Origin of the sequence: Pseudomonas sp. KB-10, from assembly GCF_018221585.1 — a bacterium.
GTDB lineage: Bacteria > Pseudomonadota > Gammaproteobacteria > Pseudomonadales > Pseudomonadaceae > Aquipseudomonas > Aquipseudomonas yangonensis.
In genome coordinates, this window is sequence record NZ_QYYB01000006.1 from 57672 (window position 1) to 112994 (window position 55323).

Below are 55323 nucleotides of genomic sequence, written 5' to 3' on the forward strand. Positions count from 1 at the left end.
GTTGGCCGTTGGAATGCCGCACGCGCTGCCGGGAAAACTGCCTGAACCCTATTCCGTTGACCTGAGTCCACTGCAGACATCGTCTCGCGCCAGCGTTTTTGGCTGCGCGAATCTATCAGCCAATTTTTAATTGGAGAACGATCATGCATAACGCTCGTTTCGAATCCTGCATCAAGGCCTGCCTGGACTGTGCAGTAGCCTGCGACTATTGCTTCAGCGCCTGTCTGGAGGAATCACAGGTGCAGATGATGGCGCGCTGCATACGCCTGGACCGCGAATGCTCAGAGATTTGTCGCCTCGCCGCATCGCTGATGGCTAGCGGCAGCGACTCGGCGCAGGCGCTTTGCAAGGTCTGTGCAGAAATTTGCAGGCAATGCGGGGAAGAATGTGCCAAGCACGAGGCTGAGCATTGCCAGCAATGCGCCAAGGCCTGTATGCACTGTGCCGAGCAGTGCAGCCAGATGGCTGCCTGATACAGCGAGTGGTGAGGCCTTCGGTTGCGACGCTCCGTGACTCGCCTTCATTCGCCTGACATCACATGCTCCGCCGCGGCCGTCCCAGCGACGCAGGTTGCGCCTTGGGATGGCTGACTTTTCTCCTGCGTCTGAACCGCGCGAATGAGCGAGAGGCAGAGACTTTGGCCAGCCCGGGTTCGCGGCGGTGCATCGAGGAGCAGCTTGGTCAGTCAGGCGAACGGTTGCGCGGATGCCGGGTGAACCGAGCAGGGATACAACACCATATTCTTATCGGGCCTCCAAAATAGAGGCAGGACGCTTTTCCGTCCGGGTTCTGCTGCGGATCTGCGGCGCACCCGCGCCCTTGCGCCGAAACGGAGGCAGTGATGCAACAGCTCTACTTGGGACTCATGGCTGCGACGGTCATCGTCCTGCTGCTGGGGCTGCTGTCGCGCCCGCTGAAGCGTTACGGCCTGGCGGCGCCCTTTCTCGCTCTGCTGGGTGGCGTAGTGCTTGGCCCGCAGTTGCTCGGCCTGTTACAGCCGGATGGCTGGGGTCGCCCTCAACTGCTGCTGGAAAAGGCGGCCCAGTTGAGTTTGGCGATAGGTCTGATGAGCGTGGCGCTGCGCCTGCCGGCCGGTTATGTAGCGAAGCACTGGCGCTCGCTGGTGGTGCTGGTGGGATTGGCGCTACCGCTTATGTGCCTGTGTGCAGCGCTGCCGGCGTACTGGCTGTTCGATATCTCGCCTTTGCTGGCGCTGCTGATCGGCGCTGTGGTCTGTCCAACCGACCCCATCGTGGCCACCTCTATCGTCACCGGCGAGATAGCCGAGCGTGATCTGGATGAACCTCTTCGCCACCTGATGTCTGCCGAGTCGGGTCTGAACGACGGGTTGGCCCTGCCACTGGTAATGTTGCCGTTGCTGTTGCTTGGCCTGTCTCCGCTCGAAGCTGGCCGGCAGTGGCTGGTGATGGTGGTGTTTTGGGAGATCGGCGGTGCCGTGCTGTTCGGCCTGTTGCTCGGTTGGCTCGCCGGCCGGCTGTTGCGTCTGGCCGAAGGAATGCACTTCATAGAACGACCTTCGTTCATGAGCTACACGGTGGCGCTGTCTCTGCTAACACTGGCCGGGGCGGAGCTGCTGCATACCGACGGCGTCGTAGCGGTGTTCGTCGCCGGTCTGGCATTCGACAGGATGGTTGGCGGCAAGGAGCGGGCGGAAGAAGAGCGGGTACAAGCCGCGATGGATCAATTTTTCACCCTGCCGATCTTCATGCTGCTCGGCGTTATGTTGCCTTGGAGCCAATGGCTGGCCCTGGGCTCGCCGGCTGTCGCGCTGGTGGTGGCGGTGCTACTGCTGCGCCGGCTACCGGCCCTGTTGGTGCTGAGACCGTTGCTACCGGCGTTGCGGTTGCGTCGCGACCTGCTGTTCGCAGGTTGGTTCGGCCCGATCGGCATCGCTGCGCTGCTTTACGCGCTGCTGGCCAGCGAACGCAGCGGCGAGCCATTGGTCTGGCAGCTCGGTAGTCTGTTGATCTGCGCCTCGGTGATCGTTCACGGTCTAAGCGCGACGCCCTTAACGCGCCTTTATGGACGCTGCAGAGGGCGCGGTTGAGCCATATAAATATGCCGCCATATCCAGCGCCACCTGGGTGCTCACTCCCAGGTCGGGCATCGCCGAGCCGGGTGCGATCGTTTGCGGGTCGCGCAGCCATCGCACCAGGTTGGCAGGGGTATTAGGCAGCACGCCGGCAAGATACTTTCGCTCGGAAAGGTCGATCAGCGGGGGGCCAACATGGGTATCGGCGCCAACCACGCCGGGGATGACGTGGCAACTGGTGCAGCCGTGCTGCTGAAAGGCTCCACGCCCATCTTCAGCATAGCCGACCCCCACACCAGGTACGGCCAGCAAGCGCGCATCATTGCAGCCGCCGAGCGTTAGCGCGGTAAGCAAGATCAGACCGCGCAGATTCATGGGTGAGCCTCCGCACTGGCGTGATGCTGCTCCACCGCTTTGCGCCGCGCCCGGTAATCGGTCGGGGCCAGCTGCGCCAGTTGCTCGATGAACGCCACCAGATCCCACAGCTGTTCGTCATCCAGGCGGTATTTCCAGGCGGGCATGCCGGTCATCTTGATGCCGTACTTGGCGGTCCAGAAGATGTCACCAGGCGGCCAGCGACGGGAGGTTTCCACCAGATTCGCCGGTATCGGCGTCAGCCCCAGGGCGAACGGCTGCGGAGCGACACCGGGCCCCCCGTGGCATTGCTCGCAGTGAGCGATGTATAGCGTAAGGCCGCGGCCTATGCGCGCCGGGTCGTCCAGCACTGGAGCAGTCACGTCTTTGCCTCGGCGGGAAATGGAATGCCGCATCACGGTGTCGGTCAGCCAATACACCGGTCCGGTGTGCTGCCCGGTAGCAGCCACGTTATAGACGCCGAGATGCACGAAGGCGACGGCGCCGATCAGCATCACTGCAAGCAGAGTGGCGGCGGCCAGTAGCCAATGACGGATAAGCAGCGAGGAGAGTTCGTTCATGAGCGTTCAATCCAGCTGATGAAGAAAGGCGGCGATATCCCGCGCCTCGTCGGCGCCCAGACCGACGTCCGGCATGGCGGTATGCGGGTCGACTGCTTGCGGTCTTTGCAGCCAGCGCACCATTTGTTCTTCGTAGTTCGGCAGTAGGCCGGCGATGTAGCCGCGCCGGGCGATCTGCTCCAGGTTCGGCCCGACCCGGCCGTTTGCTCCCGGCACGTGGGGAATGCGGTGACAGCTGCCGCAACCGTAGGCATGTGTCAGTGCGCGGCCGCGCTCGGGGTTGCCGGAATAGGGTGGCTGCTTGTTCTCTGCCATCGGCTCGCAGGCTGCGAGCAATAGAGGTAGGAGCAACGTGGCCAGGCGGCTCATCTCGTCTCCTCCGCGAGCGGCGGCTCGCGCAGGCAGCGGGCTGTCAGCAACAGGCCGGCGGCGAGGAATACCAGGCCTGCGGGAATCCACATGATTAGCCCACCGAGGCGTTGATCGTCCACCGGGTCAAGGCCGAAAAAACGGGTGGTTTCCAGGTAAGGTGAATACCACACCGTTGGCGAGAAGCTCAGCAGGGCTCCAAGCAGGCTGCTGTGCACCGCGGTGGTGAACAGATAAAGCACCGCGCCGGCCTGGCGGCGCTGCAGCAACGCCCACCAGAACAACAGGGCAGACAAGAAAAAACTGCTGTGCTGCAGTGCATGCACTGCGTCGTTGCGCACGCTGGCATCGAACAGCGCCGGCAGGTGCCAGCCCCAGAGCACCGCTGCGTGCAACAGCCAGGCACCCTGGGCGGAGGTCAACCCGTCCCAGGTCGCGCGCAACCAGCGTTGCAGGCGCAAGCGCTTGAAACCTTCGCGGCCGCTTGCCGGCAGGCCCCATAGCAGCAGGCCGCCGGGGCGGCTGAGAACCAAAAGCGGTGCGCTGATCAGAATCAGTATTTCATGCTGCAGCATATGGGCGGAGAACAGGTAGCCACCCAGTGGATCCAGCGGCGGCCCCAAGGCCATAGCCAGGGATAGCCAGCCGGCGCAGAACAGCAGCAGGTCACGTGACCGGCCGATTTTTCCGCTGCGTTGGCGTAGGCGTCTCAGCCCGCGTACGTAGAGCAGCGCGCTACCGATCAGCAGTGACCATGACCAGGGGTCGAAGGCGAACAGATTTATCTCGCCCGGTGTTTGCGCGGCAGGCGCATGGCCCCAGGCCGAAGGCACTATCCACAGCAGGGCGAGCATCATCAGCCAGGTCATCGACCGCACCCCTCAACCAGCAGGAAAGGCAGGCTCTGCATGATGATCGTCGCGGCGAATAGCAGCCCCAGCAGGCAGCCGCTGCAACCGAGAAAATACCGTACTGAACTTGGCGAACGCGCCACCTGGACATTGCGCCAAGCTACCCAGGTGCCGCCAAGCGCCACGCTCAGGCATAGCAGGCTGGCCGCATAGAGAGCGAGTGGCAGCGGATGGCGGCAGTCCCAGCCAGCCAAGGCGTAAACAAGAGCCAAGTGCAGCGCCCAGGCCAGCGGAGCGGCGAACCAACCGACGGTCAGTCGCAGCGTCGTGGGTCGCTTGGACGGATCAGCGGGCATGTTCGGGCTCCTCATAACCAGCGTGGTACCCAATACAGGACCAGATACAGCGGGATCCAAACCAGGCCGACGAAGTACCAATAGAGGGTGTCCACCACCGCTGCGATCTGCCGCTGACGGGTGAAGAAGCCACGCAGGCCGAGCAGTACCACGACGCCAGTACCGATGACCGCCGAAACCACATGGATGAAATGAAAGCCCGAGATGGTCCAGAGGATAGAACCGTAGGGGCTGCTGTCCCAGCGTACGTCGAACGCGTGGAACTGTTGCCAGCGCGACAACAGCACGAGGCTCGCCAGCAGCACGCTGATGGCCACGCCTAGGGTGAACGAGTTGCGCCGGTCCTGCTTGAGCTTCTGCCCGGCCCACCACATGCTGACGCAGCTGGCCAGCAGCATGACCAGGCTGAGCGTTGGCCATAATAGTTCGGGGGGCGCCACTCCAACCGGAGGCCACTGCGTCTGGTACAGGCGCAGATAGAAGTAGCTGGCGATGAAGCTGGCCACTACCGTTGCCTCGATCAGGATCAACATCGTCACGCCCCACCATAAAGGCGCTTCGCTGCCCTCCTGAAAACGCGACAAGCCACTGACGTCGATCACCTTTGGCATCGCTCAATCCTCCCGCCAGGGCCGACGTGGCCAGAGCCAGCCGACGATCATGAAAAAGCTGAAGAAGAAGCCGAACACAAAGAACCACGGCGAGAACATGAAACCGATGAAGCCTGTCGCTACTGCCACCGCCAGTAGCGCCGGCCAGATCGACGGCTCCGGCAGGACCACCACGGTCTGCGGCTCGGCGTCCACCACACTGGTGGCGACCACTTCGCGGCGGTCGGCGCGCAGGCCAGTGACATGGCCCATTTCGCCGAGGGTCTGTAACTGGTCGGGGTCACCGTCACGCCATAACGGCTGACGGCTTTGCACCACCGGGATGCGTGGGAAGTTGTAGTTGGCCGGCGGCGAGTCGGCCGCCCACTCTAGGCTCTCGGCGCCCCAGGGATTGGGGCCAGCTGCGGGACCATGGATGCGCGCGCGTAAGGTATTGATCAGGGTCAGCAGCACGCCGCCAGCGAAGACGAAGGCGCCCACCGTGGCCAGCAGATTCAGCGGCCCCCAGCCCATCTCGGCCAGGTAGGTGTAGACCCGACGCGGCATGCCGTCGAAGCCCAGTTGGTGCATGGGGAAGAAGGTCAGGTGCAGGCCGATGAACATCAGCGCACAGCTCCAGCGCCCCAGGCGCTCCGACAGCAGCCGACCGAACAGCTTGGGGTACCAATAGTAGAGCGCGCCAAACAGCGGGAACACGGCACCACCGATTAGCACATAATGGAAGTGTGCGACCACGAAGTAGCTGTCGTGCACCTGGCGATCGAAGGGCACCGAGGCCACCATCACCCCCGTCAGGCCACCGAGTACGAAGATCGCAAAAAAACCGAGGATGAAGAGCATCGGTGTTGCGAGGCGGATCCGTGCGCCCCACAGGGTGGCGATCCAGCAGAAGATCAGCACCCCGCTGGGTATGGCGATCATCATGCTCGCCGCGGTGAAGAAATCCAGGCTCAGCTGCGGCAGCCCGGTGGTGAACATGTGGTGCACCCACAGGCCGAATGAGATGAAGCCGATCCCCACCAGCGACAGCACCGCCGCGGTATAGCCGTACACCGGGCGGCGGCAGAAGGTGGTGAGGATCGCCGAGATCATGCCCAGCGCCGGCACCAGGATGATGTACACCTCTGGATGGCCGAAGAACCAGAACAGGTGCTGCCAGAGCAGCGGCTGGCCGCCGGCATCGGAGACGAAGAACAGCGTGTCGAAGGTGCGATCCAGCGCCAGCAGTACGCTGGCGACGATCACCGAAGGCATGGCAAATACGATCATGAACGACATCACCAGGATCGCCCAGACGAACAGCGGCATACGGCTGAGAGTCATGCCCGGCGCCCGTAGTTTGAGGATGGTGACGATCAGCTCCACGGCCGCTGCCAGCGCAGAAACCTCGATGAAGGTGATCACGGTGGTCCAGACATCGGAGCCCTGGTCCGGCGAATAAGTCTTGCCAGCCAGTGGCACGTAGCTGAACCAGCCGTCATCTGGAGCCATGCCGAGGAACAGGGTGAGGAAGAAAGCGATGCCTGCGATCAGGTAGACGTAATAGCCGAAGGCGTTCAATCGCGGGAAAGCCATGTCGCGAGTACCGAGCATCAGCGGCACCAGGTAGATGCCGAAGCCTTCCATGGCCGGCACGGCGAAGAAGAACATCATGGTAGTGCCGTGCACGGTGAACAGCTGGTTGTACAGCGTCGGATCGAGCAGACCGTTTTCCGGGCTCACCAGTTGCAGGCGCATCAGCAGCGCCAGCACCCCGGCCAGCAGGAAGAAAATGAAGGCAGTGACGATGAAGCGCAGGCCGATCTTGCGCTGGTTGACCTGCATGAACCAGCCGACCAGCCCGCTAGGCGAGCGCCAGGTGTCGTCGAGTTGTTGCCGTTCGCGTGCGTCCAGCAGGGCTGTCATGGCCATCGGCTCCTATTCCAGTGCCTGGAGGTAGTCGAGCAGGGCCCGCAGCTCCGCGGGTTGCAGACGGGTAGCCGGCATCAGTACGCCGGGCTTGTTGCTCTGCGGGTCGGTAATCCAGCCGCCGAGGTGCCCGCGGTTGTTCGGCAGGGTGGCGGCGGCCAGCGTCTGGCGCGAAGCCAGGTGGGTCAGGTCGGGTCCGCTCTGGCCGCCCGCACGGGTCCCGCGGATGGTGTGACAATCGGCGCAGCCGCGTTCGCGAAAGATCTGCCGTGCGTCATCCATGGCCAGCGCAGCCGCTACGGCCGGCTCGCCCTGGCGCTGCAACCAGTCGCGAAATGCCGGTTGCGCCTGCACCTCGATGCGCACCGCCATCAACGCGTGCTGGTCGCCGCAGAACTCGGCGCATTGACCGCGGTAGACACCTGGGCGGTCGATGCGCAACCAGCGTTCATTGGTCATGCCTGGAATCATGTCGGTCTTGCCATCCAGGTTCGGTGCCCAGAAGCTGTGGATCACGTCGCTGGCCTTGAGTACCAAGCGCACCGTTTCACCGGCCGGCAGGTGCAGCTCGTTGGCAGCCACCGCGAGCAGATTGTCGTCGCGATCGCGATAGCGGATTTCCCACCACCAGCGGTGACCGATGACCTCCGCGGTCAGATCGGCGTCGCCCTGTTCGCCGGAGCTGGCCTGGCCGACCAGGATGCTGGCGATCACCAGCGCCAGCAGGATGAACGAGGGCACCACCACGCCGCCAAGCAGCACCAGATTGCGGCTGGCTCGTTCGCTCAGACTGGTCCTGGCGCGCATGCCTCGCCACAGAGCGACACCGGCGAGCAACATGACCACCAGGAACACCACCGTGAAGGTGCCGATCATCCACCAGCTCAGGTTGGCGATCAGTGCAGCCGGCTCACTGTGCGGTTGCAGCATCGACTGCAGCGGTGTCTCGCTTGTCGGGCGTAGCCAACTGTCGCGAGACAGGGTATCGAGGCTCATGCGCCACTCGCCCGTATACAGGCGGCACGGGGCGAATGATTGTCGGCGCGGTCTTCCATCATCGTGCTTTCCGTTCGCTGCGAAGTGGATGGGTACCGGCTCGGATAAGCGTTAACGCAATCGGTAACGCTTCATCCGGGGCTCGAGGGTGTGACAGGGGATGCGTCGACAGGGTTTCAACGTTTTTCCTGTCCGCATGCCGGGGCCGTGTTGATCGACCCGGGAGGAAGGGGATTTGAGGGGCGGTTTTCGGTTGTGTGCCGCTACGCCACTGACGGTTGTGAGGGAGAAGGGCGTTCTGCTCGCCTTCGGCTGCAGGGCTACGTAGCCACCAGTGTCGTGATCTGATTGACGCTGATCACCTGGCCGCTCCAGATCATTTCGTAATGCGCGCTCTGGATGATTGAAGCCACTGGCCGCGGCGTCATCAGTGCCCAGCAGATATTGCCGGCAGAGCGCACCGAGTGATAGCGCAGGCCCGTGCATCCCGACGCTTTCACCTCGGCTCCCAGCTGGTTGGAGTGGGCATAGTCACCTGGCGCATAGATGGGGTCGGATAGCGGTACGACCGTGGCGTCTCTCAACCCTGCTTCGCTGAAGTTGGCGGTCAGCCCGCGGAAGACGAAGCGCTCATAGTTGAGGTTCGGCACCTTCGACCAGTAGTTTTCCTGGTGGTAGCACACCTCGGCAATCGCGGTATCCATTCTGTCCGCCAGGTACAGCACACCGAAGCTGCCGTTGCTGAAGCGCGAGCCAGCCGGGTTGACGTGAGTGAAGGGGGCCGTCGCGTACGAGCAGCCGACAATGCCGAAGGGAATCTGGTCACGCGATATCAGCTCCAGGCGACCAATCTCGTTCTGCAGCCGTGGATTGGTCAGCGCCTGGATCTGATAGAGGGCTTCGAAGTCCTCTGCGTCGGCGACATCATCGAATAGGGCGATGGGCGGGAACTTGGAGTTGACCAGGCGGTAGGCCTGTACCGGCTCATCTTCCAGCAGTGGTAGGTCGCTGAGCATTACCACTGAGCACCTCGCAGGGTGTCAATGCGCCGGAACGTTTCGTACAACGAGATCATGTCGCCTTGCGCCATGACTTCCATTGGCGTGCGGCCGTTGAAGAACTCGTTGTGGTTTTCCATCAGGGCAAAGCCGTAAACATTATCGGGGTTATCGAACACCACACGTAGTGCGGCATGGATGTTCAACACCAGGCTGATGCGCTGCATCTGGTCGGAGTCCAGGCTTACCGTCCATGACGAGTCCTTTTGGCTGGCGCGGGTGTAGGTGCTGCGGGAGATCCGTAGCACTCGGCAGGCCTGTTCGGCTGACGCCTTCCACTTGTCGAGAATGTTAAGCGCAGCGCGCAGACCGGCTGCGCACTGGCTTTTCGAGAAGTCCTGAACCTGAAGGGCTGTAACGGTCATATAGAACTCTTCTTTGCGTCTGTAGATTTATTTATAGCATGTTTTGGTCTGCAGATTAAATTTAGCTAGCTTCTCTAACGGGAAAAGAGCTAACCGCCAACCCAGACAAACTTGATCACGATCAATTCTAAAACGGCCCTCAAAGCGTAGATTCCACATCATCTTGTGTTCTTGCTCTGATTTTTAAACTAGATGATGTGCCAGGAGGTGCTGAATGTATAAGGAGCGTGTCGCTAATCGGCCGCAGTCGCTGTTCAAGCGCGACGGCCAGGAGGTGCCTTTCGAAGGCGCCAAGATAGAGCGTGCGATCACTGCTGCGGGTCAGGCCACGGGGGAATTCGCGGCGACCGAGGCCAGGGCGCTCACCGACGCGGTGCTGGCACGCTTGGTGGAGTTCCGCAGCCTGGAAGTGGAGCAGGTTCAGGACCGGGTCGAGCAGGTGCTGATGGAGGCCGGTTACTATCAGACCGCGCGCGCCTATATCGTCTACCGCGAGCGGCATGGCCGTCTGCGACGCGACCGCAAGCACCTGATAGACGTGGCCGCGTCGATGAACGAATACCTGTCGCGCGAGGACTGGCGGGTGCAGGCCAACGCCAACCAGGGTTATTCGCTGGGCGGGCTGATTCTCAACGTATCCGGCAAGGTGACGGCCAACTACTGGCTGGACGAGGTCTACAGCGAGGAGGTGGGCCGGGCCCACCGCGAGGCCGACCTGCATATCCACGACCTCGACATGCTGGCCGGATACTGCGCTGGCTGGTCGCTACGCACGCTACTGAATGAGGGGTTCAATGGCATCGCGGGGCGGGTCGAGGCGGGGCCGCCCAGGCATCTGTCCAGCGCCCTGGGGCAGATGGTCAACTTCCTTGGCACCTTGCAGAACGAATGGGCCGGGGCCCAGGCGTTCAGCTCGTTCGACACCTACCTGGCACCCTTCGTGCGCAAGGACGGCTTGAGCTACGACGAAATCCGCCAGGCCATCCAGGAGTTCATCTACAACCTCAACGTGCCGTCGCGCTGGGGAACGCAGACGCCTTTCACCAACCTGACCTTCGACTGGGTCTGCCCCGAGGACCTGCGCGAGCAGGTGCCGGTGATCGGTGGCCAGGAGATGCCGTTCTGCTACGGCGATCTGCAGGGCGAAATGGAGCTGATCAACCGCGCCTATATCGAGGTAATGATGGCCGGCGATGCGAAAGGGCGGGTGTTCACCTTCCCGATCCCGACCTACAACATTACCCACGACTTCCCCTGGGACAGCGACAACGCCACGCGTCTGTTCGACATGACTGCGCGCTATGGCCTGCCGTACTTCCAGAACTTCCTCAACTCGGACATGCAGCCCAACCAGGTGCGCTCGATGTGCTGCCGTCTGCAACTGGACGTGCGTGAGCTACTGAAACGCGGCAACGGCCTGTTCGGCTCGGCGGAGCAGACCGGTTCTCTTGGCGTGGTGACCATCAACTGCGCGCGCCTGGGCTATCGCCATCGTCAGGATTTGCCCGGCCTGCTGCAGCGCCTGGACGTGTTGCTGGAGATGGCCTACGAAAGTCTGGAGGTCAAGCGCAAGGTCATTCAGCACCACATGGATGCAGGGCTCTATCCCTACACGCGGCGCTACCTGGGCACCCTGCGCAATCACTTTTCAACCATCGGTGTGAACGGCCTGCACGAGATGCTGCGCAATTTCACGGACGACCAGGAGGGGATGCAAACCGAGGCGGGTCGTGCGCTGGCGCTGCAGGTGCTCGATCATGTACGTGCGCGACTGGTGCAGTTCCAGGAGCGTAGCGGTCACCTCTACAACCTCGAAGCGACGCCGGCCGAGGGCACTACTTACCGCTTCGCCAAGGAGGACCAGAAACGTTTCCCCGATATCCTCCAGGCCGGCACGGTCGAGGCGCCTTACTACACCAACTCCTCGCAACTGCCGGTCGGTTTCACCGACGATCCCTTCGAGGCCTTGGCCCTGCAGGACGAGCTGCAATGCAAGTACACCGGCGGCACCGTGCTGCACCTGTACATGGCCGAGCGGATTTCCTCGGCGCAGGCCTGCAAGCAACTGGTGCGCACGGCGCTCTCGCGCTTCCGCCTGCCATACCTGACCATCACCCCGACCTTCTCCATCTGCCCGGTGCACGGTTACCTGGCTGGTGAACATGAGTTCTGCCCGAAGTGCGACGAGGCTCTGCTGCAGAAACAGCAGTGCTGCGGCGCCTGCGGCGGCTGAAGACCTATTACCCACCACAAGGAGCGACACCATGAATGCACAGCTGAAACTTCCCGAAGCCCAGCGTCAGCGCTGTGAGGTCTGGACCCGGGTGATGGGTTACCACCGCCCGGTGACGGCCTTCAACCTGGGTAAGCAATCCGAGCATCGCGAGCGCCGTCATTTCGTCGAGCCGCGTTGATTGCGTCGTGAGTCCGGACCATCGCGATGGCCCGGACTTCGCCATCTTCATTCACGGAGTGACGGCCATGCCTCCATCTCCCTTGCATCCAGCCCGCCAGGCCTTGCGCATTGGCGGGCTGCAGCCGATGACGACACTCGATTATCCCGACCATCTGGCCTGCGTACTGTTCTGCCAGGGCTGCGCATGGCGCTGCCGCTATTGCCACAACCCGGAGCTGATTCGCTGCGGTGCAACGAGCGCCGAATGGAGCTGGGCCAGGGTGCTGGATTTCCTGCAGCAGCGCCAGGGACTGTTGCAGGCGGTCGTGTTTTCCGGTGGCGAGGCCACGCTGCAGCTGGCCTTGCCCTCGGCCATGCGTCGGGTGCGCGAGCTGGGTTTCAAGGTCGGCTTGCACAGCGCCGGGATCAAACCGGCTTCGTTCGGACGCGCACTGGTGCATTGCGACTGGGTCGGATTCGACGTCAAGGCGTTGGAGGAGGAGGCGGCGCTGATCACCGGAGTCAGCGGTAGCGGCCAGGCCAACTGGAAAAGCCTGGAGCTGCTGCTGGCAAGCGGCGTGAGCTACGAATGCCGCACCACGGTGCACTGGGACCTGTTCGATTGCCGGCACCTGCGACGTTTGGGCGAACGCCTGGCGGCTCAAGGGGTGCGCCGCTTCGCAGTGCAGCTGGCTCGCTCGCAGCGGATGCTCGACGAGCAGTTGAGCGCTGCTGCCACGCCACCGCAGGCGGCAGAGCTCTGGCCTTATTTCGAGCAGCTGTTCGAACGTTTCGAACTGCGCGCGGCCTAGGCCAATGGCTGAAGGCGTGCCGGAAAGACCACGGGGACCGCCCGACTACCAAGGCCCCGACATTCTAGTAACCCCTGCGCCTCGATCCGCGCGGGGGAGGAGACAACATGCTGATTACCGATAAGCGCAAGGCCCTGGCCATCCCGGCGATCCTGCGCCTGGGGTTTCGCCCCTTCTTTCTGTTTGGTGCCGGGCTTGCGGCGTTGGCGGTTCCGCTCTGGGTCTTCGCGCTCTACGGCGGTCCTGTCGCCGAGCCACAGGGTGGTTGGCTGGCCTGGCACCGTCATGAGCAGACGTTCGGCTTCGCCGGGGCCATCATCGCGGGCTTTCTGCTGACGGCGGTGCAGACCTGGACGGGGCGACCGAGCCTGTCGGGCAGGCCGTTGGCCTGGCTGGCCGCGCTATGGCTGCTGGGGCGTCTGAGCTGGTGGCTGCCTTCAGCATGGTTGCTGCTGGTGGTCAACGTGGCGTTTCTGCTTGCCGTCGCGGTGATCATGGCCCGGCTGCTCTGGGCAGTGCGCCAGCGACGTAATTACCCGATCGTGCTGGTGCTTGCATTGCTGGCTGCGGCGGATCTACTCAGTCTGCTCGGCGTGGCGTTCGGGCATGAGGCCTGGCAACGCCAGGGCTGCCTGGCAGCCATCTGGCTGGTGGCAGCGATGATGACGGTCATCGGCGGGCGGGTGATTCCCTTCTTCACCCAACGCGGCCTGGGTCGGACAGAGGCGGTGCAGCCCTGGATCTGGCTGGATGTGGCCCTGCTGGTCGGCAGTGTGCTAATGGCAGTGCTCACCGCTGCGGGGCTGCTGCTGCAACCTCATTGGTTCGGCGCGATCCTGCTGCTGGCTCTGGGGCTGGGTCACGGCATTCGCCTGTACCGCTGGTTCGATGCCGGTCTGCTGCGGGTGCCGCTGCTGTGGTCGCTGCATCTGGCCTATGCCTGGCTGGTGCTGGCTTGCCTGGGGCTCGCAGCGGCGCAGTTGGGCGCGCCGCTGTCCTTCAGTCAGGCCTTGCATGGGCTGACCGTCGGTGCCATGGGCGGCCTGATCCTGGCCATGCTGGCACGGGTCACGCTGGGCCATACCGGGCGTGCGCTGCAGTTGCCACGCGATTTTGCCATCGCCTTCGTCGCGCTCAATCTGGCCGCGCTGGTCAGGGTCTTCGGCGTGTCCTTCGCGTACCAACCGGCGCTCTGGCTGGCAGCCCTGGCCTGGAGCCTTGCCTTTGCACAGTATCTCTACTGCTACGGGCCCATGCTGTGTCGGCCGCGTGTCGATGGTCATCCGGGCTAGGGGCAAAAAACAAGTGACCTCTGCCGCCGCGCGCTCCTGGTTGGGGCGCGCGGCGGCAGGTGCTTATTGATAGCCGACCGATTCGCCCAAAGCGCGGGGGAACAGCAGGTTGTTTTCCAGGTGGATGTGCTGCATCAGGTCGCGGCGCAGTTCATCCAGGCCGCCGTAGAGCGCTCGCCAGGTGTTGCAGGCGTTGGCGGGCGGCTGCATGCCGTTGGTCAACGCCACCAGGCGCTCCAGCGCATCGCCATGCTGGTCATGCTCATAGCGCATCACCGATATCGGTGCGCCCAGCATCACACCCGCGCCGCGCTGGATCATCGGAAAGAGTATCTGTTCCTCCTTCTGCATATGGCTTTCCAGTTCCTGCAGCAGATTCATCAGCAGGTCCGTCAGGCCCAGCGGGCAGTGTTCACGGCCGCCATGCACCTGTTCGACGCGGGCCGCCAGGCGGATCAGCTCCGGCAGCTGCTGGCGATGGACGTCGTGGTAGCGCTCCAGGATGTGTTCGATAAGTTGTTCCGGCGGAGCCGTGCGCCAATCTTCTTCATGCCCGATTTCGCCCTCGAGCGATAGCAGGTGCCGTTGTACCTGTTCGGCATCGATGCCGCGCTCCTGTGCTGCCTGGCGCAGGCTCTTCTGGCCGCCGCAGCAGAAATCGAGGTGGAATTCATGGAGAACCCGGGTCGCACCGGGGATGTTGCAGGCGATGTGGTCCAGGGTGTGGTCGAGCAGTTGGCTGGCCATGCATGGCTCCTTTCAGGCTGGTTTGTGCCTGTGCCCATCGCAAACACCGTGCCGGGGCAAGACTTGACGGCAATCAAGGGCTCGCGCGGCTTACAGGTCTAATCTACCCGCCACGAATCAGGTCCGGGGCACCCGAAATGGTAGATTTCACTCCCTTGCAGAACACCTTGCTCGCCGACCTGACAGGCGAGTTGCCCAGCGCTGTACGCCTGCAGCGGCTGGTGGTCAGCCTGCGCGAAGTCTTTGCCTGCAGTGCGGTGGTGCTATTGCGCCTGGATGGCGACAACCTGCGACCTCAGGCTGCGGTCGGGCTCAGCCACGAAACCCTGGGGCGCAGCTTCGCAGTTGCCAGGCACCCCCGTCTGGCGCGGATCATGGAGCAGCGCGCGCCGGTACAGTTCCCGGCGCATAGCGAGCTGCCCGATCCTTACGATGGCTTGTTGCAGCACAGCCCGGACGAGCCGCTGCCCGTGCATGATTGCATGGGCATGAGCCTGGTGGTCGATGGTCGTTCGTGGGGCGCAGTGACGCTCGATGCCTTGCGCCCCGGCACTTTCGACCGGCGCGCCGGCGAACGTCTGCAACGCTATGGCCTGTTGATCGAGGCGGCGCTGCGGACCTGCCGACTGGAGAACGAGATTCGCAGCCTGCGTCTGGTCCGCACCGAACCCGGCGAGGAGGGTGACGAGGCGGCGAGCATGATTCTGGGCGACAGCCCAATCCTCACCCAGTTGCTCGACGAGCTCGGCGTGGTGGCTGAATCCGAATTGCCGGTGTTGCTGCAGGGCGAAACCGGCGTCGGCAAGGAACTGTTCGCCCGTTGGCTGCATGCCCATTCGCCTCGTGCGCGCAAACCGCTGGTGTACGTGAACTGCGCAGCGCTGCCAGAGACATTGGCGGAAAGCGAGCTGTTCGGGCATGTGCGCGGCGCGTTCTCCGGCGCCACGCAGGATCGTCCCGGGCGCTTCGAGGCGGCCAACGGCGGCACGCTGTTTCTCGACGAGATCGGCGAGCTGCCGCTGTCGATCCAAGCCAAGCTGCTGCGTGCCCTGCAGAATGGCGAGATCCAGCGCCTGGGCTCGGACCGCACGCGACATGTCGATGTCCGGGTGATCACTGCAACCAACCGACGGCTGTGGGAAGAGGTGCGTGAGGGGCGATTCAGGGCCGACCTCTATCATCGTCTGTCGGTCTACCCGGTGCATATCCCACCTTTGCGCGAGCGGGGCAGAGACATCCTGCTGCTGGCCGGACATTTTCTCGAGCTCAACCGCGCGCGCCTGGGCCTGCGCTGCCTGCGCCTGTCAGCCGATGCCGAGCAAGCGCTGCTGGGCTATTGCTGGCCAGGCAACGTGCGCGAACTGGAGCATGTGATCAGCAGGGCTGCGCTCAAGGTATTGAGCCAGGCTGAGTCGCGTACCGCCTTGCTCAGTATCGGTGCTTCCTGGTTGGGGCTGGAGGGGCCGGTCGCGCTGCAGGCAAGCGCCCCTGCAACGCCAGCGCTGATATCCAGCGAGAGCCTGCAGCAGAGTGTGGATCGCTATCAGCGAGAGCTGATCCGCATCGCGCTGAGCGAACACGGCGGCAAATGGGCCGCCACTGCCCGGGCGCTGGCTGTCGACCCCAGCAACCTGCGCAAGCTGGCGCGGCGTTTGAACCTGATCTGACCGTGAGCAGCGAACGTGATGCCTTCCTATGGGCAGCGGCCGTCTATTGCGCGGAGACCAGGCGTACCGGACTGGTATCGTCAGCCAGGTTCTCCTTTGGCTCCGCTATGTCCATTCCCCAGTCGCCATGCTCATACCAATCATCGCCGAGCATCTCGACCGGGTGCATGGTGCGGTCAGCGCCATTGCCGCAGGCCAGCGAATCAGCCGGGCAATAGCGATCACAGCCCCAGCAGATGCGATCGGGGCGGCTGGGGTGCAAGGGAAATTTCTTGGCCATTTCAGCCTTTCCTGTCTGGTCTGTCGTTCTCTCCAAGCCTAGTGCTGCCGGTCGTGCTGGCCTTGATCGATATCAAGTTCTGGCGCATTCGCCGTCGTGAGGCACCGGCTGGACCGACTTGATCGCAGTCAAGGCGACCGCTGTGATGCGTCGCCTAGAGTGGCGCCTCGCTGTCGAAGCAGGAGTCGAATCATGCATCTGGTCTGTCCCGCGGGGAGTCTTCCCGCTCTCAAGGCCGCGTTGAATCAGGGGGCGGATGCCATCTACGTGGGCTTTCGCGATGACACCAACGCCCGTCATTTTGCCGGCCTGAATCTGGATGAGCGCCAGCTGGACACGGGCTTGCAACTCATCCGCCAGCGCGGCCGCCAACTCTATGTTGCGGTCAATACCTACGCCCAGGCGCAGGGCTGGCAGCGCTGGCAACGCGCGGTGGATCAGGCCGCTGCGCTCGGAGTGGACGCGCTGATTGCCGCCGACCCAGGCGTGCTGGCCTATGCCAGTCGCCATCATCCCGATCTCAACCTGCATCTCTCTGTGCAGGGCTCTGCCACCAACGCTGCTGCGCTGGCGTTCTACCAGCAGCGCTACAACATTCGCCGGGCCGTGCTGCCGCGGGTACTGTCGCTGGCCCAGGTGCGCCAGGTCGCGGAAAAGAGCAGCGTGCCGCTGGAGGTATTCGCCTTCGGCAGCCTGTGCATCATGGCCGAGGGGCGCTGCCACCTGTCGTCCTACGTTACCGGCGAGTCGCCCAATCTGTGCGGCGTCTGCTCGCCGGCCAAGGCCGTGCGCTGGCAGGAAGATGCCCAGAGCCTGAATTCGCGTCTGGGCGGCGTGCTGATCGACCGTTATGCGCCGGGCGAGCCGGCAGGCTATCCGACCCTGTGCAAGGGGCGCTTCCTGGTCGAGGGCCAGCGCTTCCACGCCTTGGAGGAACCCACCAGCCTCAACACCATCGATCTGATCCCGCAGTTGGCCGAAATGGGCATCGCCGCGGTGAAGATCGAGGGACGGCAGCGCAGTCCGGCGTATGTCGAGCAGGTAACCCGGGTCTGGCGCGAAGCGCTGGATGCCCATGCCGCAGGCCATTTCGTCGTCCAGGAACGCTGGCGCGAGGACCTGGCGCGGCTGTCCGAAGGCAGCCAGACCACGCTTGGTGCCTATCATCGATCCTGGCAGTGAGGAAACCATGAAACTGAGTCTTGGCCCCGTCCTGTTCTACTGGAGTCGCAGCAAGTTGCTGGACTTCTATGCCGAGATGGCCGAACAACCGCTCGATGTCATCTACCTGGGCGAAACGGTTTGCTCCAAGCGCCGCGCGCTGTCGCTGGACGACTGGCTGCAACTGGCACGCGAGCTGCGCACATGCACCGGCGCCGAGCTGGTGCTGTCCGGCCTGGCGCTGGTCGAGGCGGCCTCCGAGCTGGCCAGCCTGCGCCGCCTTTGCGACAACGGCGAATTGCGGGTGGAGGCCAACGACATGGGAGCGGTACAGCTGCTCGCCGAGCGGCGTCTGCCTTTCGTCGCCGGGCCGGCGCTGAACCTGTACAACGCCCATGCCTTGCACGAACTGATGACGTGCGGGCTGCAACGCTGGGTTCCACCCGTGGAGTGCTCCGGGCAACTGCTGCACGATTGCCTGCGACAACTCGATGCCCTGCAGATCGAACGCCCCGAAGTCGAGTTGTTCGCCTACGGCCATCTACCGCTGGCTTACTCGGCGCGCTGCTTCACGGCGCGGGCGGAGAACCGGCCCAAGGACGACTGCCAGTTCTGCTGCCAGAACTATCCCGAGGGCATCGCGCTGCTCAGCCAGGAGGCGCAGCCGTTGTTCACCCTCAATGGCATCCAGACCATGTCTGCAGAGGTCAGCAATCTCCTGGCCGACTACCCGGCTCTTGCCGACAGCGGGGTGGATGTCCTGCGCCTGAGCCCGCGCCCCGAAGGCATGGCGCAAGTCATCAGCGACTTCGCCGCGGTGCGCGACGGAGGCCTGCCGCCCCTGGCAGTGAGTGGTTGCAATGGCTACTGGCATGGCCTTCCGGGCATGCTGACGGCGCAGGGGCTGAACTCATGACCCTGACTCGTCGGTTGGTGAAACTGGGCACGCCGCTATTGCCACTCGGGCAATACCTACCCTTTGCCGTACAGCGCCGGCTGATCGAAAGCGCGGCGGCCCGGTTGTTCGCCAAGCCATTGGCCGAGGGTGCGTTCGATCTGTTGACTGGACGTTGGCTGCGCATCGAGATCAGCGACCTGGGGCTGGCCTGGTGCGTGAGCTGCGTCGGCACCAAGCTATTGGTACGGCGCCGAGAGACAGTGGACGTGACCATTCGCGGCAGTTGGCGCGACTTCCTTCTGCTGGCCAGCCGCCGGGAAGATCCGGATACCTTGTTCTTTCGCCGTCACCTGGTGATCGGGGGCGACACCGACCTGGGGCTGGCCGTGAAGAATCTGCTGGACGCGCTTGAACCGCAGGAGCTTTCACCCAGAGCCTGGCAGCTTATCCAGGCGATTGGCGAAGCCGTGCACTGAATGAGGATGACCGCCCGCTGAGTCAGCCTGAATCCTGGCCAGCTCCTGCGCTTCGCTCCAGCCGTTGCTGGAGATCGCGCGCATCGTAGGGCGCTCGCACCTTCACGTCGTTATCGAAGTAGCAGTAAAGATCGCGCGGCGTTCGGCGGGGTTTGTGTGCCTGGTCGATCAGCCGGGCATCGTCGGGTTGCCCGCCGGTGGTCCAGGTTTCGATGCGCTGCTGCCAATGTTGCAGGGCTTCAGGCGAATACCCGCTGACATAGAGTTCGGCATCGCCGTGCAGGCGCAGATAAAGGAAATCGGCGGTAATGTCCTCCGCATAAGGCCATTTACCCGCTGTGTCCGCCACCACCAGGGCGATGCCGTGCTGGCGTAGCAGTTTAATGAACGCCGGATCGCAGAAACTGGCATTGCGGATTTCCACGGCATGGCGCAATGGGCGATCCGCTGCCGCGTCCAGGTAGCCGGCCACATGCAGACGGGCGGAGGCATGACGGGCAAGGCTGGCAAGATCGAGAACGTCGAGCGGGTTGAAGGCGAAGAGCAGCGGCGCAGTGCCGATGTCATCGACCTCACCGAACTGCTCAAGCGCAGCCTGGGCGGCAAACCCGACAGCAAGACGAAAGCCAAGCCCAAGGCCAGCACGCCACGCAAGAGCCCCAAGACTGCACGCAAATAAGCCGGGATACCGACCATGGCCAGAGCGCAGAGCGAATACAACCGCAAACGCAATTTCGAGCAGACCAGCGAACCGCGCGAGCAACCGCGCAAGCGCCGCAGCAAGGCCGGTGCGCTGCGCTTCGTGGTGCAGAAGCACGATGCGCGTCGCCTGCACTACGACTTTCGCCTGGAGCTGGACAGCACCCTGAAGAGCTGGGCGGTGCCCAAGGGGCCGAGCCTGGACCCGACGCAAAAGCGTCTGGCGGTGCACGTCGAAGACCATCCGCTGGATTACGCCAGCTTCGAAGGCAGCATCGCCGAAGGCAACTATGGCGCGGGCGACGTGATCGTCTGGGACCATGGCATCTGGCAGCCGCAGGGCGACCCGGCGGCTGCCTACCAGGCCGGCAAGCTCAAGTTCACTCTGGTGGGCGAGAAACTGTCCGGGGACTGGACGCTGGTGCGCACCCGGCTGCGCGGAAGCGGCGACAAGGAGCAGTGGCTGCTGATCAAGGAGCGCGACGACACCGCGCGCCCCGGCGACGAATACGACATCGTCGAGGCGCAGCCGCAAAGCGTGATCAGCGGCGCGCTGGTGGGAGGCCCGAGCAAGGTGACCAAGCGCAAGGCGGCCTCCAAGCCGGCAAAAATTCGCAAGGCCCAGACGGAGTTCCCCGACAGCCTGGCGCCGCAACTGGCGACCCTGGCCGAGCGTCCGCCCGAAGGTGACTGGCTGTATGAGGTGAAGTTCGACGGTTACCGCATCCTGGCGCGGGTGCGCGGCGATGAGGTGAGTCTGTTCACCCGCAATGGCCATGACTGGACGGAGCGCCTGCCGCAGCAGGCCAAGGCTCTGGCCAAGCTGGGCCTGAGCGATAGCTGGCTGGACGGAGAGGTCGTGGCACTCAATGAGCAAGGTCTGCCGGACTTTCAGCAACTGCAGAATGCCTTCGACATCGGCCGCAGCCACGATCTCATCTACTACCTGTTCGATGCGCCGTTTCTCAACGGCGAAGACATGCGCGAGGTGCCCCTGGAAACTCGGCGCGCCCAACTCAAGACTGCATTGGGCAGCACGCGGCGCAGCCCGCTGCGTTTTTCGGAGGCCTTCACCGCGCATCACCGGGACATCGTCGAGAGCGCCTGCGCCATGTCGCTGGAAGGCGTCATCGGCAAGCGCTCGGGCAGCCTCTACGTGTCGCGCCGCAGCGCCGACTGGATCAAGCTCAAATGCCGTCTGCGCCAGGAGTTTGTCATCGTCGGTTACACCAAGCCGCAGGGCAGTCGCAGCGGCTTTGGCGCGCTGCTGTTGGCGGTGAACGAGGCGGGCGGGCTGCGCTATGCCGGGCGGGTCGGCACCGGGTTCGGGGAAGCCTCGCTCAAGGCCCTGCATGAGCAGTTGCGCAAGCTGGGGCGAGAGGAGTCGCCACTGGAGCGGAAACTGACCGCCGCCCAGGCCCGCGGTGTAAGCTGGGTCGAGCCTCAACTGGTCGGCGAGGTCGAGTTCGCCGAATGGACGCGCGAAGGCATCGTGCGCCAGGCCAGCTTCATCGCCTTGCGCAGTGACAAGCCGGCGGCGCAGATCGTTCGTGAGCATCCGCGTGCGCCAGGCGCTGCAGCGGAGAAACAGACCAAGAAGGTCGAAAGCTCGCGCAAGTCATCCGCCAAGCCGGTAGTGTCCGGGGTGCCGATCAGCAATCCGCAGCGGGTGATCGACCCGGACAGCGGCACCACGAAACTGCAGCTCGCTCAGTTCTATGCGGATATCTCCGAGTGGTTGCTGCCGTATCTGCGCAAACGGCCCGTCTCGCTGGTGCGGGCGCCGGACGGGGTAGCGGGAGAACAATTCTTCCAGAAGCATGCCGAGCGCCTGGCGATCCCCAACATCAAGCATCTCGATCCCAAGCTGGACCCCGGCCACGCGCGGTTGATGGAAATCGACAGCGTGCCGGCCCTGGTTGGTGCAGCGCAGATGGGCTGCATCGAGTTCCACCGCTGGGGCGCTACCAGCGACCGCATCGAAACGCCCGATCATTTCGTGCTCGATCTCGACCCGGACCCGGCGCTGCCGTGGCGCAGCATGCTAGAGGCGACCCGGTTGACCCTGAGCGTGCTCGACGAGCTGGGTCTGCAGGCATTTCTCAAGACCAGCGGCGGCAAAGGCATGCACATCATCGTGCCACTTGCCCGGCACGCCGACTGGGATACGGTCAAGGGCTTCGCCAAGGCCCTGGCGCAGTTCATGGCTAGGCAGCTACCCGAGCGATTCACCGCGACGTCGGGGCCGAAGAATCGGGTGGGGAAAATCTTCATCGACTATCTGCGCAACGGCCGCGGTGCCAGTACGGTATCGGCCTACTCGGTGCGCGCGCGGCCCGGCCTGCCGGTTTCGGTGCCGATCGCCCGGGACGAACTGGACGGCCTGCGCAGTGCCCAGCAGTGGACGGTCGCCAACCTGCAGCAACGCCTGGACGGGCTGCGCCAAGACCCCTGGACCGGCTACGCCAACCGCCAGCGCCTGACGCGCGCCATGTGGGAGCGGCTCGGCGCCGAGGCGCCATGATTGACGGATCAGATAAGCAGCAGGACCAGCAAGACCGCGCAGGTTCCCAGCAGGGCGGTCACCCGCGCTGAACTCAACGCCAATGCATGCCCGCGCGACCTGCGGGTAAAGCGTCCTTGCACCTCATGCAGGCCATAGACGCTGTGAAAGAGGTTGTCGCCTGCAGGATCTGTCTGGCCCTCGCTTAGCTGGCCTTGCCAGGCGCGACGCGCCAGGAGTCGGTCGAGCAGGCCCGGAAAGAACTGATTGCCGATGATGGCCTTGAGGGTGGGCAGGCCGACCCAGAGTTCCCGTGGAGGTGCACTCGCGACGCTGAGAATGGCGCGCGCTGCGACACCGGGGTCATGAATGGGCGGCACGGGTTGCACGCGTTGACCCAGTTTGTTGCGCGCCCAGTCGAACTGCGGCGTATTGATCGCCGGCAGCTGCACCATGCAGACCTTGACCTCGCTGCGCTGGTGAATGAGTTCGCAGCGTAGCGAGTCGGTAAAACCGCGCAGCGCGAACTTCGCTGCGCAATAGGCCGACTGCAGAGGGATGGCGCGATAGGCGAGTGCCGAACCGACCTGGATGATCACGCCGCGATTCCGTGCGCGCATCAGGGGCAGCGCCGCCAGGGTGCCATGTACGGCGCCGAGGTAGGTCACCTCGGTAACGCGCCTGATCTCCTCCGGCGTCAACTGCTCGATCGCAGCGAACACCGTGACCATCGCCGAATTGACCCAGACGTCGATGGGGCCGAGCTCGGCCTCGAAACGTTGCGCCGCCAGCGCCAGGGCATTGGCATCGGCCACGTCCGCGCTGATCGCCAGGGTCGGCGTGGCATAGGCTTCCAGCTCCGATGTCGCCGCTGCCAGCCCTTCGTCGCTGCGGGCCAGCAAGCCGACGACATAGCCTGCGGCAGCGAAAGCATGCGCAGTGGCCCGGCCGACACCGGCGCTGGCCCCGCAGATCACCACCACCGGGCAATCGTCTTTTTTCATTCAAACAGCCTCGCGGATCACTTCTTGTGCTTACCCGGCAGCAGCGAACCGAACAATTGCTTGGCGGTTTGCGCAAGGATGCCGCGCTGGTCCGGGTCGACCTGCAGCAGGGTGGAGGCGAACTGCTTGGCCTGCTCCAGGCTGATATGCGGCGGCAATGGTGGGACATCCGGGTCGGTGCGAAATTCCAGCAACACCGGGCGATCTGCAGCGAGAGCCTGTTCCCAGGCCGGGCCGACATCCTCTTCACGCTCGATCAACAGGCCGAGCAGGCCAATGGAGTTGGCGAAGGCGTGGTAGGGCACGTCGGGGATGTTCTGCGAAGCCTCGAATTTCGGGTCGCCTTCCATCACCCTCTGCTCCCAGGTGACCTGGTTGAGGTCCTGATTGTTGAATACTGCGAGCACCCATTGCGGGTTTTCCCACTCACGCCAGTACTTGGCCACGGTGATCAGTTCAGCCAGGTTGTTCATCTGCATGGCGCCGTCACCCACCAGGCCGACCACCGGACGGTCCGGGTGGGCGAACTTGGCGGCGATGGCATAAGGCACTGCCGCGCCCATCGAGGCCAGGCCGCCGGACAGCGAGCAGAGCATGTCGCGGCGAATCTTTAAATCGCGGGCATACCAGTTGGCGCAGGAGCCGGAGTCGCAGGTGACCACGGCGCGCTCCGGCAGCCGCGGCGACAGCTCGTAGACCACCCGCTGCGGGTTGATCGGGTTGGCCGAGACCATGGCGCGGCTTTCCAGAGTCTGATCCCATTCGCTGCGCCAAGCTTCGATGGTGGTGCGCCAGCTGTCATCCTGCTTGGCCTCCAGCAGGGGCAGCAGGGCACGAAGGGTCTCGGCGGCATCGCCCTGCAGATTGACCTCCATCGGATAGCGCAGGCTGAGCATGTCGGGCTGGATGTCGATCTGTACGCCACGCGCCTGTCCTTCTGCGGGCAGGAACTCGGAGTAGGGGAAGCCGGAACCGATCATCAGCAGCGTGTCGCATTCCTCCATCATCTTGTAGCTCGGCACCGTACCGAGCAGGCCGATGGAGCCGGTGACCCAGGGCAGCTCGTCAGGCAACACGGCTTTGCCCAGCAGCGCCTTGGCCACCCCGGCGCCGAGCTTCTGCGCCACTTCGAAGACCTCATCACTGGCATTCAGCGCCCCGGCGCCTACCAGTATGGCGACCTTCTTGCCGCTGTTGAGCACTTCGGCAGCGCGCTGCAGATCCGCTTCATAGGGCACGACGCGCGGGTGGCTGTAGCCGATGCCGCTGTGCACGGTGCCGTGCTTGTGCGGTGGCTCGGCGTACTCGGCCTCCTGCAGATCATTGGGCAGGATGATCGCCGTCACCCGGCGCTCACCGATGGCGGTGCGGATGGCGCGGTCGATCAGATGACGCACCTGCGCCGGTGCGCTGGCCTGCTGGACGAAGGCGCCGGCGACGTCCTTGAACACCGAGACCAGGTCCAGCTCCTGCTGGTAATGCCCGCCGAGTGCGGTACGCGCCTGCTGGCCGGTAATTGCCAGCACCGGCATATGATCCATACGTGCATCGTAGAGGCCGGTCAGCAGATGGGTCGCGCCGGGGCCCGAGGTAGCGATGCAGACCCCCAGCTGGCCGGAGAACTTGGCATCGGCCGCAGCCATGAAGGCGGCCATCTCTTCGTGGCGGGCCTGGATGAAACGGATCTTTCCATCGGCCCGGTTGAGTGCGCCGAACACACCGTTGATGCCGTCCCCGGGATACCCGTAGATACGCCGTACACCCCACTGGTAAAGCCGCTCGACGATGAAATCTCCGACTGTCGTGGCCATCTGCACCCTCCGCTAGATCGAGTTCCGGTCAGACAAAGCAGCGGTAACCAGGCGGCTACCGAAGTCATGACCGATGCTTAGGGTGGACGTGAGGCGGCGATGGAAGTTTCTACTGTTTGACCTGCGGTAGTAAGGGCGTCCAGGCGACGCTCTATTGATTCGGATTGCTCAGGAACAGGATTTCCGACTCCTGGCTGTACTGATAGGGCGTGGTTTCGATGTCCGGCGAGGAGTACTGGAGGTTGCTGACCAGCAGACCGACTCGCTTGCTGTTGGCGTCGCCTTCGAAGACATTGATGAATACCCTGTTACCTGAGCAGTCACGCTCCACATAGGCGCCGCAGTTGCCCGAATTGTCGGATTCGCTTGCGCTGAACAGCGTCCTGGCTGTCCAGCCATCGAACACCACCAACGAATAGCTGCTCTGCGATGTACCCTGGCCCGAGCCAGCGCCGCCGATGATCACCGCCGAGTGGCTGGCGCTGTAGTCATCCAGGGTACGGATCTGGTTGTACTGCCCGCCGAATTCGTCCAAAGGCCGCGCTTCGCCGATCTGCGGGCGCACCAGCAGGTAGCCGGCCCAGAAATTGCGCCCGGCGTTCTCGTAGGAAACGGAAGCGAGATAGGCCTGCTCGCCGCCCTTGAGCGTGATGGGCAGCAACTTATCGATGCTCGGCCCCATCTCGTTGATTTCCGCGGGCGACCAGGCGGCGATTTGTGTGGACGACGGCGGCGTCGGGGTAGAGGCGAAGACGGTGGCGGTTGAAAAGGCGAGGGCAGCGATAGCCAGTAAGCGCATGACGGGGTCCCTGTAGTCGGTTGGTTTCCAATGCAGCGTGGAAGATACAAGTCGCCTGGCATCAGCGCCAGCCACGCGACACGGTGAGCGCTTGTCATCATTGCTTCGCCGTTTCGTCACCTCATTGCCACGACCATTGGTTGCAATCGCAGCAAACGCCAGGAGGATGCTGCGATGCAGATATGTGTGATAGGAGCGGGCTACGTGGGCTTGGTGACGGCGACCTGCCTGGCGGAGATGGGCAATCAGGTGGTCTGCGTCGAGCGTGACCCGCAGCGCGTTGCCAAGCTTGCGCAAGGTGAGGTACCGATCTACGAGCCGGGCCTGGAAGCGCTGCTCAGGGCGCAGCTGGCGGCGAGGCAGCTCGGTTTCACCTCGCAGCTCAAGGCCGGCATCCGCCGCGCCGAAGTCATCTTCATCGCGGTGGGTACGCCCAGTGGCGAGGACGGTTCGGCAGACCTTTCACACGTGCTGGCGGTCGCCGATGAGCTGGGCGAGCGACTGGAGCACGCCTGCCTGATCGTCGACAAATCCACCGTGCCGGTGGGCACCGCCGAACGCGTCGAACAACGCATCAACGCCGGGCTCGCACGTCGAGGCAAACGCGTACGGGTGAGTGTTGCCAGCAATCCGGAGTTTCTCAAGGAGGGCTCGGCGGTCGAGGATTTCATGCGCCCCGACCGGGTCATCGTCGGCTGTGACGACGAGCGCGGGCGTGAGCTGCTGCGCAGACTGTATGCGCCGTTCCTGCGCAATCATGACCGCCTGCTGTGCATGGGTGTGCGTGCTGCCGAGTTCAGCAAGTACGCGGCCAACGCCTTCCTGGCGACCAAGATTTCCTTCATCAACGAGATGGCCGGCATCTGCGCGCGCCTGGGTGTGGATATCGAGGAAGTGCGCCGCGGCATCGGCAGCGACCGGCGCATCGGCACGCACTTCATTTATGCCGGCTGCGGCTACGGCGGTTCGTGCTTCCCCAAGGACGTCAAGGCGCTGATCCGCACCGCCGAGCATGAGGGTATCGAGCCGGGTATCCTGCGCGCGGTCGAGGCGCGCAATGCGCTGCAGAAGACGCTGCTGTTCCAGGCCCTGCGCGAACACTTCAATGGCCACCTGCAAGGTCGGGTCGTCGCGCTCTGGGGGTTGGCGTTCAAGCCCGGTACCGATGATCTGCGTGAAGCACCGAGTCTGGTGCTGCTCGAGGCGCTGCTGATGGCCGGCGCCAGGGTGCAGGCTTGCGATCCGGCGGCCACCGCTGCCGTCGCCGCGCGCTACCCTGGGGCCGTCCAATCAGGGCAACTGGTGCTGAGCGAATCGTCTTATGCCGTTACCCAGGGCGCCGATGCACTGGTGCTGGTGACCGAATGGAAGCAGTTCCGCCAACCGGATTTCCCGCGCATTCGCGGCGCCATGCGTATGCCGGTGCTGTTCGACGGGCGCAATATCTATGACGCGCAACACCTGGCGGAACTGGGTTTTCTCTATCGTGGCATCGGCCGGCCTGCAAGCGGCAGTTGTAAGGCCAGCGCGGCTTGATAGACTGAACGCGCATTCCAACCATCCCCATCTGGGAGTCCCATGATCAAGAAATGCCTGTTCCCCGCTGCCGGTTACGGCACCCGCTTCTTGCCAGCGACCAAGGCAATGCCCAAGGAAATGCTTCCGGTGGTGAACAAGCCACTGATCCAGTACGGTGTCGAAGAGGCGCTGGAGGCCGGCCTCAACCAGATCTCCATCGTCACCGGCCGCGGCAAGCGCGCGCTGGAAGACCATTTCGACGTGAGCTATGAACTCGAGCACCAGATCAAGGGCACCGACAAGGAGAAATACCTGGTTGGTATCCGCCGTCTGATCGACGAGTGCAGCTTCTCCTACACCCGTCAGGTGGAGATGAAAGGCCTGGGCCATGCCATCCTCTGCGGTCAGCCGCTGATCGGTGACGAGCCCTTCGCCGTGGTCCTGGCCGACGACCTGTGCCTGAACCTGGAAGGCGACAGCGTACTGGCCCAGATGGTCAAGCTGTACAACCAGTTCCGCTGCTCCATCGTCGCGATTCAGGAAGTGCCGCGAGACGAAACCTCCAAGTACGGTGTGATCGCCGGCGAGATGATCCGCGAGGACATCTACCGCGTCAGCAACATGGTGGAAAAGCCCAAGCCCGAGGACGCGCCGTCGAACCTGGCGATCATCGGTCGCTACATCCTCACCCCGGACATCTTCGACCTGATCCGCAGCACTCCGCCGGGCAAGGGCGGTGAGATCCAGATCACCGACGCGCTGATGCGCCAGGCCCAGCAGGGCTGCGTGATGGCATACAAGTTCAAGGGCCAGCGTTTCGACTGCGGCAGCGCCGAGGGTTACATCGACGCGACCAATTTCTGCTTCGAGAATCTGTACAAGACCGGCAAGGCGTTCTGATACGCCCAAGGTCAACCAAACGCCACCTTCGGGTTAATGCTGTTCACTTAAGGTTGCACAAGTTTGGCTCCCCTCTCCCATTTATGGGAGAGGGGCTGGGGGAGAGGGCTGAAAACACCGCAAACCTGCCAGTTTTCCCCTCTCCCTAACCCTCTCCCCAAAGGGGCGAGGGGACTAATCGCGTCCGACCATTTCTGATGTGAACAGCATTACACCTTCTGGGTGGCGTTTTGCATTTCAGGGGATGGGCATGTCCTCGGAGCCAGGCCCCAGTGGCTGACCGTAGCTGAATTCCACGTAATTGCCGGCCGGGTCACGCAGGCCACAGTAATAACCGACCGGATAGGGCTCGTCACGCGGCGCCCAGATCAGGCAGCCTTCGCGCTCGGCCAGGGCGGCGATGCGGTCGACTTCTTCGCGGCTGCCCAGAGCGAAGCCGAAGTGGCTGTAGTCGTTGGCGGCCAGGTTGCGGTCCTGGCCGCCGGGCATGATGACGAAGATGAACTGATGCTCCTTGCCCGGTTCGGCCATCCAGACGATACGCGTGCCCTTGCCGGGGCGTTCGTGGATCACCTGCATGCCGCAGAACTGCGCGTAGAAGGCGATGCAGGCATCGAGATCAGGAACATGCAGGGCGAGATGAGTCAGAGTAGGGCGCATATCCACCTCCTGCTTTCAGCTTAGCGCTAGCCTTTACGGTATGCTCCCCATCTGCCAAGGAGATACCTCATGAGTTACGACTTCGACCTGTTCGTGATCGGCGCCGGTTCCGGCGGCGTACGTGCGGCGCGTTTCGCCGCTGGTTTTGGTGCCCGCGTCGCGGTCGCCGAGAGCCGCTACCTCGGCGGCACCTGCGTCAACGTCGGTTGCGTACCGAAGAAACTGCTGGTGTACGGTGCACATTTCGCCGAAGACTTCGAGCAGGCCGCAGGTTTCGGCTGGTCACTGGGCGAAGCGAATTTTGACTGGACAACGCTGATCGCCAACAAGAACCGCGAGATCGAGCGCCTCAATGGCATCTACCGCAATCTGTTGACCAACAGCGGCGTCAGTCTGTTCGAAGGTCATGCGCGCATCGTCGATGCCCACACCGTCGAGGTCAATGGCGAGCGCCATAGCACCGAGCGCATTCTCATCGCGACCGGAGGCTGGCCCCATATTCCGGACATCCCCGGGCGCGAGCACGCCATCAGCTCCAACGAGGCGTTCTTCCTCAAGCAACTGCCCAAGCGCGTACTGGTGGTCGGCGGTGGCTATATCGCCGTGGAATTCGCTTCGATCTTCCATGGCCTGGGCGCGCAGACTTCGCTGCTGTATCGCGGCGACTTGTTCCTGCGAGGCTTCGACGGCGCGGTGCGTGAACACCTGCGCGACGAGCTGAGCAAGAAAGGCCTGGATCTGCAGTTCAATGCCGATATCGCCAGCATCGAACCCCAGGCCGACGGCAGCCTCGCAGCCACGCTAAAGGATGGCCGGGTGCTGGAGGCCGATTGCGTGTTCTACGCCACCGGTCGCCGACCGATGCTCGACAACCTCGGCCTGGAGAATGTCGAGGTCAAACTGGACAAGCGTGGCTACATCGAAGTCGATGATCTGTTCCAGACCTCCACACCCTCGATTCTCGCCCTTGGCGATGTGATCGGCCGCGTGCAGCTGACCCCGGTCGCGCTGGCCGAAGGCATGGCCGTGGCGCGCCGGCTGTTCAAGCCCGAGCAATACCGGCCGCTGGATTACCGCATGATCCCTACCGCGGTATTCAGCCTGCCGAACATCGGCACCGTTGGCCTCAGCGAAGAACAGGCCATCGAAGACGGCTACAAGGTGACGATCTTCGAGAGCCGCTTCCGCCCGATGCAACTGACGCTGACCGAGAACCCGGAGCGCACCCTGATGAAGCTGGTGGTCGATGCCGACAGCGACCGCGTGCTCGGCTGCCATATGGTCGGCCCGGAGGCGGGCGAGATCGTTCAGGGCCTGGCCATCGCGCTCAAGGCCGGTGCGACCAAGCAGATCTTCGATGAAACCATCGGCGTGCACCCGAGCGCTGCCGAGGAATTCGTCACGCTACGTACGCCGGTCAGCCGCTGAGGGCCTCATGGAAACGCTGTTCTACGTCGCCGACCTGTTCGGCGTGGCAGTGTTCGCCATCACCGGTGCGCTGATGGCCGGACGCAAGTCCATGGACCTGTTCGGCGTGCTGGTGATGGCCATCGTCACCGCCCTTGGTGGCGGCACGCTGCGCGACCTGATTCTGGACAACCATCCGGTCAGCTGGATTCGCGACGACACCTACATCCTCGTCGCCTCCCTGGCGGCATTGGGCACCGTGGCCTGGGTGCGCATGACCCGGCCGATACACGAGAAGGGCCTGCTGATCGCCGATGCCTTCGGCCTTGCCGTGTTCACCGTGTACGGCACCGAGCTGGCCTTGCAGAACGGCACGCCGATCAGCACTGCGGTGATCATGGGGGTGATGACCGGCGTGGTAGGCGGGGTGATTCGCGACGTGCTGTGCAACGAGATTCCGCTGATTTTCCAGAAGGAAATCTACGCCACGGCCTGCATCGCCGGGGCGCTGACCTTCATCGGTCTGCGCGCTCTGGACACACCGCACTGGCTGGATACCGCAGCGGCGATGTTCGTGGTGCTGGCCGCCCGACTGGCCGCGATCCATTGGCACCTCGGGCTGCCGCGCTTCCATTTGCTGGACCGGCAGTAAGCCTCATCGCTACGCCTTGAGGGTCGTCGTAAGCAATGCTTCCGTGACGAAGCCAGCCTACGTCTGGCAGTGATCACCAGCTGGACGCGCGCAACGCGCGTCCTTGCGTGGCGCTTGTGAAATTTTCTTCTGATATTGGCCATGGATCACAGGTCATAGGCTTCAGGAGGAAACCGACATGCATCTACCTGAACAAAGCAGCCGCAGCGTTCCCGTGCAGGAACACATGGATACGCAGGTCCGCGTTTGGAAGATCGAACGCTTAGGTTGGTATGGCCTGTTACTGCTTGTGATGCTCGCACTGGCCGGACTGTTTTCCAAGGGGCCATTCAGCCACGTCCAGGTCGGTGGAGCGCAGGATGCGTTGCAGGTCGAATACCAGCGCTTCGCACGCAACGGCGCACAGTCGCCGTTGAAGGTGAGCCTTCAGGGCACGCCACGGTTGCATATCGCTGGTGAGCTGTTGGATGGGTTTTCCATCGATGCGATCCAGCCCGTGCCGAGGCGCAGCGCCAGCGACGGGGCGGGGGGCCTGATTCTCGATTTCAGCGGCGATGCCGAACGCATCGTCGTCAGCCTGCGTCTCACCGCTGAAGGTGTGGGCGCTTATCACTCAAGGCTCCACGCAGCCGGCCAGCAGGTCGAGCTGAGCCAGTTCATCTACCCCTGAGGAGACGCTCATGGATGCGGTACTGCGTGCCGGCGCCATCTACCTGGTGCTGCTGATCCTGTTCAAGCTGTCCGGCCGACGTTCGTTGGCGCAACTCACCACCTTCGATTTCGTGTTGCTGCTGATCATCGGTGAGGCCACCCAGCAGGCGCTGCTGGGCGATGATTTTTCGGTGACCAACATGGTTCTGGTGGTCACCACCCTGATCGCGCTGGACATCGGCGCCTCGCTGCTCAAGCGCCGCAATGACTGGCTGGCGCGCCTACTCGATGGGTCGCCGACCATCATCGTCGAAGACGGCGTGCCGATGCAGTGGCGTCTGGACAAGGCGCGCCTGACGCTCGACGACGTCATGGAGTCGGCGCGCGAAAGCGGATTGGAACGGTTGGACCAGATTCGCTACGCGATCATCGAGCGTAACGGCAAGATTTCCATCATCCAGCGGCCCGAGGGGAAATGAGCATGACCGCTCGTCAGCGATTGCCGAGCGAGGCGGAGAATTAACCTGAACGTCCTCGCCGGGCCCTTTCTCCAAATCAGTGCACGGGCAATTTTGCCCATCACTGAGGAGAAACGAGATGACCAACAAGAACCCTGGCAACTTCGCCAACGATCGTGAAAAAGCTTCCGAAGCAGGCAAGAAGGGCGGCCAGAACAGCGGCGGCAACTTTGCCAATGATCGTCAGAAAGCCTCCGAGGCTGGCCGCAAGGGTGGCCAGAACAGCCACGGTGGAGGCCGCAGTTGATTGATTGCGTAGCCTGGGGGAGGCCCGCTACGGGCCTCCTTTCCCTCCTGTTCAACGAAACGGCAATCGCGCGAAATACCTTGAACCGCAAACACTTCGGTTAGGTCAAGTTCTATTACCGAGTCACTCAATTGGTATAGAACCATGATCAAGAAATGTTTGTTCCCCGCCGCCGGTTACGGCACCCGTTTTCTACCCGCTACCAAGTCGATGCCCAAGGAAATGCTCCCGGTGGTCGACACCCCGCTGATCCAGTATGGCGTCGAAGAAGCACTGGAAGCCGGGCTGCATGAAATCGCCATCGTCACTGGGCGTGGCAAGCGCTCGCTCGAGGACCACTTCGATATCAGCTACGAGCTGGAGCACGAAATTTCCAACACCGGCAAGGAGAAATCCTTGAGCGGCGTGCGCCACCTGATCGATCAGTGCACCTTTTCCTACACGCGTCAGATCGAGATGAAGGGCCTCGGCCACGCCATCCTCACCGGCCGTTCGCTGATCGGCGACGAGGCCTTCGCCGTGGTACTGGCCGACGACCTGTGCCTGAACCTGGAAGGCGACGGCGTGCTGACCCAGATGGTCAAGCTCTACGAACAGTTCCGCTGCTCCATCGTTGCCATTCAGGAAGTGCCGATGGAGGAGGTGTCGCGTTACGGCGTGATCGCCGGCGAAGCATTGCGTGACGACATCTTCCGCATCGAGCGGATGGTGGAAAAACCCAACCCGGAAGATGCGCCGTCGAACCTGGCGATCATCGGCCGCTACATTCTTACGCCGGATATCTTCGAGCTGATCGAGCAGACCGAACCGGGCAAGAGCGGCGAGATCCAGATCACCGACGCGCTGATGAAGCAGGCCCAGCAAGGCTGCGTGCTGGCCTACAAATTCAAGGGTCGCCGCTTCGACTGTGGCTCCGCCGAGGGCTACGTGCAGGCCACCAACTTCTGTTTCGATAATCGCCATAAAACTCACCCAGTGACGGCCAGCCCACGTCTGCAGGCCGTCTGAACGCTTATCCGCAGGGAGGAGTGAAAGATGAATGACAAGACACTGCCCGCTCAGCATCAGGAGCGGCAACCTGGCGTCGAACACGCCATGCATCCCGAACCGGTGTACCTCGCCGACGATTACCGCGCCGCGGGCAAGCTGACCGGCAAGGTGGCGATCATCACCGGTGGCGACAGCGGCATTGGCCGCGCCGTCGCCGTGCACTATGCGCTGGAAGGCGCCAAGGTCGCGCTGGTCTATCTCGACGAAAACCAGGATGCGCAGAAAACCCTCGACGAAGTGAACCGCCATGGCGGCGAGGCCATCGCCCTGGCGGGTGACGTGGGCGACGGCAGCTTCTGTCAGTGCGTTGTCGATGCGGTGATCGCCAAGTGGGGACGCATCGACATCCTCATCAACAATGCCGGCGAGCAACATCCCGAGCACAACCTGGAAGCACTCGACGAGGCGCAGTGGGAGCGAACCTTCCGCACCAACATCTTCGCCATGTTCCACCTGACCAAGATCGCGCTGCCGCACCTGCAGCCGGGCTCGAGCATCATCAACACCAGCTCGGTGACGGCCTACAAGGGCAACCCGATGCTGCTCGACTATTCCTCGACCAAAGGCGCGATCACCTCGTTCACCCGGTCGCTGTCGATCAACCTGGCGCCGCGTGGCATACGCGTCAATGGCGTTGCTCCGGGGCCGATCTGGACGCCTCTGATCCCGTCCACCTTCAGCGCCGAGAAGGTTTCCGAATTCGGTGCCGATACGCCGCTGGGCCGTCCCGGCCAGCCGTCGGAAGTCGCGCCGGCTTTCGTCTATCTGGCCAGCAACGACGCCTCATATGTCTCCGGGCAGATGATCCATGTGAACGGCGGCAGCGTGGTCAATGGCTGATGAAAAAATGCCTGAACGAGTCGGCGAAGCGCCTGCCTGAATTTAAGTAGAGGCAATAACGCCTCGCGAAAAACTCTCAGGAGGCACCAGCAATGGCGACCAACAAAAATCCGGGTAACTTCGCAAACGATCGTCAAAAGGCTGCCGAAGCCGGCCGCAAAGGCGGCAAGAACAGCGGCGGCAACTTCGCCAATGACCGCCAGAGAGCATCCGAGGCAGGGCGCAAGGGTGGTCAGAAGAGCCACGCCGCTCGCGACTCGTGATGCTCACCCCTGGGCCCGCTGCTAGCGGGCCCAGGCCTTTCTAACGATGTGATTAGTAGACCTGAGGAGAGCAAGACGATGAACGCCATCGAACTGCTGAAGAAGGACCACGAAACCGTCAAAGACCTGCTGAGCAAGCTCGAGGAAACCACCGAGCGAGCGGTGCAGACGCGCAAGAAACTGCTGGCCAAAATCGAGCAGGAACTGAAGATCCATACCGAGCTCGAAGAGCAGATCTTCTACCCGGCCTTCAGGCAAGCGGGCAGCAAGGACGAGGCCGTTCTGGCCGTCGAGGCCAAGGAGGAACACCGCGCCGTGGAGGCACTGGTACTGCCCGACATCAAGGAAACGCCGCCGTCGACGATCGAGTTCTCCGGTCGGGTCAAGGTGCTCAAGGAATTGCTCGAACACCATATCGAGGAAGAGGAGCGCGACATGTTCCCGCAGGCCCGCAAGCTGCTGAGCAAGCAGCAGCTGGAGCAGCTGGGCGAGTCGATGGAAGTGCTGCGCAAGTCGCTGAAGAGCAGCGCTCAGACCAAGGCTGCCTGAGTCTTCGGGGGCCGGCGCCTGCGTGGTGCAGGCGCCGGTCTAGCGCTGGCGCTGATTGGGCTGGTAGGTCAGCCGCAACGCCACGCAGGCAATGCGCTCGGCCTCGATATATTCGGGTTTCTGCAGGTCCTCACCGAACACATCCGGATCGATCTCCTGATAGTCCCAATCCCAGCCGGTATCGCGCAGAGACAGGCGGATGGCATTGAGCAACGGATCCTCGCCGGCAAAGATCGCCACGCCGGTATAAAGCAGCAGCGTACCGCCGGGCGCCAGTCGCTCCATCGCCGTATCGAAGATCGCCAACGACAGCCCAGCGCCATGCCTGCCACCTCCGTGACGATAGGTTCGCTGTTGTGGATCGAGCATATAGGGCGGGTTGGCGATGATCAGATCGAACTGGCCCTGCATGTCCCGCAGCAGGTCGCTGCTCTGTACATGCAGGTTGCCGACACCAGCCTGGCGCGCATTCACCGCGGTCATGGCCAATGCTTTGGGGTTGATGTCCAGTGCCGTGACCTTCGCGTCGGGGCGCAGCTGCGCCGCGGTGATGGCACCAGGACCAGCGCCGCAGCCGATATCGACGATGCGCCGCAGCGGTTGATTGGCATGCGCCAGGTAACCGCGCAGCAGGCGGACGAAGCGGTAGGTGTCGGGGCCGAAGAACACCGCATCGCTTTCCTCGGTAGGGAAACGTGAGTGAACGTAGAGTTCGTTGCCCAGGCTGGAAAAGCGTACCTGGCTGATCCAGCCCAGAGCATGAGGCTGCAGCACCTGCGCGTCACGCATGGCCTGGGTGATTTCCTCATCCAGCGTCCCGTCGGCGAAGGGACGGCTCCAGCCGAATACGTCGCGCAGGTTTTCCGCCCGCGCGTTGTCCGGACGCTGATTGATCCGCTGGTGGGTAAGCGGTGTCGGAGTGACGAAGTGGTAGTCACGTTCGCGCAGCAAACTGCCCAGGCGCAGCAAGGCAAGGGTTTGCGGAGCATCGAAGGGCTGTTCGAGCATGGGTGAGTTCCTGGGTCAGCGCGGCTGTCGCATCAGCGCGGTGAAAGTGCGGGTGGCAGCCAGCCCGGCGCTGGTCCAGTGCTGGGCCGGGGATTGCAGTTCGATCAGCCGGCACTCGCGTCGATAGGCATCCAGGCCCTGCAGTTGCCGGAGCATGTCGCGTCGCTCACGATCCAGCTCGCCATGCTGCGCAGCTGTAGGGGACGACATGGCGGCCTGACTCATCCGCCGTGCACGAAAGGCCGGACGCTGTTCGGCCGGTTGCCAGTCGCCAGCGATCCAGTCGTGCAACAGTTGACGTTCATATGGGCTGAACACACCGAACATGGCCGCGCCCTGGCCTTCCACCAGGCGCCAGAAACGGCTGTCGGCCGGGTCTTTGCCGTGTCTTATCCAGCCGTTGCGTTGCAAGGCCTCGAGAAAGCCTGCCACGTTGCCGGAGCTGCCCAGCCATTGATTCACCGTGCGACCCTCGATGCGGCAGTAGTCGGAATGCACCTGGCTGGCCACCGTGCGCTTGCGTTCGAGCATGTGCAGCACCTGCTGCTGCAGATCGAAACCGTCGATCACGGCGTTGGAGCCGATGCCCAGATCATTGAGCAGATAGCCGCGCATCACGCGCTCGTAGAAGGCCTGTGCATCGCCGACCCGCGGCAGGTTGTCCAGCACACTTTGCACGGCCTTGGCGGCGTGGCCGCTGGAGCCGTTGTCGATGGTCACGTGCAACTGGAAGTAATAGGGGTCGATGTCCAGCTCGTTGAGCTCGAAGGCGCTGATCAGCAGGTGCAGCGGCAACTGCTCGTAGCCGAGGTTGTAGCCGATCACCTCAGGCAGAAATTCGTCCACCAGCAGCCCAAGGGCCAGCTGGATCGCACCCTGGCGATACAGCGCATCGTCCAGTTCCAGGGCATCTTCACAGCCCTGGCTGGCCAGCAGTTGTCGATAGAGCAGCACATGATTCTGCGCGGGCACCCCTTCGCCAAGTTCTTCCAGGTACGTCTGCACCAGTGGATACACGCGGTAATCGCGCCAGTGGGGCAGGGTGCCGTAGAGCCAGGCACCGTCCACCAGCTTGGTGGGTGCCACCGCGCGGAGAAAATGCAGGGCATGAGCCTTACGGGGGAAGAAGCGGCGCCCCTTTCCCGAACGGCGTCCCTCTAGGTAGCGGGCGTATTCGGTGGTCACGCTGTGATGCCGACGCAGCGACCAGGCGGCCAGTTCATAAGGGCTGGCCGGCAGTTCACAGGACAGCTGCGCGACCTCACCCAGGCACTCCTGGATGAATTCCCGTGCCTGCGGGTGTCCCGGCTCGGGCTCGTCCAGCAATTGTCGATAGAGGCCTTGCCAGGGACCGGTGGCGGGAACGAAGGAAATGCGTTGCGCGGCAGGCGTGTCGATGAAACTGGCGATCGACATGGGTCAAGTCTCCTGAAAACGGGGCCATGTTCTGTTTAGGAGGGCCATGCGCGAATAAAGATTCCACCTAAATTCGCCTCGTCCGGGGCTGCCGCAAAGAGGTTGAACCCAAACCGCCGGCACGCTTTCAACTGCAGGAATTCCGGGAGTAGGTAGGGCATGACCGCGAGCACGTTCGGCATCGAGGAGGAGTACTTTCTGACCGACCTGGCAGGTCGCTGCGTAGCGCAGCAGGGGGTCGAGGCCTTTGCCGTAGCCAGCCGCCGCGCGTTGGGCCAGTGCGTCACGCGAGAGATGTTCGCCGCGCAGTTCGAAGTGGTGACGCCAGTACTGCACCGCCTCGACGAGGCATACGACTTTCTCAGCCAGGCGCGCCGCACCATGGCCGAACTGGCCAGCGAGTTCGGCTGTGGCATCCTCGCCGCCGGGACTCATCCGCTGGGGCAATGGCGCAGCGTGCAGGCGACCAACATGGCGCGTTATCAGGCCATTTTCGACGATTACCGCATCGTCGCCAGCCGCAGCGTGCTGGCAGGCCTGCACGTGCATGTCGGAGTACCGGATGGCATCGACCGCATTCGCCTGATGAACCGGCTTACGCCCTGGCTACCCCTGCTGCTGGGGCTAAGCGCGTCCTCACCCTTCTGGGACGGCCGGCCCAGCGGTTTGATGAGCTATCGCCAGGCCGTGTGCGACGAGTGGCCGCGCATGGGCATTCCCGATCACTTTCGTGACGAAGCCGAGTATCAGCGCTACGTGAAGGTGATGACCGATACCCATTGCATCGGCTCGGCCGTCAACCTGTGGTGGAACATTCGCCCGTCGTTGCGCTTCCCCACCCTGGAGCTGCGTATCGCCGACGCCTGCCCGCGGCTGCAGGACGCCCTGTGCATCGCCGGGCTGTTCCGTGCCATGCTCGATCATGCGCTGACCTGCGCGCACCATGACTGGTTCGATGACCCGCTGACGCGCATCCTCACCCTGGAAAACCGCTGGCGCGCCAAGCGCCGCGGTCTGCGCGGCCTGTTCATCGAGCCACGCAGCCAGAGCACCTTGCCGTTCGCGGCCTGGCTGGATCAGGTACTGGCTTGCATAGCCGATCAGATCGCCCCCGGGGAACGCTGGATCATGGCCCATGCGCGCAAACTGGCCCGCCTTGGCGGTAGCGCCGAAGCCCAACTCGGCCTCTACCGGCGTGCCCGGAGCGGCGGCGCCGATCACCGCGGCGCCGTGCACCAGGTGGTCGATACGCTGATGCAACAGACGGCCCTGCAGGACGTTCGGCAAATAGCCTGAACATCTGCCTGGCAGCGATTTCGGAATAGGAACACGCCTTATCCGGGAGAAGCCTCATGCAAGCATTGACCTATCATGGCAGTCACGACGTGCGGGTGGAGCGGGTACCCGACCCGGTCATCGAGCAGCCCGACGACATCATCCTGCGGGTGACCGCTACGGCTATCTGCGGCTCGGACCTGCACCTGTACCGTGGCAAGATCCCGCAGGTAAAGGGCGGCGACATCTTCGGCCACGAATTCATGGGTGTGGTCGAGGAGGTGGGGCCGCAGGTGACGGCGGTGAGCAAGGGCGACCGGGTCATCGTGCCCTTCGTCATCGCCTGTGGCGACTGTTTCTTCTGCCAGATGGACCTGCATGCGGCCTGCGAAACCACCAATCCGGGGCGTGGGGCGATTCTCAACAAGAAGCAGATTCCTTCGGGCGCCGCACTGTTCGGCTACAGCCATTTGTATGGCGGTGTGCCGGGCGGGCAGGCGGAACTGGTGCGCGTACCCAAGGCCAATACCGGGCCGTTCAAGGTGCCGGACGTGCTCGACGACGAGCAGGTGCTGTTTCTCACCGATATCCTGCCCACCGGCTATCAGGCTGCCGTCAATGCCGGGGTCGGGCCGGGCAGTCGCGTAGCCATCTATGGCGCCGGCCCGGTCGGACTGATGAGCGCAGCCTGCGCGCGCATGCTCGGTGCCGAGCAGATATTCATGGTCGATCATCATGACTACCGCCTGGCCTATGCCCAGCAGACCTACGGCGTGATCCCGATCAACTTCGACGAAATCGATGACCCGGCCAGCGCCATCATCGAGCAGACGCCGGGGCACCGCGGCGTGGACGCAGTCATCGATGCGGTGGGCTTCGAGGCCAAGGGCAGCCTCACTGAAACGGTATTGACCACGCTCAAGCTGGAGGCCAGCAGCGGCGTGGCGCTGCGCCAGTGCATCGCGGCGGTTCGCCGCGGCGGCACGGTCAGTGTGCCGGGCGTCTACGCCGGCTTCATCCACGGCTTTCTGTTCGGCGATGCCTTCGACAAGGGGCTGACTTTCAAGATGGGCCAGACCCATGTTCACCCGTTGCTGCCGACGCTGCTGGAACACATCCAGCGCGGCGACCTGAACCCTGAAATCATCATTAGCCACCGCATGCCACTGGCCGACGCGGCGGAAGGTTATCGCCTGTTCGAGTCGCGGCGTGACCAATGCCGCAAGGTGATTCTGCGCCCCTGAAGCACGCTCGCCAGTCGGCCGCTGGCCCGATTCTCTGAACCTTTGGTGCCTGGGAGGCTTTCTAAATCTCACGGGCGCCGCAATCGGCCTTCGTCATGCAACCATCAGGAGAAACGCCATGTCATTGACCCAAAACGTCCCTCGTATTGAACGCGCCATCTCGCTCGCCACAGGCGCTACTGCCATCGTCGCCGGTGTCTGCCAGGGCGGCACTTCGGGTGTGCTCAAGGCCCTCGGCGGTGCCGCGCTGCTGCAGCGAGGCCTGAGTGGGCACTGTGTGGTCAAGGGGTTGATCAGCGACCCCAAGGCCGAACTGGAGTGCCTGCGCGAGCGCGTGGCCGAACTGCGTGCCGCACTGCCGCGCCTGCAGAAGGAAGTGGATAACTTGAAAGGGCGCCAGGATAGCCGTCTGGATCATGCCGTCGAGGAAACCTTCCCGGCCAGCGACCCGATCTCGCCATGAGCCGAACGCACGAGCGATGGCGCGAGTGCGCCGTCGCCTCGCGTGATCCTAATCGATCGAAGGAGGCATCCTCATGAAAGACAGCATCCCGGGTCCCAATCCGGACGCAATCGATGAACAGGCACTGGACTTCACCGATGACGAAGACAGCCTCGGCACCGGAGAGCCTTCGCTGCAGCAGACCGCGCGCCCCACGAGCAGCGGCGAAGATGAGATCGGCCTGACCGGCGCCGCGACGCTCGGCGAAAGCGAGCACGAGGACAACGTCAGTCTCGACGATCTGAGCCCGGATACCCTGATCGACGACAGTGGCGCTCGCTCACCGCTGGAGCGTGGTAATGACGGCGCCAACGATGAAGAGCTCAGCGTAGTGGACGAGACTCAGGTGGGCGGTGGCTTCGGCCTCGACGAAGCCGAACTGGCACGCTCGGCGCCACTCGATGGCGAGCCATGGAGCGACGACGTGGTACCCACCGATGAGGAACCCAAGCCATGAGCGCGCAAACCTGTGCGTGCCCGCACTGTGATTGTGCGGTGCAGTCTCGGCAGTGGGTCCATGAAGTCGCAGGCGATGATCTGCTCTATTGCTGCGAAGCCTGCATGCAGCGCCATCCCAAGGGCATGGTGCAGTGCCAGAGCGCCGGCTGCGATTGCGGAGAGCGCGTGGCACGTGAAAGAGAGCAGGCGCCTTAGGCGTTGAGAGGTTCACTGGAAGTACGCGTTTGCTCCCTCTCCCAATTACGGGAGAGGGGCTAGGGCACTGACAGCAGGCTCCCTCAGTCGCTGTCCTTGCGCAGCGCCTGCAGCAGTTCATCCTTACGCATGCGCGAACGCCCGGCGATGTCGCGCTTGCGCGCCAGATTCATCAGCTCGGTCTTGTTCATCGCTTCCAGACGCTGGCCAGGCCTGGGGGTGCCTTCGCGGGTGGCGGCCGCGCGCCGTGCCGACGACTTGCGTGCGGCTTCCTTGCTGTCTGCGCTGGTCGTCTTCCCGGAGCCGCCGGCCTTGTCTCCGCCGCCGGACTGCTTGTTGACCGTAGCCCAGGCCCGCGCCTCGGCTTCGTCCTGCGAAACGCCGCGTTCCTTGTAGCTATCCTCGATGTGTTCGGCCTTGCGCTTCTGCTTGGCGGTGTATTTGTCTTTGCTGCCTCGGGGCATGAGTGTTCTCCCGGTTGACCAAGGGGCCGGATTGCCTCTGGCGCTTAAAGGGGATGAATGCCTGAACGTGGATTGGTTCCCCGTTTCGGATAACCGGAGTTCGCATCGGCGAACCTCTTCGCCTGTTCATTGCTCAGAAGAAAAGCGTCTCAGGAGATTGAACGACGATGGATGTACTCGAGCGAATTCTCACCACCCTGGTGCAGGAGTTCTCCGACCTGGGCCAGGTCGAGCACATCACCCGCGCCACACTGCGCCTGGTCCTGGCCATGCTCCTGGGCGGGCTACTCGGCTACGAGCGCGAGGTCATGGGCAAGGCCGCCGGCATGCGTACGCATATGCTGGTTTGCCTTGGCGCGGCGATTTTCGTCATGGCGCTGGAGCAGGACGGCGCCGAAGCCGATGCCATGAGCCGGGTAATTCAGGGCATCGCCGCCGGTGTCGGTTTTCTCGGTGCCGGCACCATCCTCAAAGGGCAGAGCATCTCCGACGTCAAGGGCCTGACCACCGCAGCCGGACTTTGGGCTTCGGCAGCCATCGGCGTGGCGGTCGGCCTCGGGCGCGAGGCCACGGCCGTGCTGTCCACGGTGATCGTGCTGGTGGTGCTGCACCTTATGCCGCTTCTGGTCGATCCACGCGTCAAGGCTAGGCCGGATGACCAGGACGATGACAGCTCGGGTGACAAGCCCTAGGTCACTGCCTAGACAAAAACTGCCTGAACTTTTCCTGCCGCAGCAGCCTCGGAATTTTCACAGGCATAGCGTCTCACACGCTGCCGCAGACCTCCGCCAACCCTTCGAACACGTCTGCCAGGCGTAGAGGAGCCAGGAAAGATGCCATCCCAGCAGCATGCCGACCAGACCATTGCCCACGCCATTGCCCAGCCGCGCCTGGCCATCGAAGCGATACAGCCGGTCGTTGAAGGCGGCCGCTTCGCCAGCAAATGCCTATGCGGTCGACCGGTGCCGGTCAGCGCCGTGATTTTCGGCGATGGTCACGAACAACTGGCCGCCGACCTGTTGTGGCGCGCCAACGACGAGGCCACCTGGCAGCGCGCGCCCATGCAGGCCCTGGGTAATGATCGCTGGAGTGCGACCCTGTGCATCGACCAGCAGGGACGTGGCGAATTTGCCATCGAAGCCTGGCTGGACGTTTACGCCAGCTTCCGCCAGGAGCTGGTGAAAAAACTCGGTGCCGGCGTGCCGGTCGAGCTCGAACTGCAGGAGGGTGCGCAACTGGTTCGGCGCATTGCCGCGCAGGCGCCCGAGCAGTTGCGCGGCGAGCTGGCCGCACTGATCGAACGCATGGAGGCCTCGCAATCGCAGGCCGAACGTGAAGCCGTGCTGATCGATCCGTCCGTCAACGAGCTGATGCGCCGCGCCGAATACCGCCCGCATCTGCTACGTACCCCGAACTACCCGCTGGACGTCGAGCGCAGCCTGGCCGAATTCGCCAGCTGGTACGAGCTGTTTCCCCGCTCGCTGGGCGATGAGCAGCGCCACGGCACCTTCGCCGACGTGCACGCACGCATCCCGGAAATCGCCCGGATGGGCTTCGACGTGCTGTATTTCCCCCCCATCCATCCCATCGGCCGGGCGCACCGCAAGGGGCCGAACAACAGCCTCAAGGCCGGCCCCAACGACCCAGGCAGTCCCTATGCCATCGGCAGCGAGGAGGGCGGTCACGAGGCCGTGCACCCGGAGCTGGGCAGCCTCGAGGATTTCCGCCAGCTGGTCCGTGTGGCCCGCGAACACGGCCTGGAAGTGGCGCTGGATTTCGCCGTGCAGTGCTCGCCGGATCACCCCTGGCTCAAGCAGCATCCCGGCTGGTTCAGCTGGCGGCCGGACGGCAGCATTCGCCATGCCGAGAACCCGCCGAAGAAGTACGAGGACATCGTCAACGTCGAGTTCTATGCCGAAGCGGCCATGCCTGATCTCTGGCTGGCATTGCGCGACGTGGTGCTGGGCTGGGTGGAGCAGGGCGTGACGCTGTTTCGCGTCGACAACCCGCACACCAAGCCGATGCCGTTCTGGGAATGGCTGATCGCCGATGTGCGTGGACGCCACCCCGAAGTGATCTTCCTTTCCGAGGCCTTCACCCGCCCGGCGATGATGGCGCGCCTGGGCAAGCTCGGCTTCAGCCAGAGCTATACCTACTTCACCTGGCGCAACACCAAGGCCGAGTTGCAGGCCTACTTCGAGGAGCTCAATCAGCCGCCATGGCGCGATTGCTACCGGCCGAACTTCTTCGTCAACACACCGGACATCAACCCCTATTTCCTGCAGCGCAGCGGCCGCCCCGGTTTTCTCATTCGCGCCGCGCTGGCGACCATGGGCTCGGGGTTGTGGGGCATGTATTCGGGCTTCGAGCTGTGCGAGGGCGAACCGGTGCCGGGCAAGGAGGAGTACTTCGATTCGGAGAAGTACCAGCTGCGCCCGCGCGACTATCAGGCGCCCGGCAACATCAACGCCGAGATCGCCCGGCTCAACCAGATCCGCCGCGAGAACCCGGCGCTACAGACTCATCTGGGCTTTCAGGCCTACACCGCGTGGAACGACAACATCCTCTACTTCGGCAAGCGTACCGCGGACCTGAGCAACTTCATTCTGGTCGCTGTCAGCCTCGATCCGCATCACGCCCAGGAAGCGCACTTCGAATTGCCGCTATGGGAGCTGGGCCTGTCCGATGACGCCGAGCTGGCCGGCGAAGACCTGATGAACGGCCATCGCTGGACCTGGCACGGCAAGGTGCAGTGGATGCGCATCGAACCCTGGCACCTGCCATTCGGTATCTGGCGAATCCAGACCGTCCGCTGAACAAGGGAGTAGCACCATGGCCAAGCGCAGCGCCGGCAAGACCTTCCTCAACGACCCGCAGTGGTACAAGGACGCGGTGATCTATCAGGTCCACGTGAAGTCGTTCTTCGACGCCAACAATGACGGCATCGGCGATTTCCAGGGCCTGATCGACAAGCTCGACTACATTGCCGAACTCGGCGTCAACACCCTCTGGCTGCTGCCGTTCTACCCGTCGCCACGGCGCGACGACGGCTATGACATCGCCAAGTACAACGACGTCCACCCGGACTACGGCTCGCTGAGCGATGCCCGGCGCTTCATCGCCGAGGCGCACCGGCGCGGTCTGCGCGTGATCACCGAACTGGTGATCAACCACACCTCGGACCAGCACCCCTGGTTCCAGCGCGCCCGTCATGCGAAGAAGGGCTCCAAGGCGCGCGACTATTACGTCTGGTCCGACACGGACGAGAAGTACGCCGATACGCGGATCATCTTCATCGACAGCGAGAAGTCCAACTGGACCTGGGACGCGGTAGCCGGGCAGTACTTCTGGCATCGTTTCTATTCGCACCAGCCGGACCTCAACTTCGACAACCCCAAGGTGCTCGAAGCCGTGCTCGGGGTGATGCGCTTCTGGCTCGACATGGGCGTCGACGGCCTGCGCCTGGACGCCATTCCGTATCTGATCGAGCGTGACGGCACCAGCAGCGAGAACCTGCCGGAGACCCACGCGGTGCTCAAGCGCATCCGCGCCGAACTGGATGCACGTTACCCGGATCGCCTGTTGCTGGCCGAAGCCAACCAGTGGCCGGAAGATACCCGTCCGTACTTTGGCGAGGATGACGAATGCCACATGGCCTTCCATTTCCCGCTGATGCCGCGCATGTACATGGCCATCGCTCAGGAAGACCGCTTTCCGATCACCGACATCCTGCGCCAGACCCCGGAAATTCCGCCCAACTGCCAGTGGGCGATCTTCCTGCGCAACCACGACGAGCTGACCCTGGAAATGGTCACCGACGACGAGCGCGATTACCTGTGGAACTACTACGCTGCCGACAGCCGTGCGCGTATCAACCTCGGCATCCGCCGGCGACTGGCGCCGCTGGTGGGACGTGACCGCCGGCGCATCGAGCTGCTCAACAGCCTGCTGCTGTCGATGCCCGGCACGCCGACGCTGTATTACGGCGACGAGATCGGCATGGGCGACAACATCTACCTCGGCGACCGCGACGGCGTGCGCACCCCGATGCAATGGTCGGTGGACCGCAACGGCGGCTTCTCCCGCGCCGACCCGGCGAGCCTGGTACTGCCGCCGATCATGGATCCGCTGTACGGCTACCAGACCATCAACGTCGAGGCGCAGGCGCGCGATCCGCATTCGCTGCTCAACTGGACGCGGCGCATGCTCGCCATCCGCAACCAGCACAAGGCCTTCGGCCGGGGCTCGCTGACGATGTTGACGCCGAGCAACCGGCGCATCCTCGCCTACCTGCGCGGCTACACCAACGAGCAGGGTCATGAAGAGCAGATTCTCTGCGTAGCCAATCTCTCCAGCGCGGCTCAGGCCGTCGAGCTGGAACTGGCCGACTACTGCGACCGGGTGCCGGTGGAGATGATCGGCGGCGCCTCGTTCCCGCCCATTGGCCAGCTCACCTACCTGCTGACCCTGCCGCCGTATGGTTTCTACTGGTTCTACCTGGCCGATGCGTCGCAGATGCCCAGCTGGCACCTCAAGCCGGTGGAGCGCATGCCGGAGCTGCAGACCCTGGTGCTCGGCCGTGCCCTGAGCGAAGTGATGGGTGAGCGCTCGCGACAGACCCTGGAGCGCGAATCGTTGCCGCTCTATCTGCCCAAGCGCCGCTGGTTCGCCGGGGAGCAGCGACCGTCCGGCGCAGTGAGCCTGCTTTACGTGATGCCGTTGGCTGACGGAGCGAACGCCCCTCTGCTGGCCGAGGTGCAGGTCAAGGGCGCGTCCGGCGTCGAGCATTACCGCGTGCCACTGGCAGCAGTGCCCGAGCGCGCCGAAGGCAATGATTTACCGCAACAACTGGCGCTGGCCCGACTGCGCCGGGGCCGGCATGTCGAGCTGCTGACCGATGCCTTCAGCCTGCCGCAGTTCAGCCAGCAGGTGCTGCGCCTGTTGCGGGAGCAGGCGGTGCTGCGTAGCGCTGCCGGTGAACTGCAGTTCCGCGCGGAGGCGGCGCTGCTAGCGCTCGGAGACCTCGACGGGAACGATTTCAAGTTGCTCTCGGCTGAGCAGTCCAACAGTTCGGCGCTGCTTGGCGGGCAACTCCTGCTCAAGCTGCTGCGCCGCGGCTTCCCCGGTATCCATCCGGAGGTGGAGATGGGCCGTTTCCTCAGCGATCACGGCTACGCCAATGTCGCGCCGTTTCTCGGCGAGGTGGTGCGGGTCGACGAGAGCGGCCAGCCCCATACCCTGATGGTGGTGCAGAGCTATCTGGACAACCAGGGCGATGCCTGGCAATGGACGCTCAACACCCTGGACCGGGCGATCCGCGATGAACTGGCCGGCGGCACCGCCGACCCTGATGTCGATGCGCTGGGCGAACTGGAACGATTCGCTGGCGTGCTGGGCAGACGCGTCGGTGAAATGCATGCGGTACTGGCGCGGCCGGTGGAGAATCCGGACTTCGGTTACCAGCTCAGCGCCGAGCAGGACAGCGCCCGCTGGGCCGAATCCATCACTGCGCAACTGCAGGAAGCCTTGCAGGCCCTGAGTCGCCAGCGTGACGCTCTAAGCCCGGCGACTGCCGAGCAAGCCGACTGGCTGCTGGCCAGGGAAAAACCCTTGCTGCAAGCCGTTGCCCGCCTGGCCACCCAGGCCGCTGGCGGCCTGCGTATTCGCGTGCATGGCGACCTGCATCTGGGCCAGGTGCTGGTGGTGCAGGGCGATGCCTACATCATCGACTTCGAGGGCGAGCCCAACCGCTCGCTGGAGGAGCGCCGCCAGCGCCACAGTCCATTCAAGGATGTCGCCGGCATGCTGCGTTCCTTCGACTACGCCGCCGCCGTCGTGCAGCGCAACGGTGGTGGTGTGGAGGGCGCCGTGGATGCCCAGCAGGTGGTAAGGGGCGTGGTCGCGCGCTACCGCGAGCAGTCGTGCACTGCCTTCCTCGACGCCTATCGCCTGGCTGCCAGCGGGCTACCTCACGAGTGGTATGAACGCGACGGTGAGGGCGCTGCCCTCGACCTGTTCTGCCTGGAAAAGGCTGTCTATGAAATCGTTTACGAAAGCGGCCACCGCCCCGACTGGATCGATGTCCCGCTCCGGGGGCTGGTGGATCTTGCTCATCAATTGCCAGGAGTGCGAACGTGAATCAGAACAGAGTGCAGCGCCTTCAGCGCGCAGAGGACGGCGATCCGTTCAGCTTCCTCGGCCCCCATGCCCAGGGCGACGAAACCCTGGTACGGGTCTGGCTGCCCGGTGCCGATGCCGTGGACCTGCTGGGCAGCGATGGCTCGCCGCTGGGGCGCATGCACTGCAGCGACCCGGACGGCCTGTTCGAGCTGCCGCTGCCGCAGGCGCAGCGCTACCTTCTGCGCATCCACTGGCCGGGCAGCGTGCAGGAGACGGAAGATCCCTATGCTTTCGGCCCGCTGCTGGGTGATACCGATCTCTACCTGTTCGCCGAAGGCAACCACCGCCAGCTATGGCGCTGCCTGGGCTCCGCTGCGGTGGAGCATGAAGGTGTACCTGGCGTGCGCTTCGCCGTCTGGGCGCCCAACGCACGGCGGGTTTCGGTGGTCGGCGACTTCAACAGCTGGGACGGCCGTCGTCATCCCATGCGCCTGCGCTACCCGGCGGGCGTGTGGGAACTGTTCATCCCACGCCTGCAGCCGGGCGAATGCTACAAGTATGAAATCCTCGGCCCGCAAGGCGTACTGCCGTTGCGCGCCGACCCCATGGCTCAGGCCACCGAGATGCCGCCGGCCACCGCGTCGCGCGTCCCTCAAAGCGAGGCTTTCGCCTGGCAGGACCAGCAGTGGATGAGTGAACGCGAGCAACGCCATGCGCCGCAGGCACCGCTGGCGATCTATGAGCTGCATGCCGGTTCCTGGCAATGGCAGGACGATCGGATGCCGGACTGGGACGAACTGGCCGAGCGGCTGATTCCCTATGTGCAGGATATGGGGTTCAGCCATATCGAGCTGATGCCGATCATGGAGCATCCCTTCGGGGGCTCCTGGGGCTATCAGCCGCTGTCGATGTTCGCACCCACCGCACGTTTCGGCAGCCCGCAGCGCTTCGCGGCCTTCGTCGACCGCTGCCACCGTGCGGGCATCGGTGTGATCCTCGACTGGGTGCCGGGACACTTCCCCAACGATGCCCACGGCCTTGCCGAGTTCGACGGCACCGCGTTGTACGAGTACGCGCATCCGTTCGAGGGTTTTCACCCGGACTGGAATACCTGCATCTACAACCTCGGCCGTACCGAGGTGCACGGCTTCATGTTGGCCAGCGCCCTGTACTGGCTGCGCGAGTACCACGTCGACGGCCTGCGCGTGGATGCGGTGGCGTCGATGCTCTATCGCGACTATTCGCGAGAAGCGGGTCAGTGGATTCCCAACCGTCACGGCGGGCGCGAGAACCTGGAGGCCGTCGAATTCCTCCAGCATCTCAACGAGGTGGTGCGTAGCGAAGTGTCCGGAGCACTGATGATCGCCGAGGAATCCACTGCCTGGCCCGGCGTCAGCCGTCCGGTGCAGCAGGGCGGCCTGGGTTTCAGCCACAAGTGGAACATGGGCTGGATGAACGACAGCCTGAGTTACATCCAGCAGGACCCGCTGTACCGCCTGCACCATCACCACCAGATAACCTTTGGCTTGCACTACGCTTTTTCCGAGCGTTTCATCCTGCCGATCTCCCATGATGAGGTGGTGCACGGCAAGCGCTCGCTGCTTGGGCGCATGCCCGGCGATCGCTGGCAGCAGTTCGCCAACCTGCGCCTGTTCCTTGCGCTGATGTGGAGTCATCCGGGCAAGAAGCTGCTGTTCATGGGCTGCGAGTTCGGCCAATGGCGCGAGTGGAACCATGACCAGCAACTGGATTGGTACCTGCTGCAGTATCCCGAACATACTGCCGTCCAGGCGCTGTTGCGTGAGCTGAATCGTCTGTATCGCGAAGAGCCGGCGCTGCACCGACTCGATGATCAGGACAGTGGTTTTCAATGGGTGATCGGAGATGATGCGCGCAACAGCGTATTCGCCTGGCTGCGCCAGGGCGGCGAGGGCTGCGCGCCACTGCTGGTAGTGCACAATTTCACCCCGCAGGTACTCGATGGCTACCGTATCGGTGTGCCTTGCGCAGGGAAATGGCAAGTACTGCTCAATACCGATGAGCGCCGCTGGAGTGGCTCGGGCGCAGGTAGCGAAGGTGAGCTGCACACGGAGCAACTGGCTGCTCACGGCCAGCCCGATTCGCTGAATCTGCAGCTACCGCCGTTGGGGGCACTGATTCTGCGACCTGCCCAATAGCATCGCCGCTGAAGCGCCTCCCACAAAGGGCGAGTGATGACTCTGCTCTCATAGTGGGAGGGGCTTTCGGCTCGGGCATCCCGCTTCGATTTACATCCTGCATCCCTGCAATCGTAACCGCGAGCATCACTGCCGAAGGCCCTCCCATGGAGGTGGTGATTATCGGTCAGTGCGCGGAGGTGACCCCGCGCAGCACGGTATCGTTTGCCATGCGGCTGTGACCGGAGGCGATATTGCCCAGCGAGACCACGCCCACCAGGCGTTTCTCGCGATTGAGTACGGGCAGCCTGCGTACCTGAATGTCGGCCATGTTGGCGGCCACATGTTCGACATCTTCGTCATCGAAGCAATAGCGCACGTTGCTGCTCATCACCTGACGCACCGGGGTGTTGCCGTCCAGGCCGGCGGCTACGGCGCGCACGGCGATGTCGCGGTCGGTGATCATGCCGATCAGGCGGTCGCCTTCGTTGATCAGCAGCGCGCCGCTGTCGATGTCGGCCATCAGCGTGGCGGCCTCACGGATGCTGCGCTCGGGGTCGAGAGTGCGGACGTTACGAGTCATGATCTTGCTGATTTTCATCGGTGTCTCCTGTTGCAGTTGAGGGGCGAATGCCCATGGCGAACCGCGGCGAGCAGAGCACGGCGATTCAGGAATAGCGCACCAGGTGGTGCGGGTAGTTGCCTACCCGTGCGCCTACCACCATCTCGCTGACCCAGTCGATCAGGATGCGCGTGTAGGCTTGCTGATGACGGTCCTCGCTGAGCCCATGGTCGGCGTCGGCCATGATGCGGTGGGTCAGCGAATGCGCCTTGTCGAAGGCATTGCGGTAACTCATCAGCGTGGTGTGCGGGACGAAGTCGTCATGCTCGGATTCCACCAGCAACACATCACCGTGAAATTCGGAACAGGCGGCCAGCGCCAGGTTGTCTTGCGGGCGCAGCGGTGTGCGGCGATACTCGGCCAGGCGGGCGACGTCCAGCTGACGCTTGGGCAGTTGCCATTGGTCATCCCAGTAGAGCGCTGGCACCCGCAGGGCCAGCCAGCGCACCGGGCGACGCACGCTCAGCAACGTGGCGAGATAGCCGCCATAGCTGGTGCCGATGACCGCGATACACTCGGGGTCGACCGCTTCGTGCGCGGCCAGCAGGTCATAGGCGGCGAGAATGTCGGCCAGGTTGTCCTCTCGCGATACCTGCTCCTGCGCTTCGATGTTGCGTTCATGCCCGCGCAAATCGAAGGTCAGGCACACGCAGCCCAGCCCGGCAATACCGCGGGCGCGCGCCAGGTCACGTTGCTGGCTGCCGCCCCAGCCGTGCACAAAAAGCACACCGGGAACCTTATTGGGTGGCGTCACCAGGGTTCCGGCGATGTGCTGATCACCCACCAGAATGTCCAGGCTCTGACTGCAGGCACTCATAACGGCCCCACCTTGACGTATTTGGCCAACGGGCCGTCCTCACTGTCCTGACCCTGATACAGGCAAATGGAGCCTGCCGGCGGCGGTACATCCTGATAGAACTCATGGGTCGAGGCCTGCAGCGTTTGCAGCTGCGCGTCGTTCATGAACGCCTCCAGGGCGAAGATTTCCGCCGCACTGGCGCCACCGACGCGCCAGGATTGTTCCAGCACGCCGCTGCGAGACTGTCCCCGCGCATTCAATCCCTGAGCGACATCGTAGTTGCGCCGCGACGCCTGGATCGACGGGTAGACCTCCAGTGCCGCCAGCTCGAAGATGCGTGCCTGCTGCACGGCCAGGCGTACGGGGCGCGGAAGATCGAGGGTCATCAGAGCCAGATAGTCGCCGCGCACCAGTGTCAGTCGCGAGCCGCCATAAACCTGGTTACCGTGACCGTCATCGGTCAGCTGCTGGGTGCCGTGGTAACTCAGGGTTACCCCAGCCACACGGATCTGGCCGACGCTGAAGGTGCTGGGCTGTTGCAGGTCTTCTTCCAGCACCAGGCCCTGATCCATCACACGATCTTCATCGAGCGCCGCCAGTGCGTTGTCCAGCTCGGTGGGCGTCCGCACCACCTGCTGGCCTCGGCCGCCGGTACCGTCCACCGGTTTCAGGCGAATCGGCCCTTCGCGCAACAGGCGTTGCCCGGCCTCGGCCGCGTCCTCCAGATCGAAGACGCTGAAGCCCGGCAAGGTAACGCTCTCGACCTGTCGGGCGAAACGTTCTGACCAGCCCACAGGCAGGTGGCGAGGGGCGTCGAGACTCGGGTGGCTGATGGCCTTGGTGGCGAGAAAGGCATGCTCGACCTGGCCGCCGAAGAAATCCTCCGGCCCTTCGATGCCCAACGAGCCGACGTCGCCGACCAGAGTGTCCTCGGGCAGGAAATAGTGGCGCCCGCGAATCTGGGTGCCTGGCTGATGAGGTCCCAGGAAGGGGCAATCGAGCAGCACGGCCAGCTTCTCGCCGAGCTGACGTTGCACCATGCGCTCATGGGCCATGTGTGGAACGGTGCCAGGTAGCAATAGCAGCCCGTTATAAGCACCCATCATCGGTCCCGCCAGGTGCCGCCGGCACTTTCGCAGTCGATACGCACCTGTTTCAGATCGCCCGCTCGGTAATAGTGAGTGACCACCTTGGCCTGGTTGGGTACGGACGGGCGCGGCTCGCCCTGATCATCGTCACCGGAGCGGTAGTTGGCCAGAGTTGCCTGGGTCAGTGCGGCTTCGCATGTGCCCAGCTTGGCTTCGGCACAACTGGCCACCTTGCGTTGGTCGGTGTTGAGCATGTCATCGGCTTCGTTGTGGCACGACCAGTCAATGGCGCCCTCGTCCATGCCGGTGAATTCGTAGCAGAACTCCTGCGCGACCTCGGCAATGGCATCGCTGGAAGTCCGGGCGCTGACGTAGCAGGCTTCGGCCAGGGCGTCGCCGGCTGCCAGCGCGCCGAGCAGAAGGCCGGGAATGATGGCTCGCATGATTTTCTCCTCAACAATGGCGTCCTTGAGTTGTGAGGGGAGCCGCCAACTCGAAGTTCAGGCTTTTTGATCAGTGGGGAGGGGCAGAAAACCTGAACTCATCGACGCTGCGAAGGCCACAAAGAAAAGCCGAACCCATCGCTTCGGCTGTAATCAACGCGACGCGCGCGTAAGGGGATCGATATGAGCGAATCGCACGGCGAGACCGAAAGTGCTGTAACACAGTTCAAGGCGGCCATTCTGGCCAAGCTGCGCTACGCAGTGGGCAAGGACCCAAGTACCGCCTTCGACCATGACTGGTTCGAGGCATTGGCTCTGGCCACCCGCGACCACATGATCGACCGCTGGGAAGAGTCCTCCGCTCAGGTCGAGCGCCAGGGCGCCAAGCGTATCTATTACCTGTCTCTGGAATTCCTGATCGGCCGGCTGCTGGTGGATAACCTGAGCAATCTCGGTCTGCTCGATACGGCCCGCCAGGCCATGGCCGAACTCGGTGTCGAACTCGAACGCATCCGCGTTGTGGAACCAGATGCGGCGCTGGGCAACGGCGGGCTCGGCCGTCTCGCCGCCTGCTTCATGGAGAGCATGGCGACCCTGCGCCTGGCCGCCCATGGTTACGGCATCCGCTATGAACATGGCCTGTTCCGCCAGGCCATAATCGATGGCTGGCAGGCCGAACAGACCGAAACCTGGCTCGACTTCGGCAACCCCTGGGAATTCGAACGCCCGGAGGTGGCCTATCGCATCGGTTTTGGTGGCGGCGTGACGACTCTGGACGATGGCTCCGGTACTACACGGCTGCAGTGGCAGCCGCAGGAGACGGTGCGCGCCATTGCTTACGATACGCCGGTGGTGGGCTGGCGCGGCGCGTCGGTCAATACCTTGCGGCTGTGGCGTGCGCGCCCCGAAGAGGACCTGCAGCTGGACCGCTTCAATGCTGGCGACCACTTCGGCGCCGTAGCCGGTGAGGTCCGCGCTGAAAGTATCTCGCGCGTGCTCTATCCGGCCGACGATACCGAGGCCGGCCAAGAGCTGCGCCTGCGTCAGGAGTACTTTCTGGTTTCCGCCTCGCTGCAGGATCTGCTCGAGCGCCATTTGCGCTTGCATGACGGTCTGGAGTGCCTACCGCAGCACGTGGCGATCCAGCTCAACGATACCCACCCGGCCATCGCGGTGGTCGAGCTGATGCGCCTGCTGGTGGATGAACATCGCATGCCCTGGGCGCAAGCCTGGCAGCTGACGGTGGCGACCACCGCCTATACCAACCACACCCTGCTGCCGGAAGCGCTGGAGTCCTGGCCGGTGGCGCTGATGGAGCGTCTGCTACCGCGGCATCTGCAAATTATCTATCTGATCAATGCCGAGCATATCGATGCGTTGCGCGCGAAAGACATTCACGACTTCCGTCTGCTGCGTGCGGTGTCGTTGATCGAGGAGGATCATGGCCGTCGCGTACGTATGGGCAACCTGGCGTTTCTCGGTGCGCACAGCATCAACGGGGTTTCCGCGCTGCATACCCGGCTGATGCGCGATACGGTGTTTCGCGACCTGCACCGGCTGTACCCCGATCGGGTGAACAACAAGACCAATGGCGTGACCTTCCGCCGCTGGCTGTTTCAGGTCAATCCGGGGCTTACTCATTTGCTGGTGGACGCCTTGGGCGAGCCGGTGCTGCAGCGCCCCGAGGAGCACCTCAGGGAGCTGGAGCCTTACGCAGAGCGCCAGGACTTTCGCGATGAGTACGCGCTATGCCGCCAGCGCAGCAAGGAAGCCTTGGCCGAGCGGGTGCGGCAACTGCTGGGGATCAATCTCGACACCACCGCCATCTTCGACGTGCACGTCAAACGCATTCACGAATACAAACGTCAGCTCCTCAACCTGCTGCACACCGTGGCCTTGTATCAGGCCATCCGCAACGATCCGACCACCGACTGGGCGCCGCGGGTGAAGATCTTCGCCGGCAAGGCAGCGGCCAGTTATCGCCAGGCCAAGCTGATCATCAAACTGGCCAATGACATCAGCCGCACCATCAATGACGATCCCACCGTACGTGGATTGCTCAAGGTGGTGTTCATTCCCAACTACAACGTCAGCCTGGCCGAATCCATCATTCCCGCGGCCGACCTGTCCGAGCAGATTTCCACTGCCGGACTGGAAGCCTCGGGCACTAGCAACATGAAGTTCGCCCTCAACGGCGCGCTGACCATCGGTACCCTGGACGGTGCCAACGT

General features: G+C 63.5%; 53 protein-coding genes and 3 pseudogenes (1 of these 56 cut by a window edge). 32 read left to right on the forward strand and 24 right to left on the reverse strand.

The genetic code is table 11. From position 1 onward, the window contains the following. Positions 1-143: 143 nt before the first annotated feature. Together DXK50_RS16855 and DXK50_RS16860 are read left to right on the forward strand one after the other, a co-directional pair. Positions 144-473: a four-helix bundle copper-binding protein gene (locus DXK50_RS16855; protein WP_212631120.1), complete on the forward strand. Its 330-nt coding sequence runs from the start codon at positions 144-146 to the stop codon at positions 471-473. Between the two features lie 368 nt (positions 474-841). Further along, positions 842-2068, forward strand: a complete 1227-nt coding sequence (locus tag DXK50_RS16860; protein WP_212631121.1) for a cation:proton antiporter domain-containing protein — start codon at positions 842-844, stop codon at positions 2066-2068. Here DXK50_RS16860 and DXK50_RS16865 read toward each other — a convergent pair. The 10 genes from DXK50_RS16865 to DXK50_RS16910 all read right to left on the reverse strand — a co-directional run bounded on the left by DXK50_RS16865 (position 2030) and on the right by DXK50_RS16910 (position 9502). Continuing rightward, positions 2030-2428, reverse strand: coding sequence for a c-type cytochrome (locus DXK50_RS16865; protein ID WP_212631122.1), 399 nt, complete (start codon positions 2426-2428; stop codon positions 2030-2032). The genes DXK50_RS16860 and DXK50_RS16865 overlap by 39 nt on opposite strands. Continuing rightward, positions 2425-2988: a c-type cytochrome gene (locus DXK50_RS16870; protein ID WP_212631123.1), complete on the reverse strand. Its 564-nt coding sequence runs from the start codon at positions 2986-2988 to the stop codon at positions 2425-2427. The genes DXK50_RS16865 and DXK50_RS16870 overlap by 4 nt, the downstream gene beginning before the upstream one ends. Before the next feature lie 6 nt (positions 2989-2994). Beyond that, positions 2995-3357, reverse strand: coding sequence for a c-type cytochrome (locus DXK50_RS16875; RefSeq protein ID WP_212631124.1), 363 nt, complete (start codon positions 3355-3357; stop codon positions 2995-2997). After that, on the reverse strand, positions 3354-4226 hold the full coding sequence (locus tag DXK50_RS16880; RefSeq protein ID WP_212631125.1) for a cytochrome c oxidase assembly protein: 873 nt from the start codon (positions 4224-4226) through the stop codon (positions 3354-3356). The genes DXK50_RS16875 and DXK50_RS16880 overlap by 4 nt, the downstream gene beginning before the upstream one ends. Further along, entirely contained in the window at positions 4223-4564 is a 342-nt protein-coding gene (locus DXK50_RS16885; protein ID WP_212631126.1) for a hypothetical protein, read from the reverse strand. The genes DXK50_RS16880 and DXK50_RS16885 overlap by 4 nt, the downstream gene beginning before the upstream one ends. Positions 4565-4575: 11 nt before the next feature. Then, on the reverse strand, positions 4576-5175 hold the full coding sequence (locus tag DXK50_RS16890) for a cytochrome c oxidase subunit 3 (protein ID WP_212631127.1): 600 nt from the start codon (positions 5173-5175) through the stop codon (positions 4576-4578). 3 nt (positions 5176-5178) lie between these two features. After that, positions 5179-7080 (reverse strand): cytochrome c oxidase subunit I, encoded by a 1902-nt coding sequence (gene ctaD, locus DXK50_RS16895; protein ID WP_212631128.1) that lies wholly within the window; start codon positions 7078-7080, stop codon positions 5179-5181. 12 nt (positions 7081-7092) lie between these two features. Beyond that, complete coding sequence (gene coxB / locus DXK50_RS16900) at positions 7093-8079, reverse strand: cytochrome c oxidase subunit II (RefSeq protein ID WP_212631129.1); 987 nt, start codon at positions 8077-8079, stop codon at positions 7093-7095. Positions 8080-8399: 320 nt separating this feature from the next. Next, positions 8400-9095 (reverse strand): RES family NAD+ phosphorylase, encoded by a 696-nt coding sequence (locus DXK50_RS16905; protein ID WP_212631130.1) that lies wholly within the window; start codon positions 9093-9095, stop codon positions 8400-8402. Beyond that, the gene (locus DXK50_RS16910) at positions 9095-9502 is read right to left on the reverse strand and encodes an antitoxin Xre-like helix-turn-helix domain-containing protein (RefSeq protein ID WP_161866818.1); all 408 of its coding nucleotides are present in this window, start codon (positions 9500-9502) and stop codon (positions 9095-9097) included. The genes DXK50_RS16905 and DXK50_RS16910 overlap by 1 nt, the downstream gene beginning before the upstream one ends. 214 nt (positions 9503-9716) lie before the next feature. On the opposite strand from DXK50_RS16910, the gene DXK50_RS16915 reads away from it, so the two are divergent. From DXK50_RS16915 to DXK50_RS16930, 4 genes are all read left to right on the forward strand, one after another. Continuing rightward, positions 9717-11735 (forward strand): ribonucleoside triphosphate reductase, encoded by a 2019-nt coding sequence (locus tag DXK50_RS16915; RefSeq protein ID WP_212631131.1) that lies wholly within the window; start codon positions 9717-9719, stop codon positions 11733-11735. Between the two features lie 31 nt (positions 11736-11766). After that, a complete protein-coding gene (nrdD, locus tag DXK50_RS25215) occupies positions 11767-11916 on the forward strand; it encodes an anaerobic ribonucleoside-triphosphate reductase (RefSeq protein ID WP_013715521.1) in 150 nt (49 codons plus the stop codon). Positions 11917-11983: 67 nt separating this feature from the next. Then, positions 11984-12709: an anaerobic ribonucleoside-triphosphate reductase activating protein gene (locus DXK50_RS16925; RefSeq protein WP_212631132.1), complete on the forward strand. Its 726-nt coding sequence runs from the start codon at positions 11984-11986 to the stop codon at positions 12707-12709. Between the two features lie 107 nt (positions 12710-12816). Further along, positions 12817-14001 (forward strand): NnrS family protein, encoded by a 1185-nt coding sequence (locus DXK50_RS16930; protein WP_212631133.1) that lies wholly within the window; start codon positions 12817-12819, stop codon positions 13999-14001. 63 nt (positions 14002-14064) lie between these two features. Here DXK50_RS16930 and ytfE read toward each other — a convergent pair whose 3' ends face one another. Further along, on the reverse strand, positions 14065-14748 hold the full coding sequence (gene ytfE, locus DXK50_RS16935) for an iron-sulfur cluster repair protein YtfE (RefSeq protein WP_212631134.1): 684 nt from the start codon (positions 14746-14748) through the stop codon (positions 14065-14067). A gap of 137 nt (positions 14749-14885) precedes the next feature. Here ytfE and norR point away from each other — a divergent pair, with 137 nt between their 5' ends. Then, entirely contained in the window at positions 14886-16415 is a 1530-nt protein-coding gene (norR, locus tag DXK50_RS16940) for a nitric oxide reductase transcriptional regulator NorR (RefSeq protein ID WP_212631135.1), read from the forward strand. A gap of 43 nt (positions 16416-16458) precedes the next feature. On the opposite strand, the gene DXK50_RS16945 is transcribed toward norR, so the two are convergent. Next, positions 16459-16695 carry a DUF3079 domain-containing protein gene (locus DXK50_RS16945; RefSeq protein ID WP_212631136.1) on the reverse strand — a complete coding sequence of 79 codons (237 nt, stop codon included), beginning with the start codon at positions 16693-16695 and terminating at the stop codon, positions 16459-16461. Between the two features lie 192 nt (positions 16696-16887). Between DXK50_RS16945 and ubiU the strand changes: the two genes are divergently transcribed. Genes ubiU through ubiT form a run of 3 tightly spaced genes read left to right on the forward strand, consistent with a single transcriptional unit; the run spans position 16888 to position 19230 of the window. After that, a complete protein-coding gene (gene ubiU, locus DXK50_RS16950; protein ID WP_212631137.1) occupies positions 16888-17877 on the forward strand; it encodes a ubiquinone anaerobic biosynthesis protein UbiU in 990 nt (329 codons plus the stop codon). A 7-nt stretch (positions 17878-17884) separates the two neighbouring features. After that, positions 17885-18772, forward strand: coding sequence for a U32 family peptidase (locus tag DXK50_RS16955; protein ID WP_212631138.1), 888 nt, complete (start codon positions 17885-17887; stop codon positions 18770-18772). After that, on the forward strand, positions 18769-19230 hold the full coding sequence (ubiT, locus tag DXK50_RS16960; RefSeq protein ID WP_212631139.1) for a ubiquinone anaerobic biosynthesis accessory factor UbiT: 462 nt from the start codon (positions 18769-18771) through the stop codon (positions 19228-19230). Before DXK50_RS16955 ends, ubiT begins: the two co-directional genes overlap by 4 nt. 22 nt (positions 19231-19252) lie before the next feature. Here ubiT and DXK50_RS16965 read toward each other — a convergent pair. Then, positions 19253-19759, reverse strand: a pseudogene (locus tag DXK50_RS16965) (DUF72 domain-containing protein); the annotation flags it as partial. Between DXK50_RS16965 and DXK50_RS16970 the strand changes: the two are divergent. Next, positions 19730-19909 (forward strand): annotated as a pseudogene (locus DXK50_RS16970) (Ku protein); the annotation flags it as partial. The pseudogenes DXK50_RS16965 and DXK50_RS16970 overlap by 30 nt on opposite strands. A gap of 15 nt (positions 19910-19924) precedes the next feature. Continuing rightward, on the forward strand, positions 19925-22453 hold the full coding sequence (gene ligD, locus DXK50_RS16975) for a DNA ligase D (protein ID WP_212631140.1): 2529 nt from the start codon (positions 19925-19927) through the stop codon (positions 22451-22453). 8 nt (positions 22454-22461) lie between these two features. Here ligD and DXK50_RS16980 read toward each other — a convergent pair whose 3' ends face one another. The 3 genes from DXK50_RS16980 to DXK50_RS16990 all read right to left on the reverse strand — a co-directional run bounded on the left by DXK50_RS16980 (position 22462) and on the right by DXK50_RS16990 (position 26046). Then, entirely contained in the window at positions 22462-23436 is a 975-nt protein-coding gene (locus tag DXK50_RS16980) for an SDR family oxidoreductase (protein WP_212631141.1), read from the reverse strand. A gap of 17 nt (positions 23437-23453) precedes the next feature. Next, complete coding sequence (locus tag DXK50_RS16985; protein WP_212631142.1) at positions 23454-25247, reverse strand: thiamine pyrophosphate-requiring protein; 1794 nt, start codon at positions 25245-25247, stop codon at positions 23454-23456. A gap of 151 nt (positions 25248-25398) precedes the next feature. Further along, positions 25399-26046 carry a hypothetical protein gene (locus DXK50_RS16990; protein ID WP_212631143.1) on the reverse strand — a complete coding sequence of 216 codons (648 nt, stop codon included), beginning with the start codon at positions 26044-26046 and terminating at the stop codon, positions 25399-25401. A 174-nt stretch (positions 26047-26220) separates the two neighbouring features. On the opposite strand from DXK50_RS16990, the gene DXK50_RS16995 reads away from it, so the two are divergent. Continuing rightward, the gene (locus tag DXK50_RS16995) at positions 26221-27582 is read left to right on the forward strand and encodes a UDP-glucose dehydrogenase family protein (RefSeq protein ID WP_212631144.1); all 1362 of its coding nucleotides are present in this window, start codon (positions 26221-26223) and stop codon (positions 27580-27582) included. A 42-nt stretch (positions 27583-27624) separates the two neighbouring features. Next, entirely contained in the window at positions 27625-28464 is an 840-nt protein-coding gene (gene galU / locus DXK50_RS17000; RefSeq protein ID WP_161866841.1) for a UTP--glucose-1-phosphate uridylyltransferase GalU, read from the forward strand. A 237-nt stretch (positions 28465-28701) separates the two neighbouring features. Here the strand turns inward: galU (DXK50_RS17000) and DXK50_RS17005 are convergent, their stop codons facing one another. Then, the gene (locus tag DXK50_RS17005) at positions 28702-29124 is read right to left on the reverse strand and encodes a VOC family protein (RefSeq protein WP_024308197.1); all 423 of its coding nucleotides are present in this window, start codon (positions 29122-29124) and stop codon (positions 28702-28704) included. 69 nt (positions 29125-29193) lie between these two features. Here DXK50_RS17005 and gorA point away from each other — a divergent pair, with 69 nt between their 5' ends. From gorA to DXK50_RS17050, 9 genes and pseudogenes are all read left to right on the forward strand, one after another. After that, on the forward strand, positions 29194-30552 hold the full coding sequence (gorA, locus tag DXK50_RS17010) for a glutathione-disulfide reductase (RefSeq protein WP_212631145.1): 1359 nt from the start codon (positions 29194-29196) through the stop codon (positions 30550-30552). A 7-nt stretch (positions 30553-30559) separates the two neighbouring features. Beyond that, complete coding sequence (locus tag DXK50_RS17015; RefSeq protein ID WP_161866843.1) at positions 30560-31183, forward strand: trimeric intracellular cation channel family protein; 624 nt, start codon at positions 30560-30562, stop codon at positions 31181-31183. A 178-nt stretch (positions 31184-31361) separates the two neighbouring features. Next, a complete protein-coding gene (locus DXK50_RS17020) occupies positions 31362-31853 on the forward strand; it encodes a hypothetical protein (RefSeq protein ID WP_212631146.1) in 492 nt (163 codons plus the stop codon). Positions 31854-31863: 10 nt separating this feature from the next. After that, a complete protein-coding gene (locus tag DXK50_RS17025) occupies positions 31864-32313 on the forward strand; it encodes a DUF421 domain-containing protein (protein WP_212631147.1) in 450 nt (149 codons plus the stop codon). A gap of 118 nt (positions 32314-32431) precedes the next feature. Further along, positions 32432-32599, forward strand: a complete 168-nt coding sequence (locus tag DXK50_RS17030) for a con-10 family general stress protein (protein WP_197855667.1) — start codon at positions 32432-32434, stop codon at positions 32597-32599. 144 nt (positions 32600-32743) lie between these two features. Continuing rightward, the gene (gene galU, locus DXK50_RS17035; RefSeq protein ID WP_024308203.1) at positions 32744-33607 is read left to right on the forward strand and encodes a UTP--glucose-1-phosphate uridylyltransferase GalU; all 864 of its coding nucleotides are present in this window, start codon (positions 32744-32746) and stop codon (positions 33605-33607) included. A gap of 27 nt (positions 33608-33634) precedes the next feature. Beyond that, the gene (locus tag DXK50_RS17040; protein ID WP_212631148.1) at positions 33635-34489 is read left to right on the forward strand and encodes an SDR family oxidoreductase; all 855 of its coding nucleotides are present in this window, start codon (positions 33635-33637) and stop codon (positions 34487-34489) included. Positions 34490-34599: 110 nt separating this feature from the next. Continuing rightward, positions 34600-34752 (forward strand): annotated as a pseudogene (locus tag DXK50_RS17045) (con-10 family general stress protein); the annotation flags it as partial. Positions 34753-34830: 78 nt separating this feature from the next. After that, complete coding sequence (locus tag DXK50_RS17050) at positions 34831-35301, forward strand: hemerythrin domain-containing protein (RefSeq protein ID WP_161866847.1); 471 nt, start codon at positions 34831-34833, stop codon at positions 35299-35301. Between the two features lie 39 nt (positions 35302-35340). Here DXK50_RS17050 and DXK50_RS17055 read toward each other — a convergent pair whose 3' ends face one another. Together DXK50_RS17055 and DXK50_RS17060 are read right to left on the reverse strand one after the other, a co-directional pair. Then, positions 35341-36309 carry a methyltransferase gene (locus DXK50_RS17055; RefSeq protein WP_212631149.1) on the reverse strand — a complete coding sequence of 323 codons (969 nt, stop codon included), beginning with the start codon at positions 36307-36309 and terminating at the stop codon, positions 35341-35343. Between the two features lie 15 nt (positions 36310-36324). Then, complete coding sequence (locus DXK50_RS17060) at positions 36325-37725, reverse strand: iron-containing redox enzyme family protein (RefSeq protein WP_212631150.1); 1401 nt, start codon at positions 37723-37725, stop codon at positions 36325-36327. A 159-nt stretch (positions 37726-37884) separates the two neighbouring features. Between DXK50_RS17060 and DXK50_RS17065 the strand changes: the two genes are divergently transcribed. From DXK50_RS17065 to DXK50_RS17080, 4 genes are all read left to right on the forward strand, one after another. After that, entirely contained in the window at positions 37885-39021 is a 1137-nt protein-coding gene (locus DXK50_RS17065; protein ID WP_212631151.1) for a carboxylate-amine ligase, read from the forward strand. Positions 39022-39077: 56 nt separating this feature from the next. Next, on the forward strand, positions 39078-40244 hold the full coding sequence (locus DXK50_RS17070) for a zinc-dependent alcohol dehydrogenase (RefSeq protein WP_161866851.1): 1167 nt from the start codon (positions 39078-39080) through the stop codon (positions 40242-40244). 118 nt (positions 40245-40362) lie between these two features. Continuing rightward, complete coding sequence (locus tag DXK50_RS17075; protein WP_161866852.1) at positions 40363-40707, forward strand: YgaP family membrane protein; 345 nt, start codon at positions 40363-40365, stop codon at positions 40705-40707. Positions 40708-40780: 73 nt separating this feature from the next. Then, positions 40781-41203, forward strand: coding sequence for a hypothetical protein (locus tag DXK50_RS17080; protein ID WP_212631152.1), 423 nt, complete (start codon positions 40781-40783; stop codon positions 41201-41203). Between the two features lie 280 nt (positions 41204-41483). Here DXK50_RS17080 and DXK50_RS17090 read toward each other — a convergent pair whose 3' ends face one another. Next, entirely contained in the window at positions 41484-41864 is a 381-nt protein-coding gene (locus tag DXK50_RS17090; RefSeq protein WP_212631154.1) for a Rho termination factor N-terminal domain-containing protein, read from the reverse strand. A 167-nt stretch (positions 41865-42031) separates the two neighbouring features. Between DXK50_RS17090 and DXK50_RS17095 the strand changes: the two genes are divergently transcribed. From DXK50_RS17095 to glgB, 4 genes are all read left to right on the forward strand, one after another. Next, a complete protein-coding gene (locus tag DXK50_RS17095) occupies positions 42032-42556 on the forward strand; it encodes an MgtC/SapB family protein (RefSeq protein ID WP_212631155.1) in 525 nt (174 codons plus the stop codon). A 141-nt stretch (positions 42557-42697) separates the two neighbouring features. Continuing rightward, positions 42698-44680 carry an alpha-1,4-glucan--maltose-1-phosphate maltosyltransferase gene (locus tag DXK50_RS17100; protein WP_212631156.1) on the forward strand — a complete coding sequence of 661 codons (1983 nt, stop codon included), beginning with the start codon at positions 42698-42700 and terminating at the stop codon, positions 44678-44680. A gap of 16 nt (positions 44681-44696) precedes the next feature. Beyond that, positions 44697-48002, forward strand: coding sequence for a maltose alpha-D-glucosyltransferase (gene treS / locus DXK50_RS17105; protein ID WP_212631157.1), 3306 nt, complete (start codon positions 44697-44699; stop codon positions 48000-48002). Continuing rightward, on the forward strand, positions 47999-50161 hold the full coding sequence (gene glgB, locus DXK50_RS17110; protein WP_212631158.1) for a 1,4-alpha-glucan branching protein GlgB: 2163 nt from the start codon (positions 47999-48001) through the stop codon (positions 50159-50161). The genes treS and glgB overlap by 4 nt, the downstream gene beginning before the upstream one ends. Before the next feature lie 166 nt (positions 50162-50327). On the opposite strand, the gene DXK50_RS17115 is transcribed toward glgB, so the two are convergent. From DXK50_RS17115 to DXK50_RS17130, 4 genes are all read right to left on the reverse strand, one after another. Further along, entirely contained in the window at positions 50328-50741 is a 414-nt protein-coding gene (locus DXK50_RS17115) for a CBS domain-containing protein (RefSeq protein WP_161866860.1), read from the reverse strand. A 67-nt stretch (positions 50742-50808) separates the two neighbouring features. Beyond that, entirely contained in the window at positions 50809-51579 is a 771-nt protein-coding gene (locus DXK50_RS17120; RefSeq protein ID WP_212631159.1) for an alpha/beta hydrolase family protein, read from the reverse strand. Beyond that, positions 51576-52664: a DUF3182 family protein gene (locus DXK50_RS17125; RefSeq protein WP_212631160.1), complete on the reverse strand. Its 1089-nt coding sequence runs from the start codon at positions 52662-52664 to the stop codon at positions 51576-51578. Before DXK50_RS17125 ends, DXK50_RS17120 begins: the two co-directional genes overlap by 4 nt. After that, positions 52664-53092 carry a hypothetical protein gene (locus DXK50_RS17130; RefSeq protein ID WP_212631161.1) on the reverse strand — a complete coding sequence of 143 codons (429 nt, stop codon included), beginning with the start codon at positions 53090-53092 and terminating at the stop codon, positions 52664-52666. Before DXK50_RS17130 ends, DXK50_RS17125 begins: the two co-directional genes overlap by 1 nt. Before the next feature lie 183 nt (positions 53093-53275). On the opposite strand from DXK50_RS17130, the gene DXK50_RS17135 reads away from it, so the two are divergent. Then, positions 53276-55323: the 5' portion of a glycogen/starch/alpha-glucan phosphorylase gene (locus DXK50_RS17135; RefSeq protein ID WP_212631162.1), read on the forward strand. It continues 418 nt past the right edge of the window; only the first 2048 of its 2466 coding nucleotides appear in the window; its start codon is at positions 53276-53278; its stop codon lies beyond the right edge, outside the window.

Coding starts and splice junctions, on each gene's coding strand:
- DXK50_RS16870 (WP_212631123.1), bottom strand. CDS start 2,988: ATGAACGAACTCTCCTCGCTGCTTATCCGTCATTGGCTACTGGCCGCC.
- DXK50_RS17115 (WP_161866860.1), bottom strand. CDS start 50,741: ATGAAAATCAGCAAGATCATGACTCGTAACGTCCGCACTCTCGACCCC.
- DXK50_RS17070 (WP_161866851.1), top strand. CDS start 39,078: ATGCAAGCATTGACCTATCATGGCAGTCACGACGTGCGGGTGGAGCGG.
- gorA (WP_212631145.1), top strand. CDS start 29,194: ATGAGTTACGACTTCGACCTGTTCGTGATCGGCGCCGGTTCCGGCGGC.
- DXK50_RS16980 (WP_212631141.1), bottom strand. CDS start 23,436: ATGAAAAAAGACGATTGCCCGGTGGTGGTGATCTGCGGGGCCAGCGCC.
- DXK50_RS16880 (WP_212631125.1), bottom strand. CDS start 4,226: ATGACCTGGCTGATGATGCTCGCCCTGCTGTGGATAGTGCCTTCGGCC.
- ytfE (WP_212631134.1), bottom strand. CDS start 14,748: ATGGCCAGCCAACTGCTCGACCACACCCTGGACCACATCGCCTGCAAC.
- DXK50_RS17060 (WP_212631150.1), bottom strand. CDS start 37,725: ATGTCGATCGCCAGTTTCATCGACACGCCTGCCGCGCAACGCATTTCC.
- DXK50_RS16995 (WP_212631144.1), top strand. CDS start 26,221: ATGCAGATATGTGTGATAGGAGCGGGCTACGTGGGCTTGGTGACGGCG.
- DXK50_RS16860 (WP_212631121.1), top strand. CDS start 842: ATGCAACAGCTCTACTTGGGACTCATGGCTGCGACGGTCATCGTCCTG.
- DXK50_RS17020 (WP_212631146.1), top strand. CDS start 31,362: ATGCATCTACCTGAACAAAGCAGCCGCAGCGTTCCCGTGCAGGAACAC.
- galU (WP_161866841.1), top strand. CDS start 27,625: ATGATCAAGAAATGCCTGTTCCCCGCTGCCGGTTACGGCACCCGCTTC.
- DXK50_RS17055 (WP_212631149.1), bottom strand. CDS start 36,309: ATGCTCGAACAGCCCTTCGATGCTCCGCAAACCCTTGCCTTGCTGCGC.
- ligD (WP_212631140.1), top strand. CDS start 19,925: ATGGCCAGAGCGCAGAGCGAATACAACCGCAAACGCAATTTCGAGCAG.
- coxB (WP_212631129.1), bottom strand. CDS start 8,079: ATGAGCCTCGATACCCTGTCTCGCGACAGTTGGCTACGCCCGACAAGC.
- DXK50_RS16905 (WP_212631130.1), bottom strand. CDS start 9,095: ATGCTCAGCGACCTACCACTGCTGGAAGATGAGCCGGTACAGGCCTAC.
- ctaD (WP_212631128.1), bottom strand. CDS start 7,080: ATGACAGCCCTGCTGGACGCACGCGAACGGCAACAACTCGACGACACC.
- nrdD (WP_013715521.1), top strand. CDS start 11,767: ATGAATGCACAGCTGAAACTTCCCGAAGCCCAGCGTCAGCGCTGTGAG.
- DXK50_RS16925 (WP_212631132.1), top strand. CDS start 11,984: ATGCCTCCATCTCCCTTGCATCCAGCCCGCCAGGCCTTGCGCATTGGC.
- DXK50_RS16930 (WP_212631133.1), top strand. CDS start 12,817: ATGCTGATTACCGATAAGCGCAAGGCCCTGGCCATCCCGGCGATCCTG.
- DXK50_RS16945 (WP_212631136.1), bottom strand. CDS start 16,695: ATGGCCAAGAAATTTCCCTTGCACCCCAGCCGCCCCGATCGCATCTGC.
- DXK50_RS17075 (WP_161866852.1), top strand. CDS start 40,363: ATGTCATTGACCCAAAACGTCCCTCGTATTGAACGCGCCATCTCGCTC.
- DXK50_RS17090 (WP_212631154.1), bottom strand. CDS start 41,864: ATGCCCCGAGGCAGCAAAGACAAATACACCGCCAAGCAGAAGCGCAAG.
- DXK50_RS16985 (WP_212631142.1), bottom strand. CDS start 25,247: ATGGCCACGACAGTCGGAGATTTCATCGTCGAGCGGCTTTACCAGTGG.
- DXK50_RS17025 (WP_212631147.1), top strand. CDS start 31,864: ATGGATGCGGTACTGCGTGCCGGCGCCATCTACCTGGTGCTGCTGATC.
- DXK50_RS16990 (WP_212631143.1), bottom strand. CDS start 26,046: ATGCGCTTACTGGCTATCGCTGCCCTCGCCTTTTCAACCGCCACCGTC.
- DXK50_RS17065 (WP_212631151.1), top strand. CDS start 37,885: ATGACCGCGAGCACGTTCGGCATCGAGGAGGAGTACTTTCTGACCGAC.
- DXK50_RS16855 (WP_212631120.1), top strand. CDS start 144: ATGCATAACGCTCGTTTCGAATCCTGCATCAAGGCCTGCCTGGACTGT.
- DXK50_RS17015 (WP_161866843.1), top strand. CDS start 30,560: ATGGAAACGCTGTTCTACGTCGCCGACCTGTTCGGCGTGGCAGTGTTC.
- ubiT (WP_212631139.1), top strand. CDS start 18,769: ATGACCCTGACTCGTCGGTTGGTGAAACTGGGCACGCCGCTATTGCCA.
- DXK50_RS17120 (WP_212631159.1), bottom strand. CDS start 51,579: ATGAGTGCCTGCAGTCAGAGCCTGGACATTCTGGTGGGTGATCAGCAC.
- DXK50_RS16885 (WP_212631126.1), bottom strand. CDS start 4,564: ATGCCCGCTGATCCGTCCAAGCGACCCACGACGCTGCGACTGACCGTC.
- DXK50_RS16890 (WP_212631127.1), bottom strand. CDS start 5,175: ATGCCAAAGGTGATCGACGTCAGTGGCTTGTCGCGTTTTCAGGAGGGC.
- DXK50_RS17095 (WP_212631155.1), top strand. CDS start 42,032: ATGGATGTACTCGAGCGAATTCTCACCACCCTGGTGCAGGAGTTCTCC.
- ubiU (WP_212631137.1), top strand. CDS start 16,888: ATGCATCTGGTCTGTCCCGCGGGGAGTCTTCCCGCTCTCAAGGCCGCG.
- DXK50_RS16875 (WP_212631124.1), bottom strand. CDS start 3,357: ATGAGCCGCCTGGCCACGTTGCTCCTACCTCTATTGCTCGCAGCCTGC.
- treS (WP_212631157.1), top strand. CDS start 44,697: ATGGCCAAGCGCAGCGCCGGCAAGACCTTCCTCAACGACCCGCAGTGG.
- DXK50_RS17040 (WP_212631148.1), top strand. CDS start 33,635: ATGAATGACAAGACACTGCCCGCTCAGCATCAGGAGCGGCAACCTGGC.
- DXK50_RS16955 (WP_212631138.1), top strand. CDS start 17,885: ATGAAACTGAGTCTTGGCCCCGTCCTGTTCTACTGGAGTCGCAGCAAG.
- DXK50_RS16910 (WP_161866818.1), bottom strand. CDS start 9,502: ATGACCGTTACAGCCCTTCAGGTTCAGGACTTCTCGAAAAGCCAGTGC.
- DXK50_RS17130 (WP_212631161.1), bottom strand. CDS start 53,092: ATGCGAGCCATCATTCCCGGCCTTCTGCTCGGCGCGCTGGCAGCCGGC.
- DXK50_RS17080 (WP_212631152.1), top strand. CDS start 40,781: ATGAAAGACAGCATCCCGGGTCCCAATCCGGACGCAATCGATGAACAG.
- DXK50_RS16915 (WP_212631131.1), top strand. CDS start 9,717: ATGTATAAGGAGCGTGTCGCTAATCGGCCGCAGTCGCTGTTCAAGCGC.
- DXK50_RS17030 (WP_197855667.1), top strand. CDS start 32,432: ATGACCAACAAGAACCCTGGCAACTTCGCCAACGATCGTGAAAAAGCT.
- galU (WP_024308203.1), top strand. CDS start 32,744: ATGATCAAGAAATGTTTGTTCCCCGCCGCCGGTTACGGCACCCGTTTT.
- DXK50_RS17050 (WP_161866847.1), top strand. CDS start 34,831: ATGAACGCCATCGAACTGCTGAAGAAGGACCACGAAACCGTCAAAGAC.
- DXK50_RS17100 (WP_212631156.1), top strand. CDS start 42,698: ATGCCATCCCAGCAGCATGCCGACCAGACCATTGCCCACGCCATTGCC.
- norR (WP_212631135.1), top strand. CDS start 14,886: ATGGTAGATTTCACTCCCTTGCAGAACACCTTGCTCGCCGACCTGACA.
- DXK50_RS17005 (WP_024308197.1), bottom strand. CDS start 29,124: ATGCGCCCTACTCTGACTCATCTCGCCCTGCATGTTCCTGATCTCGAT.
- DXK50_RS16865 (WP_212631122.1), bottom strand. CDS start 2,428: ATGAATCTGCGCGGTCTGATCTTGCTTACCGCGCTAACGCTCGGCGGC.
- DXK50_RS17125 (WP_212631160.1), bottom strand. CDS start 52,664: ATGGGTGCTTATAACGGGCTGCTATTGCTACCTGGCACCGTTCCACAC.